Below are 57,671 nucleotides of genomic sequence, written 5' to 3'. Positions count from 1 at the left end.
ATAAAAAAGCATTGCGGAGAATGGTAGTTCTGGATCCTTTGAAAGTGATCATTACCAACTTCCCGGAAGGCGTTACCGAGATGTGCCACAGTGAAAACAATCCGGAGGACGTAGCTACAGGGAACCGCGAAGTTCCTTTTTCCAGGGAGATTTATATTGAAAAAGAGGACTTTATGGAAACGCCATCCAAGAAATATTTCCGTTTGGCGCCTGGAAAAATGGTCCGCTTGAAAAGTGCATACATCATTCAATGTGATGATTTTGTTAAAGACGAAAATGGCGAAATCACAGAGGTGCATTGCTCATATATCGAGAACAGCAAAAGCGGGCACGATACCACCGGTATCAATGTGAAAGGAACATTGCACTGGGTTTCCGTTCCGCACGCGCAGGGAGTTGAAGTTCGCCTTTACGACCGTCTTTTCTCCGTTGAAGATCCGTCTTCGGAAGAAGGTGATTTCAAAGACTATATCAATCCCAATTCACTGGAAATCATCACAGGCTATGCAGAACCGGCACTTAATGAAGCCAAAGAAGGCGAATCATTCCAATTCCTAAGAAAAGGCTACTTCGCCAAAGACCCCGACAGCACCGCCGAAAAACTCGTTTTCAACAGAACAGTAACATTAAGAGACAACTGGGCCAAGGCTGGGAATTAGCATTGCTGACATTAAAAGCAATCTGGTCACATGGAATGTCAATTCTTCTTCCATGTAATTAGATTGCTTACAAATAAACTTGCTTGACATTTAGTTTGCGGTTATATTTGTGCAACAATTTCCACGATTCAAATAGATTGCTGTCAGTGAATACCCCAAATGAATTGTTTAGTACTGCGAAAGGATCTAGCTTACAGTGCGATTTAACTTCTAAGATCATTCTTCATTTTGGTGAAATGCAGGCGTCGTTCAGGATTCAGGACTTTCTGAGTTTCCGCCGCTTCATTAACAATATCGACATTCACAGCAAGATTTTTGACCTGTCAGATGAGTCTGACTATGGGTTTGTTGAAGCGCCTCAGCTCAACATTTACCAGAAGCTTACCCTTTGCGAGCTGATCCAGTTAAGAGAACTGGTAAATGGCACCCACTTCGCAATCGAACTTAATTCCCTTTTGCATCAACTCTTATTCAGCGAGCCGGAATTAGTCTAAATAGCTCATTTCGATCATATTAGACCAATTCCAAATTTCGGGTTTCGTTTGCAATGCTGAACTTTCGCATGATATTTGTACTTGTTAATACAAATAAAAGAATGTAACCATGAGAGATTTATTAAGACAACGGACTTCCCTGAAAGAGGAAATAGAAATACTTTTGAACAATCAGGTGAAAATGGAAGCGGAAGCTTCTGCAAAATATCTGGCCATGGCTTCATGGTGCGACCGTAACGGATTCAAAAACAGTGCAAAATATTTCCTTAAGCAGTCGGACGAAGAGCGCGGACATATGCTTAAAATATTCAACTATATTATGACTGTGGGCGGAACGGCCGTTTCACCGGAAGTAGCAGCAGTAAAACAAGAGTTTGCAACATTCAGAAGCGTGTTCGAAGCAGCATTGCAAAGCGAGATTGCAGTAACGCAATCTATCAACCGCATTGTTACCCAGAGCCGCAGAGAAGAAGATTATGGCACGGAAAACTTCTTGCAATGGTTTGTAAATGAGCAAATTGAGGAAGAAGACAACGCACGTCGCGCCATTGAATTGTTTGACGTGATCGGCGAAGAAGGGACTGGTCAGTACTTCATTGACAAGGCAATCCTGAAAATCGGCTCTGAGAACTAAGTGAAGTTTGATATTAATATAAAGTAAAAAAGCTGCGCCGAAAGGAGCAGCTTTTTTTATGCCGTTTTGTTAAGCAGCGAGTAAATCTCAGTATCGAGAAATTTACCATTTTCATAAAAGCTTTCCTTAAAATAAGCCTCTTTTTCAAAGCCGTGTTTCAGCAAAATCTTTCTGGAAGCTTGATTTTCAGGGCTTATTTTAGCCTCAATGCTGTGAAACTGCATGTTTTTAAAACCGTAGTCAATAATCCGCCTGACAGCCTCGCTCATTAGTCCTTTTAACCAATGTTCCGGATGAATCATATAGCCAATTTCAGCGCGGTGATTATAAAGATCCATTTTGTGAAAGCCTATGGTGCCTATCAGGCCAGTGTTGTCTTGCAAGCCTTCCACACGCTTCATTGAAATGCCCCAGGTAATGCCAATCCTGTCCCGCAGATTTCTGGAATAAGCATCAATCAGATCCTTTGCGTCACTTTCCGATCGCATCAAGGGCTTTCCAATGTACTGCATGGCAAGCGGATTACTTCGCAATCTGAACATATCTGCCACATGCTTTTCTGACATTGCATGCAAAAGCAGACGGTCGGTTTGCAGTGTTGGAAAAGGATCAAAGTTTACAAACAGCATTGTTTTTGATTCAGTGAGGCCGTTCTAAAAAGCTACCTCGTTTTCGGTATTTATCAAAAATACAAAAACCGCTCTATTATCCGCTGCCGGCGTCCGAGTGTAAATATTCCGGCTTTTTGGAACGCGTTTTGTTGCTTGTGGATTATTAATAAGTAGTATTGCACAGCTACCGATTGCCTTTTTCATGAATTACCTCGACGAATTCAAAAAATTTATTTCAAGTCATTACCTTTCCACGGGCGTAAGATTAACCTTGGGTGCGGTTGTTCCAAGCCTTATTTTTCAACATTTCGGCATATTGGGCGAGATGATCGCATTTCCGCTGGGCACATTGCTGATTGGTTCAACGGATAATCCCGGTCCTCACAACAGAAGGCGCAACTCATTGCTCATTGCCATTGCAACGTGTTTTTTGGTTGCATGCATTACCGGCTTTCTCCGGCACATTCACTTTATAATATTTCTCGAAATCGTTGTTTTCGGGATGTTCTTTTCGCTGGTCGGTGTTTATGGAAACCGGGTGAATAGTATCGGCCTCATTGCCTTGCTTGTTTTTGTTTTCAACATTGACGACCATCTGAGCGGCGACATGGTGCTGCGCACCGCAGCCATATTCGCGGCTGGCGGGATCTGGTATTTTGTCCTGTTTATGATCTTGCAGAAATTGCTTCCTTATAAGCTGATCCAGCAGCTTTTGGGAGAGAATTTCGTTGAATTAGGCAAGCTGCTTGGGATCAAAGCAGGGTATTATTTTGCAAATCCGGACTATGACGACCTCTTTAACCGAATGATCCACCAGCAGGTTACGCTCCGTGAAAACCACGAAAACCTGCGCGAGATCCTCTTCAAAACACGGGAAATCGTTACAGAATCGACTAATAAAAGCCGGATCCTGATGCTGATGTTCCTGGATAGCATTGACTTATTCGAGAGAATCCTGAACTCGCAGCAAAATTACGCAAACCTCCACCGGGCATTTGATCACACCCAGGTTTTACGGCTTTTTGGCACATATATTACTTGGTTATCGGCTGAGATCCAACAAATTGGCCTGGCCATCCAGAGTGGATCACCCTCCCACCCCAAGCACGACCTGGACGAAGCATTCAACAAATGCCAGCGGGCGTTTGAAAATATGCGCGAGCATAAAATGACGCATGATAACATGGAGGATTTCATGATGTTGCGCCAGATTCTCAACAGCTTACAAGATGTTACAGAACGGGTGAAAAAGCTGCACAGGGCTACGACGTATGATGCTGAGGTGAGTAAGGGTTATAAATTAAATGTTGAAGCCGAGAATTTTATTCCAAAACAAGAATATCATCCCCGGATCCTGCTGGACAATCTTTCGTTGAAATCCAGCCATTTCAGACATGCATTAAGGATTACGCTAGGGCTTCTGATTGGCTATATCATCTCTCTTTTTCTGACGGTGGGTCACGGTTACTGGATTCTTTTGACGATTGTTGTGATCCTTAAACCGGCTTTCAGCATTACCAAACAGCGGAATGTACACCGGATCGGGGGAACGCTTGTGGGCGTTTTCACGGGTTTCATGTTGTTGTATCTGATCCAGGACGGGACTGCATTGTTCATCATTATGATGCTGGCAATGATCATGGCTTACAGCTTTTTGAAGATCAACTACTTCATTGCTTCCACAACCATTACGTTATATGTCATCCTTTCTTTCAATTTCCTGAACCCTCAGCAGATTACGGCGGTTTTACATGACAGGGTTATTGATACGATCATCGGATCCATTATCGCTTATCTGATTTCGTCTTACGTGCTGCCGGTTTGGGAGCATACGCAGATCAACCAGTATATCCGCGATGCACTGGATGCTAACCGCAAGTATTTTGACGTTGTAGCAGCGAAATTCACAGGAAAAGATCTGGATATCAACGAATTAAAAGTACTCCGGAAGGATGCGATCATTGCGATGGCGAATTTGTCGGATAACTTTCAAAAAATGCTGTCAGAGCCGAAACGCCAGCAGTTGAACATGGAAGAATATCACCAGTTCGTTGCCACAAGCCATATGTTGACGTCCTACATTGCATCGCTCTCGACCTATGCGCAAACGCTGGAATATTCGGAATTTTCGGTCGAATTTGAAGTCATGATCAGGCAAATTGACCGGCAGATTAAAGCTGCAACGGACATTATTGAAGGAAAGCTTGAAAACACTTTTGAAATAGCGCGCGAATCATTGCCCCAAAACCAAAAGCTCGTAGCGCTTCTGGCAAAAAGAAAGAAGGAAATCAAAGAAATGGGAATTGAAAAGGCAGACCAGTCGCCAGCACGAAAAATGTTGTCGGATCTGAAAACGATCAACGGACTGTTTGAGCTGATCAGTACAATTACCATTGATGAGATTAAAATCCTCCAAAAAATTAAAACATTAAAAACTTAACATTCAACGCATGTCATCCCTATTATTCACTCCGCTTACCATTAAAAGTGTCACATTAAAAAACCGTATCGTCGTTTCTCCCATGTGCCAATATTCGTCTGTGGACGGATTCGCCAATGACTGGCATCTGGTGCACCTGGGAAGCCGCGCCGTGGGCGGAGCATCCTTATTGATTGCCGAGGCCACATCCGTTTCTCCGGAAGGCAGGATTTCACCCGAAGATCTGGGTATCTGGAAAGATGAACACATTGAGAAGTTGAAACAGATCACCACTTTCATCGAAGGGCAGGGAGCGGTTCCGGGCGTGCAACTTGCCCATGCAGGCCGAAAAGCCAGCACCTATCCGGCCTGGAAAGGTCGTGGCCAGGTTCCTGAAAATGAAGGGGGCTGGCAACCGTTGAGCGCGTCGGACATTCCTTTTCATCATTCAGAAAAAGCGCCGCTTGCATTGGATGCGGATGGTATTCAGAAAGTGATTGCAGATTTTGGTAAAGCAGCCAAACGGGCTTTGGAAGCAGGTTTCAAGGTTATAGAACTTCACGCAGCACACGGTTATCTGATTCACCAATTTTTCTCACCGCTAAGCAATGTACGAACGGATGCATATGGAGGCAGTTTTGAGAACCGCGTACGCATTCTGATCGAGATCATTGACGAAGTTCAGAAAGTCTGGCCAGCAGAGTTGCCATTATTTGTGCGCATTTCGGCGACGGACTGGGCTGAGAACGGTTGGGACGAGAATCAATCGGTTCAATTGGTGAAAATATTGCAAACAAAAGGCGTTGATCTGATCGACGTGTCGAGCGGCGGACTGGCTTCTCACCAGAAAATCACAGTTGGACCATCTTATCAGGTGCCTTTCTCCGCAAAAATCAAGAAAGAGACCGGCGCGCTGACAGGTGCAGTCGGATTGATTACCGAGGCAAACCAGTCGGAAGAAATTTTACAAAATGGAGAAGCCGACCTGATCATTATGGCACGGGAGCTGCTGCGTGATCCTTATTTTCCATTGCACGCGGCACACGAACTTGGCGAAGACATTGCCTGGCCTATTCAATACGACCGCGCAAAGCCAACTCTTTGATCAGGAAGATTTCGACAATGTCCTTTAAGTGATGCGGGTGAGTTGAATGCTTATCTTTGCAAGAATTTATTTTATTAGTAATGAATCCCCGCGTCAGCCTTCTTATCGGACTTGTAAGCATTAGTATTTTCCCTGTTTTGGTCAAATGGGCACCGGTTTCAGGGATTACTTCTGCTTTTTACAGGATGTTGTTCGGGTTCTTGTTTTTGCTGCCCGGCATGCTGTATACGCAGAAATTCAATTGGCCCGCAAGGAATTTATGGTTTCCTATCGTGCTCTGCGGGATCATTTTTGCAACCGATATAGCCGTCTGGAACCTCTCTATTCGCTATTCCAATGCGACGCAGGCAACGCTACTGACGAATCTGGCTCCTGCCTGGGTGGGAGTGGGATCGTTCTTTTTCCTTAATAATAAGCCCAAAGCCAGTTTCTGGATCGGGACGCTTATTGCGGTTGCGGGAATGGTGGTGCTTATCGGTCCGGAGGCTTTTTTTGAAATGCGTCTGGACAAAGGTTTTGCGCTGGCCGTACTCTCCGGCATGCTGTACGCTTCTTACATGCTGATCAGCAAACCGATCCTTAACCGATTGAATATTGGGAGTTTCATGACCATTAGCATGGCGGTTTCTTCTGTCTTCCTGATGATTGTCTGCTTAATCTTTGGAGAGCCGCTTTGGAATTTCACGCCTGTCATTTGGACCGTTTTTGCTGTTCAGGGTCTGATTTGTCAGCTGATCGGCTGGCTGGCGATCAGTTATGCAGTTCAGAAAATGGACGCGCAGCGCGTTTCCCTGAGCCTCTTGAGCCAGGCGGTTGTTACCGGATTGCTTGCCTGGGTTTTTATTGATGAACAAATAACCTGGCAAATGGTCCTGGGAGGCGTTATCATTCTCACGGGCATTGCCATTACATTTCAGAAATCGCGCGACCGTGCTGACAGCGAATCAAGTTTTTAATCAGAGCGGCAGATAAATAATGAAAGTTGAGCCTAATCCTGGCTTACCGATGGCATCAATAAGGCCTTTATGATTTTCTACAATTTTTTTACAAATAGCCAATCCAATGCCCGTTCCTTCATAAGCGCTTCGGTTATGCAGCCGCTGAAAAACCTGGAATATGCGGTCCTTGAACTGGGGATCAAAGCCTATCCCATTGTCAGAAAATGACAGATATTGATAAGTCTGGTTCGCCTCAGCCCCTTTTACCGGGATAAGCTCGCCCGAAATGCGGCCCGACCGGATGACGATAACAGGACTCGTATCATTTTTGGCAAACTTAATGGCGTTGGCAATCAAATTGGTAAAGAGCTGCTCAAATTGATATTCAATAATGTTCCAAACCGGCAGTGCATCGCTGATGACTTCTGCATTTGCCTGATGGATCAGATCGCCGAGCTGTTCTTTTACACTCTGCAAAACCGAATTTAAATCGATTTCTTCATAATGCTTTTCAACCGCATTCGCACGCGAGAATGCCAGTAAATCTACAATCAGCTGCTGCATCCGGGTTGACGATGCCTGCATCCGCTGAAAATAATCCTTACCTCGCGCAGACAAATTTTCATTTTCGGTTTCCAGTATCCTTGTCGCAAATGTCTGGATTTTCCGCAATGGCTCCTGCAAATCGTGGCTGGCCACATAGGCAAATTGCGCAAGCTCCATATTCGTTTTCACCAATTCACTGTTGGCGATGGTAAGCTCCTTCGTACGCAGCTGAACCTGGGATTCCAGCTCATCAGCCAATGTTCTGTATTTATCTTCGCTTATTTTAAGTGCTAATTCGTCCTCTTTCCGGTCGGTAATGTCCATCATGGTGCCGAGCATCCGGTGCGGACGGTGATCCTCATCATACATGATTTTTCCTTGTGTCCGTATCCAATGGATCGATTGATCCGGATGGATAATACGGGCCTCGTAGTAATAGGTGCCGGTCTCCAAAGCAATCTGGAAAGCTTTTTCCACCACAGTTTTCCTGTCCTCCGGATGGATCAGCTCACGCATATCCTGATGCGTCAGAAGTTTGGTTTCTTCAAATCCAAAGATAGTTGCAAGCCGGCCGGAATAGATAATGTGCCTGGTTTTCAGATCCAGATCCCACGTGGCGAGCTGCGTTCCGTCTGTGGCCAGGGAAAGCCTTTCCGCAGCCTCCGTAATCTGTTTGCGAAATCTTACTTTGTCGGTAACATCATTCAGGGAGATCATTATGCCCGAAACTTCATCGTCCGCTTCCACCGTGGGCGCATATTGGAAATCCACATAATGTTCCTTCGGGCCATCCGGGCCGCTAATGATCATGGACGCCTCGCTATCCCGGTATAATTTGCCGGTCTGGTAAGCATTCCTGAGGGTTTTCCCCATATTCTGGTGTTCCAGCTCAGGAAAAACGTCGAATAACCTTTGCCCAACCACTTCGTGCATTTGCCGTCCCCAAAGGTTGGTAAGCATACTTTCGTTGGCAAGGCTGATCACAAACTCCGGACCCTTCACAATGGCCTTGGCAAATTGTGATTGTGTAACCAGCTTCCTGAACTGGGTTTCGCTGCGTTCAAGCCGGTGTTTGGCAAGCACTTGCTGGGTAACCTCGGTCGCAACCACAAATATGCCCGAAATCTCACCTGTTTCCTCGGTAATGGGCTGATATACAAAGTTGAAATAGCATTGCTCTGGCTTGCCGAAACGCCTCATTGTGACCTCAAACTCATTCCCGTTATAGGCAATGCCTGTTTTGATCACATTATTGAGGATCACTTCAATGGAAGCCCTCACCTCGGGAAGTGTAACAAACAGGGGTTTATTGACGAACTCTTCCTCACTTTTATCGATGATGCTGAGATACGTATCATTGGCCATCTCAACAAAAAAATCAGGCCCCCGCAGGATAACGATTCCTACGGGCGCCTGTCTCATTGTATTTCTAAACCTGCTTTCGCTATCGACTACGCTAGTTTGCACATTGTAAGATTCTGTTTTGTTGACACGATGATCTGAATCCGTGTGCTGCTGTAAGTTGTCCACTGCTTTCTATAAAAAGATCTTTTTACAAACTTGGGAGGTGAACAATTGAGGATTAGTATTGATAGTAAAAATTCTCTGCAACGGGCTTCCAGTTATGCTTAGCCCAGTCGATATCCAGGATCTGCTTAATGGCCTGTTTCAGTTTGGGGAAAGATCCTGGTTTTCTTATAAAGAAATTGGCCCCTTGTTCGTGTACTTTACGCACCATTTCCTCTTGTCCGGTTGTCGAAAATATGACAACGGGGATCGACTCCCAAGCTTTTGTACTCCTGATTTGTTCCAGGCACTCAAAACCGTTTTTTCTGGGCATATTCAGGTCCAAAAAAATCACGTCAGGCGGCGGCGGAACGTTATTTTCCATTAAATGGATCAATTCAACCCCGTCATTTGCCGTAGTAAGTTCCGTCGATGTGCTCACCTCTCTCAATGCATCTTCGAACAGCATGCAGTCATCTGCATCGTCGTCCGCAAGGAAAATAGTTTTATTTGGAATAGCGCTCATAATACGGTATTAAATTTCTCAGTTAACGTTTTCTACCGGCTTTCGACAGACATGGAGAATTCATTCAATGCATTTTTCAGCCAAATCATAATAAAGTTAAAAAAGTTTTACCGTTTAATAAAATTTCAGCGCTTAAAATTCGCCTTCAACACCTTCCTTCGGCTTCTTCTTCGCCTGGTGTAATCTGTAGTTCAAAGTCAGGTTGATCTGTCTTCTGCGGCCTTGCGAATTGTTCACCGTGTAGAAGTTCGCTCCTCCAATGACTGACCTGAATTTACGCGAGTTAAAAACATCTATCACGCTCAGCGTCAACGTCCCATTGTTCTTTAAGATATCCCTGCTTGCAGCCAGATCCAGCGTGGCCAATGCTTTGCGTTTGCCCTGCGGAGTCTGTTGCGGCGCTTCGTAATTACCTCTTAACTGGACGTCCGTATTCTTCCATAATGTGAAGCGCGACATCATCCGCACGAACCAGCTGTAAGTATCGCTCTGGAAGTCTTCGTCCAAGCCCGTCCCGTCCGTAATGGCGCGGAAAAAGTTGACGCTGCCATCGAGCTTCCACCATTGATAAGGCGTAAAAGAGCTCGTAAATTCTGCCCCATAGGCATCTTCGGTCCCGAGGTTTTCGGGACGTGTGTAAGAGCTTCCGTCTTCCTGCACGCTTCTGATACTCGTGATTTTGCCATTCGTATGGCGGTAATATAGTGAAGACGTCAGCGAACCTTTGCCCATATACTTAATGTGTCCGAACTCAAATGCATTGGTAAATTCCGGGTTAAGGTCCGGGTTGCCACTCCAATAATTACGATTGTCACTATAAGTCGCAAAAGGGGTCAGGTCATTATATTGCGGCCTGCGGACGCGACGGCTGAAACTCAGCTGAAATGCATTCTGCTTGGCGAAATCGTAAGTCACATGGACGCTTGGGAATAAATTCGCATAATTGCGTTCATTCACTTCCCGGGTTTGCTTTAATTCTGTTGTAACACCTGTCCATTCAGCCCGCAAGCCTGCCTGGTAAGAAAATTTGCCCGTTTTATTTCCAACAATTCCGTAGGCTGCATTGATATTTTCTTCATACAAGAAGTCATTAGTCAGATTAGGCAATGTAATCCAGCCTTCGCTGGTTTCCTGCGTGACCGCATAGTCGTTTGTCATATCGCGCGAACTGCTTCTTGCCCCGGCTTCCAATTTCCCGTCTTTTCCAAACGGATGCACATAATCCACCTGAAAAAGCAATTGTTTTTCTGTCTCATAGTTCACGGCACGTTGCAGCAACGGCGGAATATCCGATGGACTGCCGTCGGGCCGGTAAACATTCTCCCGGTAATATTGGTCCGAATCCTCCCAGTTATCGAGATACCGAACGTCAGCCGTAAGCTCCTGCCCTTTTTTGTTAAATGTTTTCCTGTAAGTCATCGAATATTCTGAGTTAGGCTCTGTTTCGGTCTCGTCCTGTGTCCGGTTGGTGAAGCTTGTCAGATTGTTGACGCTCCCCAGATAATCCCTGTATTTTAATGTTGAAAAGCGTTTTCCCTTGCTGGTGCGCCAGGTGTAGGAACCGGTCAGAATGTTTTTTGGATTAAAATAATAATCTATTCCGCCGCGTGCGCTGTTGTTCATTCCTTTCAGATTAGAAGTCATATCCCGCTCCATAATGAATGTCGAATCGTTGCGGTAAAGCTCCTGGTATAGATAATTTTTCCCGGGCGTATTCCGGTAAGACAATGTATAATTGATAAAAAAGTTCAGGTTTTTGCGACGGTAGTTAACATTCGCAGCCGCTCCATAATTGGTTGGATAACCTGTTATAATGTCGAACGAGCCATTAATCCCTTCCTTACGCTCTTTTTTTAACACAATATTGATCACGCCACCCATCCCCTCAGCCTCATATCGGGCCGAAGGATTGGTAATGATCTCGACGCGCTCGATCATGCTTCCCTGCAATTGCTGCAAGCCGCTTGCGCCCTTGATACTCACCAACCCGGAAGGTTTACCGTCAATTAATATACGCACATTGCCGCTGCCCCTGAGACTGACATTGCCTTCCACATCCACAGCAACGGATGGAATATTGGTCAGGATATCTACGCCTGTTCCGCCCGCATTAGCGAGATCCTTTCCGACATTGAAGATCTTTTTATCCAGCGATAATTCCATTGAGCTTTTCTCTGCCTGCACGGTGACTTCATCCAACGTCCTTGCCGATCCCGAAATTTTTATGGTGCCAATGTTCAGCGGTGAGTTGGCGCCGGTAAGCTTGATATCCTGGGTGATTTGTGGTTTATAACCAATGAATTCAGATAACGCATAATAGGAACCCGCAGCGATCTCGACAATGAACCCTCCTGTTTCATCCGTAATGGCACCGGCTGTAAAAGTGCTGTCCGCAGTCCGGAAAAGCCTGATGCTCGCATATCCCAGCGGGCTGTTGTTCTGACCGTCAACGATCTTCCCGGTAACGGACAATTTATTCGCAGTTTGCGCAAGCAATGGCTGACAGCCGCAAATAATCATTAATAACACTCCCAATCTGGCAAACGTATACGTTACCGTTGCCCTACCGAGCCCTCTCGCTGCAATGCTGCTTTTAATAGCCATTATAAAATTTTGTAAGCGTTCTATCGATATTCTCTTTTTTGTACAAATATAGAAACCTATTTTCTCATTGTTTTTACTCTACCAACTTACTGGACAGACGAATAATTCTGGTGTTTACCTGAACTGTTCACAGATATTTAATGAAGTTGACTTTGCATCGAATCAAAGTTTATCCGGATGGGTTATCTAACTTTGCATTCTTTTTTAGTATCTGTTAGCGTGCCATGAAAACCGAAGCATCACAAACATTAAAATTAGCTTTACCCATCATCATCGGAGAACTTGCCCAAATGGCCCTCCACCTTATTGACAGCGCAATGGTCGGCGCGATCAGCTACAAACAACTCGCCGCCGCCGCCTTGGTCATCAATGCCATGAACATTCCTTTTGTGATCGGTATAGGGATGACTATTTCGGTTTCCCAAATGGTTTCCCTGGCTAACGGACGCCGTGATTCCCAGCTGGTTTCACATTATTTGTTCAATGGTTTTTGCCTTTGCGCATTAACGGCCGTTGCCATCTCGCTTACACTGGTTTTTGGAAAAGGCTTGCTGCATAACCTGGGACAGGATCCCGAAGTGGTGGAGCTGGCGATCCCGTTTATGAGATTAATGGGACTGTCCATCATTCCTATGCTGCTCTTCATGACCCTGAAACAATTTGCGGACGGGCTGGAATATACCAGAACGGCTATGATACTGTCGCTGGCCGGGATGCCGCTGAACATTCTGCTAAACTGGCTGCTTATCTACGGCAACTGGGGATTTCCACGCCTTGAATTGGAAGGCGCAGGCTGGGCAACATTGATTACGCGGTCCTGCATGTTTCTGGCGCTGGCCGCTATTGTTTTAAAGCACAAAACATTCTCGCGATACATTGCTGTAAGCAGCAGTCAATGGAAATTTAAAGCACAAACCTGGCGGGAACTGCTGCATATAGGCGTTCCCAGCAGTTTGCAGATCGGCATGGAGGCCGGGGCATTTGCTGTTTCGGGTATCATTATAGGAACATTGGGCGCGGTGGCGCAAGCCGCGCATCAGATTGCATTAAGCAGCGCTTCCTTAACATTTATGGTCTCTATGGGCCTTGCGCAGGCGGGTTCCATCCGCGTAAGCAACGCGCTGGGCAGAAAAGATTGGCTCAAAATCTTTATTATCGGGAAAAGCACCATTCTCACCGCATTGATTTACGGAACGCTCTGTGCGGTCCTGTTCTTTGTTTTCAGATTCCAGATCCCTACCCTGTTCAATAAGAACACCGAAGTTCTGGCGCTTGCTGCACTCCTCTTATTGTTTGCTGCCGTATTCCAGATCTCCGACAGCACCCAGGCGATCGGCGCGGGGCTCTTGCGTGGGATTAAGGATGTAAAAACGCCAACCGTCCTGATTGGCGTGGCCTATTGGGTCATTGGGATTCCGGTTGGCTATCTGCTGGCATTTCACTTCGGGATGGGCGCTGTGGGCATGTGGCTGGGGCTGATCCTCGGACTGACGATGGCATCGATCTTTTTGATCACCCGGTTCTTCAAAATGACAAAACATAGTAATATTTGACAATTTTAAGTCATTTTAGGTCGAAATCAATCCATTAAAGAATTGTAAAGTCCGCTAAGTTTGTTTCCGTATTAGGGATAAAATGGCTAAACCTCGTCATCATCCCAGTGTGTTAAAATGTTACGGTTTCACAATAAATAATGACTCAATGGATTTCAATTCCACGTTAAAAAACATCTTTGTTGAAGAACAAGACATTCCCGCAGCATTTTTGCTGCCTTCATTGGTCCACCAGCGCGAGTATCTGAGCAATGGCGAAATGAAGACCTGGGATGGCCCTGTGCATGAGGTTTACTCGCCTGTTTGTATCAAAACAGAAAATGGCCTTGAACGCAAACTGATTGGCAGTTATCCGATATGCACAGCCGACGAAGCAGCGGCTTCGCTGGACGCTGCTGTTGCTGCTTATAACAATGGCCGGGGCGAATGGCCTACGATGAGTGTTGCCGAAAGAATACACTGCGTGGAGCAGTTTACTGGTAAAATGATCGAACAAAAGGACATTATCGTAAAGCTCATCATGTGGGAAATCGGCAAGTCGTTTGCCGATTCAACCAAAGAATTTGACCGGACCGTCGAATATATTTACGCAACCATTGATTCCCTCAAAAACCTAGATAGAGATTCTTCCGGTTTCGACATTGTGGACGGCATTGCCGCGCAGGTAAGGCGCTCACCATTAGGCGTTGTGCTTTGTATGGGACCATTTAATTACCCCTTAAACGAAACTTTCACAACCCTGATCCCCGCATTGATCATGGGTAACACAATACTTTTTAAACCTCCGAAATTCGGGACATTGCTGCATTATCCTTTGCAGGAAGCCTTCATGAACAGCTTTCCAAAAGGCGTTGTGAATGTGATTTACGGCCGTGGCAATGCGATTGTTCCGGGGCTTATGCAATCCGGAAAGATCAATGTGCTTACATTAATCGGTTCGAGTAAAGTGGCCAACGAACTGAAAAAGTCCCACCCGAAAGTAAACCGCTTACGTGCAGTACTGGGTCTGGATGCGAAAAATGCAGCGATTGTTACACCGCATGCAGATATCAACCTGGCTGTAAAAGAGATCATTACGGGCTCGCTTTCCTTCAATGGCCAGCGTTGCACGGCTTTGAAGATCGTCTGGGTGCACAGGAGCATTGCGGATCAATTCCTGAAAGAGCTGTGTGATGCGGTCGGTGAATTGAAATTCGGTATGCCGTGGGAAAAAGGCGTCGCCCTGACTCCTCTGCCGGAAACCAATAAAATCGAATATCTGAACGGCTGCATTTCAGATGCACTCGAAAATGGCGCGCAGATCATGAATGAAAATGGCGGAGCTTCGGAAGGCTCGTTCTTTTATCCGGCTGTGGTTTATCCCATCAATGATAAAATGAAGCTATATTACGAAGAGCAATTCGGCCCTATCGTGCCCGTTGTTCCGTTTGATGACCTGGAAGAAACGATTGAATATTTAATTGAATCTACACACGGACAGCAGGTTAGCATATTCAGTAGCAATGCCGATGAAGTTGCTTCGCTGATCGATCCGCTCGTAAATCAGGTGAGCCGTGTGAATGTGAACAGCCAGTGCCAGCGCGGTCCGGATGTGTTCCCTTTCACAGGACGCAAGGACAGCGCAGAAGGAACATTATCTGTTGCCGACGCGATCCGCTCGTTCTCCATCCGCTCATTGGTTGCATTTAAAATGAATGAAGCGAATAAGCAGCTGATTAACGAAATCGTTCACGAGGATACGTCCAACTTCCTGAGCACTAAATTTATTTTCTAGATAACACTCCATTTTTTTAGCTAAGTTTTATTCAAAAAACCGCAGCAGATGTCACAACGAGTGTTTGGACAGTTGTTGCGGTTTTTGATTTTTATACCGCACATTGCTAAAAAGTCGCAGGCTAAAGATCGCCCAACTAGTTTTACAAATTCACTTTACAAACAGTAACATTGCAATATAAATTATCTTTATTTAGAAAAATATTGGAACAGGTTAGCTAATGAGTTCAGCGTTTACAATCGAGTCTTTGGAAATGGTGATTTCCGGTATAAATGCCGGAATATGGGATTGGGATTTTGAAACAAATAAGCAGACTTGGTCAGATCGGCTTTTCGAACTTCTTGAATATCAGCCAAATGAAATTACGCCGGGTTACGAGAATTTCACAGAAATGCTCGTCCATCCCGACGATCGGGTAGTTGTGAGAACGGCAATCAATGCCCAGCTCGAACAAAATATCCCATACAATGTGCAGGTCAGGTTGCGCACAAAATTCAAAGGTTACCGCTATTTCGAATGTTGCGGAAATGCTAAGTTTATCGATGGAAAACCTGCGCGAATGGTGGGTTCCATCACGGATATTCACGAACGCTATTCGCTGCGGGAAAAGCTGAGCGTAGTTTTCGAACGTTCAACGGATGCACATTTACTGATTGACAGTCAGGGCGTCATAGACTGCAACAACGCAGCCGTAACGATGCTACGATGCAAGGACAAGAGCGAGCTGCTGTCAATCCATCCCGCGAAGTTTTCACCGGAATTCCAGCCGGACGGAAGGCGTTCTGACGAAAAATCATTGGAAATGGACCGCATTGCGCACGAAACGGGCTACAACCGGTTCGAATGGATCCATAAACGCCGGGATGGCGATGAATTTCCGGTAGAAGTGACGCTGAATCCGGTCCATGTCGATGATAAAATGGTGCTCCTGGTGGTTTGGCACGATATCAGCCATAGGAAAAATGCCGAAGAATTAATCAGGCGGAATGAAGCCATGCTCGCTGAATCCCAACAACTTACACACAGCGGAAGCTGGGAAGCGGACCTGGTTACCAACCAGAATTACTGGTCTGATGAAGCATTCCGCATCTTTGGCCTCGAACCTAATTCCACTGGCCCGAATACGGAGTTATTTTCTAGAATGATCCATCCGGACGATATGCATCTATACATTTCGCATATCAAGGATGCTGTAAATAACCTCAACCCGGCGAGCTTTGACCTGAGGATTGTGCTCCCGGATGGTAAGATCAAGTTTATCCATGCCATAGGAAAGCCGTTTGCCGACCATACCGGGCGTGTCGTGAAGCTTTACGGCGCCATTATGGACATTGATGCGCAAAAGAAAAATGAGCAGGAACTGATCAAAGCGAAGGAACAGGCAGAGATGGCGGCTGTGGCGAAATCCCAGTTTTTGTCTACAATGAGCCATGAGATACGGACACCTATGAACGCAGTGATCGGCTTTACGCATTTGCTGCTTCAACACGATCCGAAGCCGGAGCAGATGGAATATCTGAACATTCTGAAATTTTCGGCTGAAAACCTACTGGTACTTATTAATGATATCCTGGATTTCAGTAAGATAGAAGCCGGAAAGATTGAGTTTGAGGAGGTTGATTTTAACATTCTCGTATTACTCGAAAACATTCGTTCGGGCAGTATCCAAAGAGCCGATGAGAAAGGAATCTCACTTGCATTGAATGTGGATGAGGCACTTAACCTCAATGTAACAGGCGACCCTGTGCGCCTGGGCCAGATCCTTACCAATCTGGTAAGCAATGCCGTGAAGTTTACCGAATTTGGCAAAGTCACAATTTCTGCTTCCATAGCAAAGCGTGATCCGGATTCTGTAACCATTGACTTTGAGATACAAGATACCGGAATCGGAATCCCACCTGAAAAACTGGATAACATCTTTGACAGCTTCACGCAGGCAACTTCGGATACGACCAGAAAATACGGAGGCTCAGGCCTTGGACTTACGATAACAAAAAGACTGCTGGAATTGCAGCGAAGCACCATTAACCTGCGCAGCAAACCAGGCGAAGGTTCGGCCTTTTATTTCAGCCTTACATTTAAACTAAGTGAAAGACAGATTCCGGCCCAAACCAGCCAATCCGTTACGGATATCAAGAGTCTGAAAGGCATGAAAGTGCTGATCGTTGAAGACAATGCGGTCAACATTTTCCTGATGAAAAACTTCATGAAGCAATGGGAAATAGATTATGACGTAGCCGAAAACGGACTTATCGCTTGTGAAATCGTGCAGCAGAACGACTATGATCTTGTTTTGATGGATTTGCAAATGCCCGAAATGGACGGCTACGAAGCCACAGCCAAGATCCGGTATCTGCCCGACCCGAAATATGCACAGCTTCCTATCATTGCGCTTACAGCCTCGGCTATGCTGGACATTAAGGACATTGCCTTCAAAGTAGGCATGAACGACTACATTAGCAAGCCTTTCACGCCCAACGAATTATACGCAAAAATCGCTGCTTACAGAAAAAAATAAAGGCAACCGCCGATGACCGGAAGTTGCCTTGAAAGAACCGCAATAAATTGCGAATAGGTGTGTGATTGTTAATGTCTGTATAGGTGTCAGGCGGTTTGTAAAAAGATTACCCGTTTGTAATATTCCGGGTCGTATTTTACCAGCACCTGGCTGCCTTGTTTCATCGCATCGTATTTGGAGTAGGACAATGTTTCTGTTACTTCTGCTACGAAGTCCGTGCCTTTCGGATGCTGGATTTTTACTTTCATCTGGTATTCGGGTAAATTGTTCAAATACTCGCCGGTCGGTTTAATGTTCAGGACCGTTGCATTTGCTTCAATGCCTTCACGTAGAATTTTTTGCTTTTGTTTTGCTCTGTGATTTTTCCGGATAGTGGAAAAGATCCAGAAAAATATCATTCCAAATAATATGATCGTCGCGCCGATCTCTCTATTACTTTCCACGGTTTTGATAGTTTTGAGTGACGTTCAAAATAACCGAAATTGAGCCATACATCCGGTATTTGTGTTATCAAACGGTTTTACACTTATTAAATGGCAAGCCACCAGGTAATATTACGCGGTAACAAATGCGTTACTCATCGTGATCCAGCGTCGTTGGCTTTTGTTCAATCTTTGGTTGGCTGATCTGTGGAAGCTTGTTGTAATCCATCCAATAGTGACAGATCGTTTCCAACATGTAACGCAGTTCTTCGAATTCGAGTGGTTTCAAAAAAAACGAGTTAGCGCCTGCCATGTAACATTTATTGATAATGTCATTTGAATCGTCACTGCTGAGGATAACGATCGGCACGGTTTTCCATTTAGTTTTTGCGTTGTCCGGTGTCCGGCGGAGTAGTTTCAGCACTTCGAGCCCACTGATGGCTGGCATTTGCTGATCAAGTATGATTAGCGCGGGAAGTCTGCCAGCGTAGTCCGGGGAGGATTGCAGGATGAGAAATTGATATAATTCACTGCCGCCTTGGAAAAAACGCACATGATAATTGGGAAGAAATTTTTTAAAGATTGTCCGGACAAGATATCTATGATCCGCCGAATCGTCTACTAGGTAAATCTCTCTTTGATCCATTTTTATGATAGTACTTATTTACTTTCATTTTAATCCTTACGAATTAAGAAAATGGACGTAAAAAATCATACCTGCCAGCAATCCTGGCTGGCATGGAAGAGTTAACGGCATAACAATGGAATTAAGTATATAAAGTTGTTGACGGAGGGCACACATTTCCACACAACGTCAGGTCAGAAAATGTCGTTTCCATGCTGGCATAGCAAATTCGTTGCTGGCATAGCACATGACGATCGTCTCTGTACCTGACGTTATGAAATAAGTGTTAGGCGCTAAGCTATAGCTAAGCTATACTCTTTGCTTTGGTTTAATAGGTCTTTTGAACCTTATATTTTGAAAACAAAGCCCAGCCAAGCGCCGCCGCTGCGGCAACTGCCCCAACTGTAAACAGTACTTGATAAGGTTCAGCAGTTTCTTTCGGCACAGACACAATTCCTTCGCTATCCGTAATGGCAGGGCTCATTACATAACGGCCTGTGCTTGGCACCGCTTTCTCTTCGAAATAATAGGCAAGTTCCAGCAGCTGCTGTTGCATTTCCTTTCCGTACATTGGTTTGCCATGGCCCGTCGCAAGCACATTAGGCAGTAACGATGCAAGCTGGTCTACCGAATCTTCTGCTTTCAGCCAGTTGCAGGTGAAATATTTTGGAGGACCACTTAAGATTTTCTTTTGTAACAAAACCGCCGTTGCCGACTCCTGTTTGGTTGTTACCACAGCATCGCCCGCTATCAGCACTTTGTCTTTTTCGCGCCAGAAACTTACGTGTCCGGGTGCATGCCCGGGCGTATGAATGTATTTCCATTCGGGCATGAAGGGGATGTCCGCAGTTATGCCGGGGAACTCGCTTACCCGACCCTGCAAGTCAATCGGACTTGACGAATAAAGGTCAGCCATATAAGCCATAAGCCCGCCTCCTACGCTGGAATCCGGTGGTGGGTAGCTGGATTTTCCCCTGAGATAAGGCAATTCCAGATAATGTGCATAAACGGGCACGTCCCACTCTTCCGCCAGTTTTTTCAGAGACCCTACATGATCGAAATGACCGTGTGTAAGCACAATTGCCGCTGGCTTCGCTCCTTCTCCAAAAAGCTGAGTGACCATTTTCTTGATTTTCGGATAGGCAGATTTGAGCCCGGCATCTATCAGGACCCAGGACTGATCCTCCTTATTTTGGACAACATATACATTCACCATAATGTCCGTCAACCCCCAAACGCCCTCCGCAACTTTGAAGAAAGCGTCTTTTTCCTGTGTTGTTATTTGCTCCATTTGAATACTCGTTTTGGTTAACAGATTTTAAAAGATACCCCGGCGATCTAAAAACTGTGCCACAACATCCATTAATACATATCATTGTAGGAATGGTGCAACTTCACTTCTCGCGCTATCGCTCTTGCTATTCTTGTAGGCTCGATTTTTTACGTCCAAAGGCTTTTGAATGATCAAAACCCACAATTATGGAGCAAGGAATAACACAACCATCTGTAAAGTCACAGCATCTCTGGTGGCAAAATGGCGTTATCTACCAGATCTATCCAAGGTCTTTTCAGGATTCAAACGGTGATGGCGTTGGTGATCTGCAAGGCATTATCAGCAGGCTCGACTATTTACAATGGCTGGGTGTAGATTGCGTCTGGCTCTCGCCGATATTTTCTTCGCCAATGGCCGATTTCGGTTACGATATATCAGATTATCAAGGCATACACCCGCTTTTCGGGACAATGGAAGATTTTGATGAACTGCTCGGCGAAGTCCACAACCGGGGCATGAAGCTGCTTCTGGACCTGGTCCCAAACCACACATCGGACCAGCATCCCTGGTTCCTGGAAAGCAGATCTTCCAAGGACAATCCCAAACGCGACTGGTATATCTGGCACGACGGGAAAGCCGATGGCGGGCTACCTAACAACTGGCTGAGCGTTTTTGGCGGACATGCCTGGGAATGGGACGAAGTTACCCAGCAATATTATTACCACGCTTTTTTGAAAGAACAACCCGACCTAAACTGGCGCAACCCGCAAGTTCAGGAGGCCATGATGAATGTAATGCGTTTCTGGCTGGACAAAGGGATTGACGGTTTCCGGGTGGATGTCATGTGGCATATGATTAAGGATGAGCAACTGCGCGATAATCCGCCGTTCCCAGGTTTAACATTCGACCCGAACGATCTGATTTACGATCATTACACACCGGTTTATTCCACGGATCAGCCCGAGGTGCACGAAATTGTACGTATGATGCGCGCTGTTACTGATGAATACGACGAGCGCGTGCTGATCGGTGAAATTTATCTGCCAATTCACAAGCTGGTTACCTATTATGGTCAGGATAACAAGGGCGCTCACTTGCCATTCAATTTCCAGTTACTAACATTGCCCTGGGATGCGCCTGCGATTGCTATGGCGATTGATGAATATGAAGGCGCATTACCCGCCGAAGGGTGGCCGAACTGGGTGCTGGGAAATCATGATAAACCGCGAATATCAAGCCGCGTTGGCCGTGAGCAGGCAAAAGTCGCTGCGCTCTTGCTGCTGACATTGCGCGGGACGCCTACTATATATTATGGAGATGAAATCGGGATGCGCGATGTGGCGATTCCAATGAACGAAATCGTAGACCCGCAAGGCCTGAATATGCCCGATCTGAATATCAGCCGCGATCCCGCCCGTACGCCTATGCAATGGAGCGGCGAGATCAATGCAGGTTTTTCAACTTACAAGCCATGGTTGAGATTGCCATTCAACTCCGGACGGGTCAATGTTGAGAAGCAAAAAGAGGATGCGTATTCCAAACTGCATTTTTACCGTAAACTGATTAGCCTCCGCACAGAACACACAGCGCTGAATGTCGGATCTTACAGGCCTGTTTATGCGGACCAACAACTAATCTCTTACTTGCGCGAATCTGGCAATGAGAGATTTCTGATTGTTTTGAATCTGAGTCACAGACCTGCCTATTTCAAACCGAGACAGGAATCTTATTCAGGTACCATTATCCTGGGAACAGAAATTGAACGCATCGGTATGCAAGTGGAAGATATCATTACTTTGGGCGGGGACGAAGGGCTGCTGATCCGGCTTTCCTGATGGCCACCCATCATTATGTTAATCTAAATAAACGTTTTAACAGAAGACTAATGTCTTAACATAAGCTTATAACATCCAACTAAACAAAAAACCAAGTATGAAAGCGTTAAAATCAATCATTACAATGTCCGCCTTTGCCATCTGCATGTCACTTGCTTCTTGCGGAACAGTGAACGACTCCGAAAAAGGAAGCGAAGGCTCAGGAAGCAAGTCAGAAACAACGCCTAATGACAGCAGCGGAGCCGCAAGCCGCGCAGCGACAGGCGTGGGTGAAGACAACCAGAATGACAGCCTGGGTTACCCATCCAACCAATCCAACCTGAATGCTGATTCGACCAGTCGCAAGCACGATGATGAATCAGTGAAGAAACCACGGTAATCATATTGAGATTATGCATAAAAAAAGGGCCGATTTGCATCGGTCCTTTTTTAGTTCGTTGATGATGAATGGCTATTGCGATATTTTCGCTGAATCACGAAGACGTTTGATCGTATCATGTCCGTCTTTCAGTATTGCTTTTTGTCTTGTTATTAATGCTCTTAGATCCGGCGTCAATTCATCCGATGCCAGGGCCGTTTCATAAGCCTTTTGCGCAGCATCTTCGCCGAATTCCGAGTTTTCAAGTGATGTTTTTCTACCATCGCTGCTGAATGCTGATTTTACATCCATCCAGGTTCTGTATAATTTACCCGAAACCATTGTGCCTGTTGCAGGTTCACCGCCTAATGCTGTAACTTCCCTGGTCAATTCGGAAGCAATTTCACGGCTATGATCTGCCAGGTTGGAATATAAGGATCTCAGGTCTGTGTCCGAGCTGTCTGTCTCGTCGGTTGACTTTTTATATCCTTCAACGCGGTCGTTATTAATCAGGATTAAATCATTAAGTATGTCTACTACTGCTGAATTACTTGCCATGACTTGATTGTATTTGGTTATGTCAGGCATTCATCAACTATTGTTCCAATGCTGAAATGAGTGAAAAATCGTTCAAAAGCCTCCTTCGGATTTACCCTAGCCAGCAATTTGTGGAGCTTTTTGCGCCGTATACATATAAATCAAAAAGCAACTGTCAGCCAGCACTTATTTCTCGCTCAGCTTTTTACGCACTTTACTTAGAAATTCAGGGGAAAAACCCAGGTAGGAGGCGATGTAGTGCTGGGCAACACGTTGTGGAATGGCGGGGTAACGGTTAAGAAAGTCCAGGTATTTCTCAACTGCAGTGGTTGAAATGGTTCGGAAAAGTCGCTCCTGTAACTGAGCCAGGTTTCGCTGCACCATCAACCGGAACAGCCGTTCGAAGCCGGGCACTTTGGCCAGCAGCTTTTCTTTGGTTTCGGGCGTGAGTATAAGTAATTCGCAATCTTCGAGCGTTTCAATGTAAACCAGTCCGGGCGTCTGGTTCTGGAAGCTGGTAATGTCACTTACCCACCAATCTTCCACCGCAAACTGCAATGTTACTTCTGCTCCCGAATTGTCAATGTGATACGTGCGTATGCAGCCTTTCAGAATGTAGGCTTCGAATTGGCATATTTCCCCTTCCTGTAACAGGAAGCTCTTTTTGGGGTATTTTTTAAATTGAAGCAAAGAATCAAAATATTCGAGATCCTCAGGTGCGAACCTCATGCAGCGCAACGCATAATCATTTATTTTTTCAAACATGCTTCAATTTTTCTGTTTATCGCTGTGTCAGCGCGTGCCTGATTTCGGAGTAAAGCAAGCCGCTCCCGCCTCCATAATGCCGCATACATACCGTTTGCGGCGCAACCGACTCGCATAAGCGCAAAATCTGCGATTCTGCCTCCTCATCCACGCCGACGCCTAAAAGTACTAAATCAAATTTATTTATCTCAAAAGCCGTCCTGGCTTCATCCAAACTGCTCACGCCCGTTCCATTCCACTGATCGTTCTTGTTGATCAGACGGATCATGGTTTCCAGGATCTCCGCGTGATCCGCCAGAACGAGAATATTTATATCTGCCATTTTATTTTGGGGTTTAGCCCTGTTTGATTAGTATAATCAGGCAATTGGTATTAAATCAAGCTCCATTGCGCCAGACCGTCATTTTACCACTTTTCAGGAATTTCCATTAAAAGCACCTCTGCGTCGCTTGTTGCTGTAATGTCCACATCTGCTTCCGGCCATAAGCCATATCCGTCCCGCCGCTCCAACGCCTCGCCGTTAACATTTACATTGCCTTTGATCACAAATACATAGAGTCCGTTTCCAGCTTTTTTTAACGAATATTTGGTTCCAAAACCTTTGTCCAGTTCACCAATGTGGAACCACGACTGCTGCTGGATCCATACGCCTGCATCGTCCGGATCAGGTGAAAGGATCTGCAAAAACTTGTTGTGCTTGTCGCCTTTGCTATAATCCAACTGATCGTAACGCGGGGCAACATTCAATTGATCGGGGTAAAGCCAAATCTGCAAAAATGTTACGGGCTCGTCGGGATGCTTATTGAATTCGGTATGATAGATGCCCGTCCCGGCGCTCATAGCCTGAATCTCACCCGGATTGATCACAGCCGTGTTGCCCATGCTATCCTGATGCTCCAATGTGCCCTCCAGGGGAATCGAAATGATCTCCATATTATCATGCGGATGCCTGCCAAAACCTTTCCCACCGTTTACAATGTCATCATTAAGGACGCGCAAAGCCCCGAACTGGATGCGCTGCGGATCATAATGATCGTGAAAACTGAATGTCTGGGCACTTTTGAGCCAACCGTGATCCGCCAGAAAACGGGAATCGGCTTTATGCAAAATACTGTTTTTCATGACTTTCTTATTTAGCTTATGCTCAGATTGATGCATTCAAAACATGCTTATTAGCCAACTGAATTTCTGGTGAAGAAATCGTGTGCTGGCGCCCAGGATAAATCGCAAACGTCACAAATGCATTCATCCGCTCCAAAATCGCAATACTTTCTTTCACTCTCGAAACTGGCACGTGCGGATCCGGATCACCGGTCGCGATAAAAACGGGAGTCCCGGCAAAGTCACCACTATAATTTCCCTCATTGATTTTTTCACCGATCAAACCACCCGTAAAGGCAATAATGCCGCCGTAACGTTTTGCATTTCTGGTCGTATATTCCAAGGTTAGACATGCACCCTGCGAAAAGCCTGCAAAGTATATGTTCTCCGGTAAAATTCCTGCCGCTTCAACTTCCTTAACCACCTGTCCGACAACATCCAGCGCTGAGTCCAGTGCAGGCTGATTTTCCATCTCCCGCGCCATAAAACTATACGGATACCAACTGTTATTGGATGCCTTCGGCGCATAAATAGCCGTATCACCTATATTCAAAACGCGTTTCAGGGAAATGATATCCTCCGCAGATCCGCCCCTGCCGTGAAGCATGACAATTGCTTTTTTCGCTGCGTCAATGCTCACTCCGTCCTTTGTTATTTGCTTGCTATGCGTATACATACTGTTGTAATTAAATGAATGAAAAACAGCCGGACCAGATTGCGAAAGTTCAATGCGGTCCGGCTAATCAAAACGTGTTCCTTTAAACTAACTTTGGAAGCACACTTTCAATCTGAGCCCTGCGGGGTTCATACTGAGGAGGGAGTTGCAAACCCATTCCCAATTCCTCAACCGTTTCATCCGTTGCAAAACCAGGATTATCACTGGCGATTTCAAACAACACACCGCCTGGCTCGCGGAAATAAAGCGAATAGAAGTAATTCCGATCAATTTTGTCCGTGATCTGGTGTCCTGCTTCGACCACTTTTTTGCGGAATTCCATCAAAATATCGTCATTAGCAACTCGGAAGGCTACGTGGTGAACAGATCCACCAGCAACGTGACCAGCGCGTTCGCCAGGCACTTCAACCAGGTCAACGATCGCAGCATTTTCAACTGCATCCGTCACAAAACGATAACGGTTCACGTGTTGTTCCAGTAATTTATAACCAAAAATGTCCGTCAAGATTTTTGCGGTTTCTTCGATTTTGTTGCTGGTGATCGTGATGCTGTGGAATCCGCGTGTGGCGTTTTCGGCAGTCACTTCAGAGGTTTCGTAAGGCGTTCTGTTATCAGCCGTTTTGGACACAGTAAGCTCGAATTTCAAACCATCCGGATCCAGAAATGTAAGATATTGCTCTCCGAATTTTTCGGCCACTTTGTTGTAAGTAACGTGATTGGCATCCAGTCTTTTCAACCAGAAATCAAGGCTTCCTTCCGGCACAGAATAACCGATCTCAGTAACCTGCCGCGTTCCCCGGCGCCCCGCAGGAATCTGGCTGCCCCATGGGAAGAATGTCAGGATAGTACCCGGCGTTCCTTCTTTGTCGCCGTAATAGAAGTGATATGTATTAGGATCATCGAAGTTGACGGTTTTTTTCACCATCCTCAAACCTAAAACCCTGGTATAGAAGTCATAATTTTTTTTAGCATCACCAGCAATAGCCGTAATGTGGTGGATCCCGTTGATTGTATGTTCCATGTTTTCTAAAAAGTTTAGTTCTCTTTGTTTTTGCTGACACAAAGATACTACCCCCCGAAAGGGCAAAACATTGAACTAGGACAAGAAAAACGAGATGACGGGAAGTTTCAGGAAATCCGTTTCGCCACTTCCTCAAGCAAGGCTCCATCTTCCGTTACCCGCTTATTTTGCTTTGCAGCTTTCAGGTAGACGCTCATGGGAAATTTACCGTCGAAAGTGGGGTCTATTTCGACCATGGGGACTTTAAGCCTGGCGTGTTTGATGCTTTCCAGGTCGGTGATGGAGACGTAGCTCAATTCTGGTTTTCCCTGCCCCAGATCGCACAAACCGAATGCAATGTTGTTAGTCGCATCCAACTCGGACAATAGCCATATTGCCTTACCATATTTAGAATGAAGCTTAACGACAGGCTGGTGATCCTTGGCCAGGTCGCACTGAACCTCCTGCGCATTGTGGATCATTATTTCTCTTAAATTCTGTGGGATCATCTTTGTCATTCCACAAAAATAGTTGATTTCCGGCTTAAAACCGTGGGTAGAATTCGAGCTACGCGCCGTCTTTACGGTTAATAAATAATGCGGGGGGATTAGCAAAAACTACGAATCATCCTCTATTTTACACTTGGTAATTTTCTCATTTCTCCAAGGCAAAGCCCTGATAGACTGGCAAAACATCAACTCTGGCGAGTCAGGACACTTATGTCCGCTTGCCTGAAAAATCTTATAAATAAATTAAACAATAATCACAACCAACTTCTACTCTATGAAGAAAAATCTACTCACAATCTTCTCGTTACTTCTTCTACTCCTCAGCCAATCGGTCTTCGCACAGGTCACAGTAACTTTTCCTACGGAAAGGGCGGTATTTCAAAGAAACAATGCCAACGAAGCAAACGTATACATCGGAGGGTATATAACAGAACCTTTCGAGCACATCGAGGCGCGCTTCGTGCCCCGCGTTACCGGCGAAGGCGAAGCAGCTCCTGCCGGAGGTGGCTGGACCATTATCGACGCAAGTTTTTCCAGCGGGCATTTTTACGGGATGATGACCGTTAAGGGCGGCTGGTACAGGCTTGAAGTCCGGGCAATAAAGGCTGGCAGCGAGCCAAAACTTTCCAGTGTGGAGCGCGTGGGCGTCGGCGAAATTTTCGTTGTGGCAGGTCAGTCCAACGCAACAGGCGGAGATGCTAATCCTAACGGCCCCGGCGCATTCAATGACCAGGTAAACAGCGTGAACTTTCAGAATGTGAGCGACGGGGCTGTTACGGAATACAACAATGTTCAGCTCCCGTGCCCGGAATTTGTTCATTTGGATGCCGGCACAAAGACTTCACCATTTGGTAATTATGCCTGGTGTTGGGGATCATTTGGTGACAAAATTTACGAAAAATACCGCGTCCCGGTCATGATCTTCAATGCTGGCTGGTCGAGTACAGGGATTGAAGAATGGCGGCAGACGATTGATCCTAATGCCATTACCACAGGACCATTTGGCTACACTTTTCCAAGAGGCTTACCGTTTGGTCACCTCAGGTTAGCATTAAATAACTACGTTGCCCAGCTTGGCATCCGCGCCGTCCTGTGGCATCAGGGAGAAACCGATAACTTTATCGAAAGCTCAATTGTGGGCAGCCCGAAGGACCGTTACCGCGATAAACTTTGGGAGGTGATCAATGCGAGCCGCAATCTTTCCGGCAAAAATAACCTGGCATGGGTTGTAGCGAGGGCTTCGCGCTTCACTTTTGATGGTGCAACAAGGGTTTCTGAGAACGTGATCGCTGCTCAAAATGAGCTGATCGACAATGATGCCGCTTATGCGCATGTATACCAGGGCCCCGATACGGACCCATATTACAGCATTGAATACCGCAGCGACGAAGTGCATTTTCGGGGCGACGGTGTAACCCCGTCTCCCGATGGAAATGTATACTCCGGATTAATTTCCCTCGCCGGATTTTGGAACGATAGGATTACCACTGATTTTCTCAGCCAGTCCACCCCCTATCCTGCATTGCCCCCGGTGGAAGTCACAGCAACTCAGGCGGCGGGAACCACGGATCTCACATTCACAGGGCCAGGCATTCCAAGCGGCTCGGTATACAATTGGCAGAGCGCAGATAACTGCAACCAGATAGAAGCCACATCTCAGCAGTGGACGGCAGGAACAGGGTTTTACAAACTAAAAATTATCGACGCCAATAAAAACACCATCTTCTCCCCTCGCCTCTATGTTTCCGGCACTGCACTCCCTGTTACCTGGAAATATTTTAATGTCCGCAACACAGGAAACAGCCGACCTTTGATCCAGTGGGCTACTTCTGAGGAAACGAACGCATCCCATTTTGAGTTGGAGCGCAGTGAAAATGCAGTTGTTTTCACAAGCATTAACATGATTGCAGCAGCCGGAAATTCGAACGCAACGAACGCCTATGCATATCAGGAAGAATTCCTTCCCTCAGGCATTTATTACTATCGTATCAAACAAGTGGATCTGGATGGGAAGTTTAATTTCACCCGGGTTGTAAGCACCAAAATTGAGGAAAACAACACGATCAAAGCCTACCCTAATCCGGTAACCGATCTGCTGAACATTGAGTCAGAAAAAGTGCTGGGAATTGTGGAAGTGTTTAATGTAGCAGGAACAAAGCTTTATACATCCAAACAAAATTTATATACTATATCCCTGGATATGAGCAAATTCCCAGCCGGCTTATATACTGTTACCACGAATGGTAAGAGTTATAAAGTGATAAAAAAATAATGTCAGAACGCTCGAAGAAGCTATCAGCTTTCCTAAGCATTCTTTGTTTTTATGACGCCAGGCTTAGCACGGAAGCTTAGGCGTATTGCTAAATCAGGACATCAGCGGAAGAGAAGGCGTTTCGATCAGCTTGATCGACAACGCTTTCTCTAACTTGCAAATCGTTTCCAAAGTAAGATTCTCCGACCCTTTCACAATCTTGTTGACATATTGAGGAGAGCATTTCAAACTTTCCGCCAGATCTTTTTGCGTCGTTTTGCGCTCGCGCAGGGCGCTCAGCACGCTGACGCCAATCGCAAATGAAATCCGCAGCCACGCATGATTCTCCTGCCTGGCCCTCGCCTCGGGCAGCCAAGTAATGTCCTGCTTGGCATTTTTTAATTTCTCTCTGATCTTTTCCATTTTTTAATCCGGTTAATACATCTCAAAAATCTCCAACTCATTATTTTCAGCATCACCCAGGTAACCCCGCAAAAATTCCAGTTTTTCCAATTCTGTTACCAGATGACTTCGCTCATTCATAGTCCTTGTCAACTTAATTGCACCACCAGAAACCACAAATAAATTAACATCCACCCTGATTGCATAGATTCGCAACCAACTATGCCGCCGCGAACCTCTCACCTTGCTTTTCTCCAGTTCTTCCAGTTTTGTTGTTCGATTTCGCAATGGCCTGAACAAGCAGGAAAGCGTCTCATTCTCCTCTGTCAGCCCGGTTTGCGCTACTGCCACTAACTTTCGCTCCAACAAAATGGCTTCATTCATTGTCGCGATAACAGCTTCCTGAACAGTTACATGCTGCCAGAAGGCGTTCAAATCCTGCTTATGTTCCTCGAAAAATGCTTCAAGAAATTCGGCGTCGTTCCAGAGCTCAAACATTCGCGCGAACGCATTGCGGTCTTCTTTCTGGAATTTTGCCGCAAAGAGGCTGTCCCGAACAATCACAAAGATATTACTAATTTTCATAAATCAACCTATAAGTTTACATTTCTTTCATCTATTTCCCTTTTAGACGTTGATTGGTTATTTGGTCACATTTTTTACAAAAAAGAATTGCAATGTTATTTTCGTCAAGAAGACAGCGTACCGTGTTTACATCCATGCGCCGCCGCATCCAGCTTTATACTAACTTTTAACCTACCTCCTCCAAACTGGAACGCTTTTTTTCGGGATGGGGAATGAAAAAAGGTGTTAATGTTGTTGTAGAGACATTGCCGGAATTAAAGTCAATTTTTCGCTTGAAATCATGAATTGGATTACAATCAATAGTACGGAAGAGGTCGAGAGAATTTACAAGTCATCTGAGTATGCTATCATTTACAAACATAGCCCGCGATGCATGACGAGCCTGATGGCTTATCGCCAGTTGAAATCGGACGTAAATTCGGTTCCAGATGTAGATGTGCCTCTTTACATTGTGGATGTGGTCAATAACCGCACTGAATCCATGTCCATTGCGAACACATTCAAAATACAGCATGAATCTCCGCAACTCCTGGTTGTAAAAAATGGGGAATGTGTTTTTGACGCTTCGCACGAAGACATTTCACTGCACGATACGCTTGGCTATTTTCAGTAGGTGAATATTTAGTAAGCAAACATGTTAAGTAAAAACATGTTAAGTAAAAACATGTTGACGCAAACAAAGAGATCGTTCAAAGGATAAACCTTCTGAACGATCTCTTTGTTTTGGAATACTAATATAAAAATGCAGGCACATTATAAACGTAAACCAAGTGCTAGGTCGCCAGCGGCGGGCCCGATGGGATCATGATTTTCTCACGTTTCATTTTGAATTTCTGCTTTTTGGCCGTGAACTTCGCAGTCATGTATTCGCCCATGTAAATGGAGCCTGTCATTACATCGTCTTTTACAGTTCCTGAAAACATAAATGTGACGGCATCACCTGGCTGACGGTCTGTACTGCGCATTTTAAACTCATTTCCTTCCACTGTTCCCTGCATTTCGCGAACGCTGAATTCGCCCTTGTGAGAACCTTCAAGCCACTTGCCATCCTGCTCGATAATGAGCGTTTGCTTGCTTTTGGAAGAGAAAAACTCGACGTCCGCCTCCCAATGTCCCTTCAAAGAAACCGAAGGAGCAGTCATCTCCGTTTTTTGCGGCGTTCTTTTCTGAGATAAAACCTCAAACAGCCGATCTGAAACCACCTTATCGTCACCCGGCTGCATTTGCCCGGTCGTGATGGATACAAATGTAGCCCCATCGCGTGTTCCTCCACCTAATGCGATCCGTGGTTTTGTGCGTCCGAAAAGTTCTGCGATTTCCTCACCTGTAATATTCAGTTTCGCCGGGTCCCACGAAATTCTCAGTTGGGGCGTACGGTTCGAGAGCTGTTTCGGCTCAACAACCGTTGTCTTAACGGAATCAATGGTCGATACTTTTTTGGAAATGTTGTCCAGCCAGGAAAGCCATTTTTTCCATTCGCCTGCATGGTCTCTTTTAATCCATGCCTCCACAGCAGCAACCATTCCCATCGTCTCTTCCCTACCCACTTTATTATCGCGACCGGGACCGTGATGGGGAGCACTTGCCTGCCAGGCAGACATGAGCAAATCTTTCCTGCCCAACACCAAACCGGCACATTGCGGGCCGCATAAGGCCTTTCCACCACTATAAATCACCACATCCGCGCCCATTTTCAAATGCACGTTCGGAATAGTAAGGTCTTCTGCGGCTGCGTCTACCATGACAGGAATGTTTTTCGGCTTAGCCAATTTGGAGATCGCTTCCAGCGACATAGGCCCGCTCATGGACTCGTCGCCAGCCATCAGATATATCATTGCCGTACGCGAGCTGATTGCATTTGACAGCTCGTCGATGGAATCAACCGTGATCAGGGTTACGCCCACATTGCGCAGCGCATGATCGTAAACATTGCGGGAATATCTTGGGATAATCACTTCTGTTTTCTCAAAGCCAGCCAGGTTGGGGACACGGATGAGCTTTTCGGGATTCCCACCCGTTACACATGCAACCGTAACATGCTTCATCCCCGCGGCACAACCGGCCGAAACCAGGCCCCACTCCGCGCCCGTAAGCTCGGCAAGTCGCTTTCCGGCACCAAATGCCAGCTCGTCATACTGCACAAAAACCTGTGCTGCGGCATCCATTGCAGCCCTTACTTCCGGCCTTTCAATGGATCCGCCAATGATGGTGAATGTTCCGCGACAGTTGATAATAGGCTCCACACCAATAGCCTGGTAAATCTCCTTGCCCGCAGCTACATCCGCATTCCGGGAGACCGTTTCAGCTGATTTTTTCTGCGGAAGCATGATACTTCCTGCCAGCGGAAGCATGGATAAATCTTTAATGGCATCTCTACGTTTCATTACTTTTTCTAAAGAGGTTAAGGAATATTAAAAGTTTGGGGGATACACAAGCGACTTTAAGTATAAAATTTTGCATATTAGCATGAGTACCGACCATTATATGGCACAATGCTGAATATCTGGACGAGTTTAACACTAAAACAAAACTTAACCAAATTCGAAAAGTCATACTCCCGGGCAGCTGACCATTTTTTTGGAATTTGTAACTAACGGAAAATTAGCGTTCGGGATTTCGCCTAACACATTAATTTTCTTTGGCGGCTTACGCATACATCGCATTAATTCGTGATATTTACACTAATAATACCTTCCTATCATACCTAAATAAAGCTACTGTTTTGCGTTCCGAATCCAAGCTTTACAACTTTTGGATTAGACTGTCTGGGTCATCTGACGAATTCCCTCTTAATGCCCGGATTTTTCACTCCGTATGCCTGATTTCACTAGCTGCGCTGATTTACAATGTTCCCTTTAATTACTTCATCGGCTTGCCCAAAGTGGCACTCATCAGCTTTCTCGTCCTGGTTGCAGTTGTCGGTTTATATTATAATTCGCGTTTCCGTCATCGGTTTGGCATCTCTATCCTGATCGCCGACATTGTGGGGCTTTTACTGTTTGTGGTCAACTACTTTTTGAACTCCGGCCTCCGCGGGCCGACGGATCTTTATTTCCTGCTTCTTCTGTTGCTAAGCATTGGAATCAGCCCGGCGAAGCAGTACAAAATATGGATCCCGGTCAACATAGTGGTGGTGCTGGCGTTGAATGTTTTTGAATATTATTACCCGGGAACCGTGCCCTATACGTATGCAAACGGGTTCGCAATGTTTGTGGATCATATGTCTTCGTATGTGGTGGTGGCCATATTGGCTTATATCTGCACAGATTATATCCGCCGGAGTTATGAAAATGAAAGGCGGTCGGCGGTGGAGAAATCGCTGTTTATAGCAGAGAAAAACCAACAGATTCTCAAACAGAATGTAGAGCTCGAACGCATTAATGCTGAAAAGAACAAGCTGATGTCGATTGTTGCACACGACGTGCGGGGGCCATTGGCCAGCATTCAGAGTTTCCTGGAATTGCTTTCTGAGTATGATCTGGATGAAACGGAACGGCAAGGCATCAAGCGGGAACTACTGCATGCTACAAATGACACGATGGCTTTGCTGTCTAAGTTGTTGAATTGGTCAAAATCGCAATTAAATGGTGTTTCCGCTCAAAAAGAGGCGCTGAACCTAGATGAGCTGCTGAATTCAACATTATCCCTGGAAAAAAGCAGCGCCATCAGGAAGGATATAAAATTGAATTACCAAATCGATCCGTCGATCGAAATTTTCGCGGATCGTGATATGATGCAGGTTGTATTCAGGAACCTGATCGGCAATGCCATCAAATTTACACCGGAAGGCGGACAGGTAAGCATTGAATCAGAAGTATCCGGCAATGAATGTATTATAACTGTTCGCGATAATGGAATCGGGATTTCGCCGGATAAGCAAGCCGTGCTATTTTCCTTGAATGTTCAATCGACTTACGGCACAAAAAATGAAAAAGGTGTCGGCTTGGGTTTGCTGCTGACCCAGGAATTTTTGGCTGCGCAAAACGGGAAAATCTGGTTTGAATCGACCCCTTCGGAAGGCACAAGCTTCTTTGTATCTATCCCAAGATATGGCTATTCTTTGATTAAAATTGATTAGTTTTGATTAAAGTAAAATTTTGAGATGAATTTCCAGGAGCGTAAGAAAAAGATCGTGGCTGCGGTTGATGAATTTGGCAGCTTGTCTGTATTTGAATTGTCTGAAAAACTGGGCAGGTCGCCTGCAACAATCCGCCGCGATCTGCACGACATTGCGGAAGAAGGTTTGCTTATGCGTACGCATGGCGGCGCAATGAAAGTTGAGGGGCTAGTACTAACCAGTTTTGCCGCCAAAGCAGGTCATAACGAAGATAAAAAAGACAAGATTGCCCAGCTCGCCGCAGGGTATGTAGCAGATAACGACATTATATTTATGGATTGCGGCAGCACGGTTTTCAAAATGTGCCGCTATCTTAAAAAGAAAAAAGGAATTAAGGTCATCACCAATTCGCTGCCAATCATGGCCGAACTGATCGACACGCCTTCGATCAGCCTGAACCTGATCGGCGGCGAAATTGATAAATCACGCAAAGCGGTTCATGGCCACAAGGCAATAGCGCATATCGAAAGTTACCACGCGCACAAAGCTTTTATTGGAATCGATGGAATTTCGGCGCGAAATGGCCTTACCGCTCACAGCGAGCATGAATCGTCAATCACATCGGCATTCATTAAAAATGCTTCGCAAGTGTTTGTATTATGTGATTCTTCGAAAATCGGTAAGGACAGTCATATGAAAGTTGCCAGCTTATCCCAGGTTAACAGCCTCTTCACAGACCCGGATCTAGATGCTCCAAGAAAAAAAGAGTTAATGGAATCAGGGTTGGACGTAGTTGTTGCCAATTAAGTAAACTGGTGTTCTCTTAATGCGTATGACACCCACCGTTATGCTCATTATCAACTTAATACGTCTTGTTTTACGGTTTCAAAAACGCATCTGCGGAGGTAGCTGTCGGCTGACATAATACGAAGACTCTGGAATGATACTCCCAGTTCATGTGCACGTTTTAGAATAATTTCTACAAATGTTTGGCTATTGATAAGAAGTTGTATGTTAAATTCGCTATTTTTAAAGGAAGGCAAGCTCACATACTCACTTTGAAATACCTGACAGCAAGAATGAAACAAATATTACTTGTAGAAGACCACTCAGTTGTCAGACTGGCGACCCGCTTTTTAATCAACGACCTCATTAGCTCGGTCAATGTTCTTGAAGCATCCAATTTTGAAGAAGCACTCACACAAGTCGCCTCCACACACGTTGATCTCATCTTCCTGGACATTGACATTCCTGGTGGCGAAGGTTTCAACATGATCCCGAGAATCAGGAAATTACAGCCGAAAGTTTGCATCCTGGTGTTTTCAGGCATGGACGAAGCACTTTACGCCATGCATTACCTGAAAGCAGGGGCCAACGGGTTTCTTGCCAAAAACTCACCGCAGCAAACCATCAAAACGGCGATCTTATCCGTCCTGGAAAAAGGAAGATATGTAAGCGACGTGGTGCAGCAACAACTCATGCGGCACACTTTCGAAGCCAATACAAACAGTGAACATCCGCTGGAAAACCTGTCTCAAAGGGAGCTGGAAGTGATGGATCTGCTGCTTGACGGCAAGTGGACGAAGGAAATAGCAACACAGCTGAACATTACAGGAAGCTCCGTCAGCACGTATAAATCACGGATTTTTGAGAAACTTGAAGTTTCCACTATCATCGAAATGTTTGTAAAGGTAGAGCATTACAAAAACGGAAGCCCTGGTAAATAAGGGCTTACAAATTCTCTCTGTTTTTTAGCTTAATTAGCTGCGGAAGATTTACGCAATGTGATATTTCAAATTATATTTGTAAATCACAAGCTTCAAATGAAGGAACAAAAGAAGATTTATTTGGCCGATGACGATCAGGACGACCGTTTCTTCCTACGGCAAGCCATCCAGGCAGCCAACGCCTCCACCGAAATAATTGAGGTTGAAAACGGCCTGGAGCTGATCAAAGCAATGAAACAGCTTCCCGGGCAACAGGCATCACTTATTCTGATGGACATGAATATGCCCAAAATGAATGGCCTTGAAACCATTGCTGCAATCCGCGCAGATGCGGATCTGTCTGCTGTCCCGGTAGTGATGATTTCCACCTCTTCCAACACATTGTTAATTGAGAAAGCTTACCAGGCGGGCGCCGATAGCTTCATTACCAAGCCTAGCACATTTGAAGAATTCAACCAGCTTGGCATTCAATTGACCGAGCAGTTTCTCTCCTAGCATACGCACTTTGGGTGAAGACGAACCATTGTTACGAATGTTTTTTGTGCAACGACTCAAAAAAACAATTGGTACGGTATTTGTAAATGTGCTTCCAACACACATTTAACCGAAGTGAAATCAGAATAGCTTAATCAAATGAACTCCAACTCCTCTGACTCAATAATCGGTCTTCTAGCATTGCAGAAGGCACGAACAGGCATCAAAGGTCTCGATGAAATTACCCTCGGCGGGCTTCCTCAGGGTAGGCCCACATTGATTTGTGGCTCTGCCGGATGCGGCAAAACACTTTTTTCTATTGAATTTCTGGTCCATGGCGCACTTCAATTCGGAGAGCCTGGCGTGTTTGTTGCATTTGAGGAAAAAAGTGAAGAATTGACCATCAATGTTGCTTCCCTTGGTTTCGATCTGGACCGGATGCAAAAAGACAAGCTCATCAAGCTGGACCATGTTCACATCGAAAGAAGTGAGATTGAGGAGACAGGAGAGTATGACCTCGACGGGCTGTTCATCAGACTAGGTCACGCCATTGACAGCATTGGTGCAAAACGCGTTGTTTTAGACACCATTGAAAGTCTTTTTTCAGGATTGAACAATGAGGCAATTATACGCGCCGAGTTGCGGAGATTATTTGAATGGCTCAAAGAGAAAAACGTAACGACCATTATAACAGGCGAACGCGGTGAAGGCTCGCTGACACGCCAGGGATTGGAAGAATATGTGTCCGATTGCGTGATTTTGCTGGATCACCGTGTTGCCAATAAGATTTCAACACGGTTGCTGCGCATTGTCAAATACAGAGGCTCAGTACACGGCACCAACGAATATCCGTTCCTGATTGATGAAGATGGCATTTCAGTTTTGCCGGTTACTTCCCTGACTTTATCCCACAATGCATCCAGCAAACGCATTTCATCCGGCATTCCGGCATTGAATAAAATGCTGGGCGGAGAAGGTTTTTTTGAAGGAAGCAGCATTCTTGTATCTGGAACCGCCGGGACGGGGAAAACAAGCATTGCAGGCTCATTTGCTAACGAAACCTGCCTGAACGGCGATCGCTGTATTTATTTTGCTTTCGAAGAATCGCCCAAACAGATCGTGCGCAACATGCGCTCCATAGGCGTCGATTTGCAAAGTCATATCGACAATGGCCTGTTGAAATTCCATGCTTCCCGCCCCACATTGAACGGGCTGGAAATGCATTTGCTTTCGATAAATAAACTGATCACACAGTTCAAACCAAAAACGGTTATCGTGGATCCGATAACAAACCTGATTACGGTCGGGTCCGTAAGTGAAGTAAAAAGTGTGCTCATCAGGCTGATCGATTTTCTTCAGGCAGAGGAAACTACCGTCCTGTTTACGGCGCTCTCTTTAAACGATAGCATTTCTGAACAGACAGACGAAAGTATTTCTTCCCTGGTAGACGCCTGGCTGCTTATCCGCGACATTGAGATGAACGGCGAGCGCAACAGAGGTCTGTATGTAATGAAATCCCGTGGGATGAAACATTCCAATCAGGTGCGGGAGTTCGTGATCAGTGATAATGGATTGGATCTCGTGGATGTGTTCCTGGGACCAGAGGGTGTACTTACGGGATCAGCAAGAGAGGCACAACAACTGCTCGAACAAACGGGTGTTGTGTTGCGCGACCATGCAGTATCAAGAAAAGACAGAGAGATTGAGCGGAAAAAAATGGTGCTGGAAGCCAAAATTGAAAGCCTGAAAGAAGAATTCGCATCCTTGCAAGAGGAGCTGAATAAAACCTTTATTGAAGATGAGCTAAAAAAAGAAGTCTTCGAAAAGAACCGGCAGGAACTTTCCCAGATTCGGGATGGCAAAAAAAAGGAGTAAAAACCGCACCAATCAGATATAAATGGAAGACGCAGCAGAAATATGGGAGCTTAGATTGTATGTAGCCGGCAAAACCACCAAATCGGTCACCGCGCTCGCTAATCTTAAAAAATACTGTGAAGAATATTTAAAGGATAAATATGTCATTGAAGTAATTGATCTGCTGTTACAACCGCAATTGGCTGAGGGCGACCAGATACTTGCTATTCCTACGCTTGTGAAAAAAGTCCCTGAGCCAATCCGCAAGATTATCGGCGACCTTTCGAACGAGGAAAAAGTATTGGTTGGACTTAATATACGCCCTGCAAAGAGAACAGAATGAGCGATAACACAGACATTATGCCGTCAAACGGGGATGAAGATGATATTCACTATGAGCTAAGGCTGTTCATTACAGGCGCGTCCATCAATTCCAGAAGGGCAGTCGTTAATGTAAAGGAAATCTGTGAAACATACCTCAAAGACAGATACTCTCTGGAAATCATTGATGTTTACCAACAAAAAACCATAGCCGAAAAAGAACAGATCATTGCCTTACCTCTACTCATTAAAAGTGCGCCGCTACCGGCACGAAGACTGATCGGAGACATGTCCGATACAGAAAAAGTACTCAAAGGTCTGGGAATTTCAATTGGAACATGAACACGCATAAGACATATGAAGAGCTGTTAAGGGAGAACGAAGAGCTGCACGCGCAACTTGAAGAAGCTACGGAGACCATTCATGCGATCCGTTCCGGGCAAGTGGATGCATTGGTTGTTCAGAATCCCGACGGCGGGCATCAGCTTTTTACATTGAAAACCGCCGACCAAACTTATCGCGTTTTCATTGAGAAAATGAATGAAGGAGCTGTAACGCTCAATCATGAGGGCCTAATACTGTATTGCAACTCCATGTTCGCGTCTATGATCAACCTCCCGCTTTCCAAAGTGGTGGGGCTGCATTTCGCCGATTTCATTGCCGATGGATTTCTGGAAATATACCTGGATCTTTTCGATAACGGATGGAGCGAGGATAGCAAAACAGAGCTTTGCATTAGCAGAGGCGGCGCACAGGTTCCTTGCCAGCTGTCCGTAACCATGCTGCAATTGGACGAGGGCCCGGCGCTGAGCATTATATTGACAGACTTGTCTTTCCAGAAAGAAATTCAACAACTGCTGAAACAGAACAACTTGCGTCTCGCCGAGATTAACACCGAGCTGGAAACCAGCAACCATGACCTACAACAATTTGCATCCGTAGCCTCCCACGACTTGCAGGAACCGCTGCGCAAAATATTAATTTTCTCCACGATACTCAGGAACAAGCTGGTCGATGAGCTGACGGAAGAGAACATTACATATCTGGACAAAATCATCGCATCTTCTCAAAGAATGCGCAACATGATCACCGATATCCTCAGCTATTCAAGGCTTTCTACTAATCTTAACAACTATTCATTGACCAGCTTAAATGAGGTCGTTAGTGAGGTGCTGGAAGATTATGAGATCCTTATTTTAGAAAAGAATGCAGAAGTTATTGTTGATCAATTGCCTGATATCGAAGTCAACAGAGGACAAATTAAACAGGTTTTCCAAAACTTGATCAGCAACTCTATCAAGTTCTCCAAACCCGGGCTTGCGCCGGTGATACGCATTTCGGGAGGCGTTCATGAGGAAGCGGAAGGTGCATTGAAAGATGCTTCAACGGCACGGACCTGCTTCATTACGATTTCTGACAACGGCATTGGTTTTGACGAGCTGTATAACGAGAAGATTTTCTCTTTGTTTGAGCGGTTAAATACCAAAGACAAGTATGAAGGATCCGGCATTGGTCTCGCCATTACCAAAAAGATCATTGACAAGCATAATGGAAGCATTACTGTTTCCAGCAAAGAAGGCGAAGGCGCCGTTTTTGAACTGACATTACCTGTAAATCAGCGTGTTTTGACGCATGGGATTTAACTATTTTTAAGATTTCGCTTATCGGTTAATGTATAATTTTGAAGATCATCGAAATCTTCAAAATGCATCCCATCGATCTCCAAACGCTCCAAGAATTACAAATCCTTCCCAAAAGCTCCCAGGATTTAAGCGTTCTTCATTTTTTCGACCACACCGCGACCGAAGGCGGGCGGGATTCCCTGCGGGAAATGCTGTTAAATCCAAAGCGCTCCCTGGATGGAATAGATTCATTTCATGAACTGGTGAAAGCATTTATTCAGACGCCAGACGCATTCAAAGCAGACATTCCCAGGACCTACGTTTCCGCCGCAGAGGCTTACTATGCCTCCAATATTGCCTATTCGATGTCGCCGGATGTGTTCCAGCACTGGTTCGACACCTGGATTTTCTCATGGCGTAATCCTTCCGAATTTTACATTGTCCGAAGCGGTTTTACAGCAACATTCAGGCTTTTAAAAGCCATTGAAGAAATGATCACTGAACTTCCCGGAGCACTCCCCGAACTTCTGGCTGATGACATTCTTTTCCTGAAAGCTTTTCTCAATAAAAAAGGCATGAATAGTTTGCTGAAAATACAGGATAGCAAGCTGACCAGGCGGACTATTTTCTTCTGGGATTATTTTCTACGCATCTCAAATAAGAAAGACTTTCGGAAAATCCTGGACATTTTCTACAAGCTCGACGCCCTCCGGAGCATTGCCTTAACAGCCACTATTCACAACCTTCAATTTCCGATTTTTGTAACAAATCCCGAACAAGTCCATTTTAATGCCGAACAGATATGGCATCCTTTGATCGAAAAAGCGGTTCCTAACAGTCTTGCCCTGCAGAGCGAAACGCCCGTTTGCATGCTTACGGGAGCTAATACGAGTGGTAAAACTACTTTTCTAAAAACCTGCGGGATCGCCGTCTATCTTGCGCATGCCGGCTTTCCCGTTCCCGCAGCAACGCTCCAACTAACATTTGCAGACAGACTATTCACTTCCATTCACCTTTCCGACAACATTGCGTTAGGTTACAGCCACTTTTTCGGCGAGGTTATGCGTATCAAAGTCATTGCGGAAGCCCTCCATGCCCAAGAATCCTGCTTCGTTATCATTGACGAGTTGTTCAGGGGAACGAACCAGGAAGATTCTTTACATTGCTCAATGACGGTTATCGACGGTTTTATAAAAAAAAAGCAAAAATCCCTTTTCCTGGTTTCAACACATTTGGAACCGCTGCTGCAACATTATGAAAATGATTTGCAGATTTGCTTTCGATGCTTCAAAACACATATCAATGGCGACCATTTTGTTAACACATACCAAATTGAAAACGGCATTTCCCAGGAACGGCTCGGGCAGGTAATTCTGAGAAAAGCAGGCGTCGGACAGCTCTTGGATAACTGAAATACGCGTGGCAATCGCTATCTTGGACTGGCCAGAAGAAATAAGCAAAACATGAAGTTCCTGATAATCCCTGTCGTAATTTTTACAAGCTACCTGTGTTGCAACGCTCAGAATTGGGTCGATTGCAACTCTATCGCGGTTCAGGACAGTCTTTTTAATTTTTATTCTAAAAAGGCGCGGAGGAAATGGAGAAGCAGCTATAACTTACGCTCGATCCAAACACCTAGCAGGCAGACAATAAGCAGCGCGAACCACATCCAGTCCGAAAGTTTCTGCTTAACTTCATTTGGTGTTTGTTTGGAAATGCCTGATTCAGTTTCCAGTCTTGCTTGCAGTCTGTTATAGGATTTGATAAAATCCGTTAGCTTGGCTGTGTTATATATTTCTTCCATATTGGCCTGGTTTTCTACAAACAATTCAATGCCTAACGAATCGTTTGAGCCGATCCAGCCAGTTTCGGTGGGCTTAAAATCCGCGTTGGCTGATTGTGGATTGATAACAGAACGGTTCAGAAACAAGGAGTCAGACCCGATCTCGAAAGATTTTAATGCATTAGGAAATCCATTTGATGTAACACTGGCATTAATGCCTTCGAAAAGAGGCGCTTGAATGTCAATATTGCCTCCTGTTGCCGGTAAAACAGGCGCCAACACTGCATCCCAGATGCGTTGATATGCGGCACCATCCCCTGCAAGTTGAAGCGGGTAAGTTTCGTTCAACAAGCTCACGGCCACCCTACCCCGCATTTTTTCGACTGCTACGGGCAATGTTTTGGAAACAAAATAACGATTGCCAGGCACAAACCGGAAAGGCAGTGCTGTAAGACCTGAATGTACCGGAACTGTTTCCTCAGCCGATATCCGCTTAATATTCAGCCGGGTTCCCAGGGCAGCATTTACGGCTGTAATTTCTTCATCTGGCTTGGTAACATTGATAAACAAAACACTTTTACCAAGTGATAAAATCTTCTTTACCAACCCATTACCAGCATTCCCAGCGTCGGTAATAATAACATCCGGATCTTTCGCTTTATTAATCGTCTGCTGACTTTTGATGTTCTTGGACAATGTTGTTGCATAGATTACCGAATGTCCCGACTTGCCCAGCCAGTTTGCCAATGCACGGCTTTCAAAATCGGGGCTGTCCAGAATGAACTGAAATGCGAGTTTCTGCGATGGTCGCGCGTAAAAACGGATGGTGTCGCGAATCTTATCGTCCATAGCAAGCGCAACAAGCGTCCTCCCTTCGGAAAACACTGGAAATTGCAACCGAACCTGGTTAAAACCTGTATGCAATGCAATGCTATCGAGCGTTTGTTCTCCATATTCCAGTTTCAAAATCTGCGGCTGGGATGAGTACATATTGCCGCGCACAATTTGCATTTCGCCCTTCCGTAAAATTCCCTTCCAATTTAATCTCTGCCATTTATCTTCCGGAAAATAGGGAATCCATTGGATCATCTTGGGGGCTGCTTGCGCGCGGAGGATCATCTTAAACAGTTCGGGCTGAAAATCCTGCCCTGCCAGAATCAATGTATCGAAACTCGCATCTTCGAAATCACTGGTAATTGCTTGTTTCACATTGCCGATACTGTCTCTCAATGCATTGGCTTTATTTACAGGAACATCTTTGCCGACAAAATAACCAGTGACTGTTGTGGCTTCCCTCAGCAAATAAGGCTGGATAATAAAAGCTACGACTGTAAGCCATAATAGCACATTCAAACCTAGGCTGATCCAAAGCCGAGGGGTGAGATGACTGTCCTTATTGCTGCGCAAGATCAACCATAATTGCAAAGGCAGCAGCGCAAGGGCCAGTGTGAGAATGATGAGATTAGCGGGATCTGACCAGTTAAAATCGAATTGAATCATGCGTATCTATTGAGCGAAAAAGCCCTTTCCCTTATTGTTGCAGCTTCCGCCAAAACGCCTCTTCCAGCTTTTTTTCGCTGGAATAATTGCTTCGGCTTTGCTCAGAATGGTTGGTGTATTTGTACAAACTGGTTTTCAGGCGCTGTTTTTCATTTAACGACAACTTCGTCCCACTAACGAGTTTTTGAAGTGAACCGATCATCTCCCAGTTGCCTAATCCCCCATTGAACGGCCCGCTTTTCATCAACCGGTCCGATAAGGCAGTTCCAGACAGTCGCAACTTGGCCTGTTTCGCGCTACTAAGCTGCTCATCATCCAGGAAAGCTGAAACTTCTGAGGCCAGCTGTGCCGTGGTTTTATTTTTATAAAACTTTTCAGCGTTTAAATCGGTGCTGATCTGATTCAGTTCACCGCTCAAACGCTTCTCTTTTTCCTTGATCGGCGGCGGATCATAACCACTTTTTTTGACATACGTCCGGGCCTTTTGTTGAGCAGTTTTTAAGAATTCAAGGGCCTTATGCTCAAACGGAAGCGCTTTTTCCGGCTCATACAAGCGCAAATGAAGCTCCGATTGCCACATTTGCTCCAAAGCCATTTTCAGCAAACTCCGCGTCGATTGTTCATAAAACGTGTTCGTCTCCGCATCGTCATGCGCATGAACATATTGCTCCATTAATGCCGCCAGCGGATCCTTTTCTCCTCCATCCCCATGCGCTTTTTCATGCGTGTGCCCGTCATGGTCGTGCTGATGTTCCGGCTCCGCAGCGCGGCTGTCCGCAGCCCGGCTGTCCGCAGCCCGGCTGTCCGAAGCCCGGCTGTCCGAAGCTTCTCCCTCACCATCCGACTTGTGCGTAAAAGCATCCAGCATATTGCCTGCATCGGCTTCGGGCGGTGCACCGCCGCCGCCAATGCTGGTTTCAAATTCCTCTCCCAAATACTGCCCGTAACGCAGCCTCAGCACTTTTTGATCGAAACCAATCTCATTGGAAACAGAAGCAAATTCCTTCGAAGGGAGCTTTTTACGTTTGGCAATTAACTTTTCGGTGTCAATGATGATCTGTCGCTGGCTTCTGAAATATTCAGGCATAATGTTCACAGCCATTGTTGCCAGCTCTGCTTCCTCGACCTGGGAAGTGTCTTTGTAAACCAGGAAGTAAGTGTCTGATTTACTGAAATTTGCTTGGGGAGATTTGTTGTCAACCGCTGCCCAATAGTAGTAAAGTTCGTCCCCCGGAGTGAAGTTTAGCTCATTGAGGTCGATCACCTTCTGTAAATTAGCTTCTTTAAAATCTGTCGGAGCTAATGGGAATTTTACCTCCCTGAACTTCACATTCTCCCCGGAGCCGCGTGCGAGCGTGGCTACTATAAATGCCTGACTGACACGGAAATCATCCGAAATTTTTGCCGTAACCTTAATCGTTTTAGCGTCTTTCAGGAAATGATACTTATACAATTCTTTTGATGCAGGCTCTATTTTCGGCGCAAGATCGGGCAAAGCTTCGAGCCGGTAAAAATCAGATTGGTAGATGAGTGAATCTTTCCAATAACCCTTAATGGCATACAGACCGGATCCTGTAATCTTGTCTGAATGTGTAAAAAGGCTATTCTGCCTTTGAAAAGAAACCTCCTCACCCTGACTGTTAGCAAGACGAAGGACTAGGTTTTCTGAATGGGTGAATTTCACTTTCCATGTTAACGCCGAGCCGGTTACAGCACTCACATTCAAATTACTGGATTGCTGCTTAGGCAACTTTGTATAGACGGGTGGCGCAATGTTGATGGTGGCAGATTCGTATCTGGGTGCAAGAGTAACATTCGCTTTTTGCGGCTCCTGTTGCGTTATGTGCTCTTGACCTGTTTTATTTTCATTAAATGAAATGGATGGATAAATGAAATAAAACGCCAGTGCAGACAGGAATAGGGCGAAATACGCGGTCAGGCCGTCATAGAGTTTGGCGATAGGAAAATCAAAATTGCGGTTCGCGATGCGCTCTAATTGCAATTGCTCTGCAACATTCAATTCGGTTTTTTCCAGGAGGTGCAGGCTGTATTCCGTTTCACCGACATGGTTGTGGATCAGTGAGATAGCCCTTTCTCTGTTGTTTTTATAAATCCCTGTGAAAACAATCCCGGCTCCCAAAGCCGCAAATGCAGCAAATATGCTGAGCATATGCAACGGACCTGCAAAAACGGAAACAAAAAGGTAGGCGGAACCGGCCAGCAGCAAGCAACGCAAAATCGCGCTCGCATACAGCTGGCTCGTCACCAAACCGATCAGTTTCCTTAACTCATGCATTGCGTGCCGTTTTGTGATTGAGTGAAATCCAACGTTCCAGCATGACTACCAGCACAAAAAATAACAATAACCATTGATACAAACCATCCGAATGCTGCCCTTTCAGCGGTTCCACGCTGCCAAATGCTGATTCCAACTGCTTTTGGCTTAAAGGCCTAAGATTTTTATCTAACTGATAATGAGTTATCAACATTTCACCTAGCCACTCGGGCAACTGTCCGTTCTGCACCATTGCAGATGTCGCCAACCGCAGCGAATCACTTACTGCAATGACATTATCAAACACCTGATTATCGATGCTTTTTTGTGGAACAACATACAAGGTTTGCTCATTTCGTAGGGTAATCGGCTTATCCGTAAATATCCAGTCGTATTTGTTTTTTAGCGTGGTTGCCATATCAATGCTGAAAGGAATTTCAAAAACGTCAGTCAATGCTTCCAAACCAGCCTGAACCGTCTCCGCTTCGTCCCGATTTTCATATTCGATCAAAACATTAATGTTATTGTGACCCGCATTCCGGGCGAACCCGATCAAAGGGTTCTCCGATTGCTGTGCTGAATCCTTAACTGCATATAACTTGTAAGATCCCGGAATCAAAATTTTTGGTAACCGGCTTATATTTTGATTATTAAGCAGATATAAGTTCAAATGCGTGTTATCCCCGGCAACGCTATTAATGTTCTGCTGCAAGAATAATAAGCTGCCCTTTGTCTCAGGAATGTTCGTTAGGTCTGCCAGAGGCTTCAAATCAGCGCCAATGAGGACGACCTTTTCTTTCCGTTGCAATGCATTTTCAAGCTCGAAACGGAAGTTATTGGTCACCTTCGGGTCAGCCTGGACCAGATGCACTTGCTCTCTTTGCCGATCCTTGCGTAACCGGTTTAAGATAGGCCCACTCAGCAGCATTGAAAGTAAAATCACTAGTAAACAGCGAATCAACAGCAGGGGAATTTCGTCTATTCTGATGCCTCGGTGCTTTAACGAAGTCTTATCGACAAGCCATTGTGAAGCCGCCCACGCAATCTGTTTGCCTTTTTTTTGATACCAAAAATGGATAATTACCGGTAAAGCAACCGCCAGCATTCCCCAAAGCATATATGGATTCAGAAATCCCATTTATCCTTTCCGTTTGGTTAAATAAGCCTTCAAAACCATTCCTATGGGGTCGCTCATGCGCACGCGCACCAGGGTCACATGCGGGATCTGCAAGGCTTCCTTCAATTGATGCAAATACCGATCAGCCGATTCACGGAATTTTTCCCGAACAGATCCAGCGTCGAGCTCAATCTCCTTACCCGTTTCCAAATCCTTAAAACGATAGAAACCTTCGAGGTTAAAATCCATTTCCTGATCACCAAGGATTTGAAATACAACGATTTCACGATAAGGGCCAGCAAGTGAACGGATCATATCCAGCCACTCATCCTGTGTTTGTAAAAAATCACTTACAAAAATCAGCAGCTCCTTTTTCTTCGATTGAAACTCAGGAAACCTGATTTTCTGACTCGTTTTAGATTCCCTATCCCACATTCCGCCCGCAACAGTTTTCTCTAAACCAACCAAAATTTTCTGGAAAGCCTGCTTACCGGAAGACGATGCGCCAGTCGCGGAAATGGTGTGGATCGAGCTGTCTTTCAATGTGTAAAGCGACATTTGATCATTCTGAATGTAGCAGAGATATGCCAGCGAGGCCAATAAAATCTGCCCATACTGCAACCGGCTCACACCATTTTCAACATAATTCATGGAACCCGAAAGATCCAGCACAAACCGCACCTGCTTATCGCTCTCCGTCGAGGATTCGCGGATCAAATGCTTATCCGTGCGCGCAAACAGCTTCCAATCAATCCGTTTGGGATCATCCCCGGGCTCGTAATGTCGATATTGCTCAAACTCCACCCCGATCCCGGACCGCTTGCTGGCATGGATCCCAAGCATCAGCTCCTCGCTCACCAGCTTGCCGGTCAGTTGGAGATTTTTCAGCTTGATGAGCTGCGAAGCAAGCAGGCCGGTGGTCGCTGCCATATGAATAATGTTATATGTCTCTGGAATTAGAAAAAATGAAACCGGATACGTCAACTGACCAATATCAGCTCTTTACAGCAAGCAGCAATTGATCGATCACCTGATCAGTGGTTATGCCTTCTGCCTCCGCACGAAAATTCATGGCGATCCTGTGCCTTAATACAGGGTAAGCCAATGTCTGAATATCTTCCGGAATCACAGCGAAGCGTTCGTTCAGGACCGAGCGGGCTTTTGCGCAGAGAACGAGCGCCTGCCCGGCCCTGGGCCCCGCTCCCCAATCGCACCATTCCCTTACAAAATCCGATGGGCTTCCCTCGGGCCTTGTTGCCCTAACCAGCTTATTGATCCGCGTAATCAGGTCGTCGCTAATGTGAACTTGCCGGGTCAGCTGTTGTAACGCAACGATTTCAGTGTCGGCCAGGACACGGTTAATGTTAGGCCTCAGCGATCCGGTTGTGCCTTTCAGCACGTCGAGCTCTTCCTGCTCACTAGGATAATTTAATTTGATATACAACAAAAACCGATCAAGCTGCGCCTCAGGTAATGGATAAGTACCTGCTTGCTCGATCGGGTTTTGCGTTGCAATGATCAGGAATGGGTTCGGAAGCTCATAGTTTGTTCCACCGTATGTCACCGATTTTTCCTGCATGGCTTCGAGCAATGCGGCCTGTGTTTTAGGCGGCGTCCGGTTAATTTCATCGGCCAGAACTACATTCGCAAACACAGGGCCGCGGTTGAATTTGAAGAATTTCTTGCCGGTTTCGTGATCTTCTTCCAAAATTTCGGTCCCTACAATGTCTCCGGGCATCAGATCGGGCGTAAATTGGATCCTTTTGAAGCTCATATGCAGCGCTTCGGACATGGTTTTTACCATTAATGTCTTTGCCAAACCGGGAACGCCTTCCAAGAGGCAATGCCCTCCGGCAAGCAGGGAAATCAATATTTCATCAATCGCTTCCTGCTGACCAACAATCACTTTGGCAATTTCCTTTTTCAGAAGCGGCAGCCTGGCAACCAGCTCTTTGTAATGGCTCAACTCCAATTTTTCCAAACCTCAGAATGCAGTTTTATTTGTTAAAAAGTTAAAAGTCGACAAGTGTAATGATCGTGTTAATCATGCTAAACTGGCTATGCATTTAGTGCATATACCACAATATTCACACCAAAACGTGTATTGTCAATTGCCAGAAAACGCTTGTTACGAAAATCATAATCCCATTCGCAGCCGTAATCTTTATTGCTATATAACACACCAATCCGTCCATTGATCGTAATCGCTTTGAGATAATCATGCACAAGATCATCTCCCCAGCCATTCAACTCGAATGAAGTCGTCGGCGGCCCTTCCTCAAATTTGAAAAAACTGGAATAGATGGGATGGTTATTGGAGATCTTTTGCAAGGCTTTCGGACCAAACGTCCGTTCCATTTCCTGCTCAAACGATTTGGCGAAAAGTCCATCAATATCATGATTGCAATCGTCCACAAAAACGAAGCCGCCATTTTGCACATATCGACGGAAATGATCCCTTTCCTGCGTGGAAAACTCAACCAGCTTGTGCCCGCTCAGGTAGCAAAAAGGGCTTTTGAAAATTTCATTGCTATTCAATTGCACCACTTTTTCCTTCTCATCAATCGGAATTGTGGTGTATTCAACCAGCGAATGCAGCAGATTAGACGGCATTCGCTGGTCGGTGTCCCAGTTTCCGGACGTATATTGAATTCGTGTAAAGAAAAAAGGCTTCAAACCGCGTCGGAAAGTGAAGAAAAAGTAAACTCCCTGATTTTCATTGGCGGAACCATATAATTCCTATCCGACTCCGTGCTCACGACCCTTTCTGATCTACCCAATGTTTCGAGGTTGTTCAGCATAATGACCGGACTTTCGTTAAAACGGAAATTTTTGACCGGATGCTTAATGACGCCATTTTCAATGTAAAATGTGCCGTCCCGCGTAAGGCCGGTCAGTAACAATGTTTGCGGGTCCACTTCACGGATATACCAGAGTTTTGTAACCAGAATCCCCTGTTTCGTTGACTTGATCAACTCTTCCATAGTAGCGGTTCCTCCGTCCATAATCACATTACTGGGAGAAGGAACGGCCTTCACATTGTTTTTTTGTGCCCAATAACGCGAGTAGACCATGTTTTTGACAACCCCTTTTTCTATCCAGGCCATTTTGTTCAAAGGCTGCCCATCTCCTGCCCACGGCGATGCGGGCAGATCCGGATGCGTGGGATCGGAGTAAATGTTCACGCGCTCGTCGACTATTTTCTCCCCCAACTTGGTCTTACCGCCTGGCTTGCTCAAAAAAGAGCGGCCTTCGTCAGCGCTTCTTGCATCAAAATTGAAATATATATTCTCCAATAAAACCGCCGCCGCCGTTGGTTCCAGAATGACGGTGTATTTTCCCGGCTCCAATGCTTTCGCATTCATGGAACCCATCGCTTTCTGGATCGCTATGGTCGTTGCAGCAGCCGTATCGAGCTTGTTCACATCACTATAACCTCGCGCAATGTAGCCAGAACCCGTGCCATCCGGCGTGCGAACCGTGAGGGAAAAGTTGACGCTTGTGCTTGGGTAATAAGCAAATAATCCTTTGGAATTCATCATGGCAGAATAGCCTTTCTGGTTGTCCAGGAAGCCCGCTGCTGTCAGGTTTTTCCCTCTTGATAATTCCAGGCTTTTTGCAACCGCATCAGCGCGCTTATCAGCATTGATGCCAGCCGTTGATTCGAAAAAGCCGGATGATTTGAGATAAGTCTGCGGACCTAGAATACTCACATATTCAGGATTTTCGGGCGCCAGCTGAGCGAGCTCCTCAGACCTCCTTACCACTTTTTCCAGCGACTCATCGCTGAATTCATCAATGGTGGCGACACCCACTTTTTTGCCAAAAGCCGATTGTACGGATAAATTCTGGTTGACCAGCGATCCGCTTGTGGACACTTCGTTCCTTGCGTAACGCAGGTTGCCCCGCTCCTCTCCCAGCAGGTTAATTTCGCATTCATCCGCTTTAGAGTAAGCCAGCACTTTCTGCATTAATGCCTTTGCTTCTGATTCAGATAGTATGATAGACATGGCTGGTTATATTTTTCTGGCTGTATTGATCACATTAACACCGTTAAAACGCGTTGTCGAACTTCCGTGCGATACAGCGCTGGATTGCGAAGGCTGGCCTTTGCCGTCGAAGAATGAGCCGCCGAGACGATAGTCCTTTTCATCACAAACCTGCACGCAAGAATTCCAGAACTCCTGTGTATTGGATTGATAAGCCACATCTTTCAGCATCCCGACAATCTTACCATCCTTGATTTCATAAAACAACTGCCCGCCAAACTGGAAATTATAGCGCTGCTGATCGATCGAGAACGAGCCGTCACCAATAATGTAAATGCCTTTTTTAACATCCTTAATCATCTCCTCCACGGATAACGGCGTTTTTCCAGCAACCAGCGAAACATTCGGCATTCTCTGGAATTGTACGGAAGACCAGCTGTCGGCATAGCAGCAGCCATGCGACTCTTTCTCACCGATAATGTGCGCCTGGTCGCGGATTGCCTGATAATTGACTAACACACCATCCTTCACCAGGTCCCATTTCTTTGTATTAACACCTTCATCATCCCAGCCAACAGCTCCCAGTGATCCTTCCTGTAATTTGTCGGCGATCAGGTTCACTTGTTTGCTGCCGTACTGGAAGTTTTTGGATTTCCATTTATCCAATGTTGCAAAAGAAGTCCCTGCAAAATTGGCCTCATAACCGAGCACACGGTCCAGTTCGAGCGGGTGGCCGACGGATTCGTGAATGGTCAGCCAGAGGTGCGACGGATCCAGAATGAGGTCATATTTGCCGGCTTCCACCGATTTTGCTGTCAACTTTTCTTTGGCCTGTTTGGCTGCCGCAGTAGCATCTTCCAGCATGTCGTAACCTTTGTTGTAGCGCGTGGTCACGCCGGTAATTTTGTCGGATGGGTTGGCTTGCAGATAATCGTAACCCATGCCCATTGGTGCACTTAATGCGTTCCTGGTTTCAAATTTTCCACTTTTCGGATCAATGGCCGTAACATTGAAGATCGGCCAGATCCGGTGCACGTCCTGGTCAATGTAGGATCCGTCGGTGGAAGCAAAATATTTTTGTTCATTGACTAAAAAAAGCACTGAATTCACATAATTAGCACCATTCTTCATCGCTGCATCATTTACAGAAAGCAGCAGGTCAACCTTCTCTTTAATAGGCACTTCGAAAGCATTTTTCTTGATCGGCGCTTTCCAGCTCACTTCACCAAAGCCTTTTTGCGGGGCCAGTTGCACGGGCTCTTTCATCAGCTTAGCATTCGCTTTCGCAATTGCCACGGCATCTTCGGCGGCTTTTGCCATTTGAGCCTCATTATTTACATCGACAACAGCGGCAAACCCCCAGCATCCGTTCGCAATCACGCGAACGCCCACGCCGTAGGATTCTGTGTTTACAATGTTCTGCACTTTATCTTCACGGGTTACCACAAACTGATTGAGATATCGTCCGATTCTGACGTCGGCATAGGAAGCGCCTTTGGATTTTGCAGCATTCAGCGCGGCATCAGCCAGTCGTTTTTTGACGGCTACATCTACGCTTTTTTCAAGAAATGCTTCGGGGGAGACATTTCTGCCCATTGCAAAAGCAGGCATCATGAACGCTCCCGTTCCGAGTCCAGCCAATTGTATAAAGTCTCTGCGTTTCAAAATATATGGTTGCTAATAGTGACGAATTGGGTCATTGGGATAAAAGGCGTAATGCATAAGCTAGCGAAAAGCTGCAACAGATTCAATGCACTTTTTATGTAAGGAATTTAAAAATACATGAGTGGTCATGTGCGCTAAACTGCATCCGAGAGACTCGTAAATGTGAAATCGCGGATTTTTAGCGGCGGTACCAGGTTGCCGCCCGCGCGGACGGGCTTGCCAATCGCCTCTATATTATTGAGCATGATAACCGGACTTTCATTAAACCGGAAATTCTTAACCGGGTATTTGATCTGCCCGTTTTCAATGTAGAATGTGCCATCCCGCGTCAGGCCAGTGTAAAGCAATGTTTGTGGGTCCACCGCGCGGATGTACCAAAGCCGAGTTACCAGAATGCCCTTTTCAGTTCCTTTGATAAGATCAGCCAACGATTCATTTCCCCCCTGAAAAATAAATCCGGATGGAGGAGCAATGGCCTTAACACCCTGTTTTTGAGCCCAAAAGCGCGAGTACGACATATTTTTAACCACACCATTCTCTATCCATATCACTTTCTCCTGTGGCCTGCCATCGCCACTGAATGGCGATCCGGGGATTTCCTGATTTTGAGGATCTGAGTAAATATTCACGCGCTCATCGAAAAGCTTTTCACCGAGCCGCGTTCCACCACCTTTTTTACCCAAAAAACTCCTGCCTTCATCCGCATTACGCGCATCCATGCTGCGCATCATGTTATCCAAAAGATCAACGCCGGCTGTCGGTTCCAGGATTACGGTGTACTTGCCGGGTTCCAATGCTTTTGCCGTTGCAGAAGCCATCGCCTTTTGCATCGCAACTTCTGTTGCCGAAGCAGTGCTCAGCTTGGAAGCATCATTGTAATCCCGCGCCGCATAGCCGGAGCCTTTGCCATCGGCCGTTCTAACAGTGATAGAAAAGTCAATGGAGGTAGATCTGTTATAACCAAAAAGCCCCTTATTATTGCCCATTGCATTAAATCCGGCCGCATCTTCCAGATAACCAGCCGCAGTCAGATTCTTCTTAATGCATGGATCAATGCTATCGAAAGCGGCTTTTGCGCGATAATCCGGATTGATTGCTGCCGTGCTTTCTGCAAAAGAATTGGTTTCCAGATATTGCTGGGGCCCAAGCATAGGGACATATTCCGGGTTGTCGGGTGCGAGTTTGGCTATTTCTTCTGCCCGTCTTACCGTCTTTTCCAAAGATGCATCATCAAACTCATTAATGGTTGACGTGCCTGATTTCTTGCCAAAAACAGACGTTACGGACAAGGAAAGGTCAGTCGTTTCTCCGCTTGTGGATACGGAATTGCGTGCGTAGCGAATGTTGCCTGTCCGGTTGCCAAAAAGGCCCACGCTTATTTCATCGGCTTTTGAAAATGCCAATACTTTATCAATTACTTTCTTCGCTTCGTCTCTGGATAAAATAGCCATATTGCTGCTGGTTTAATTTTGAATGGGTGAATCATTCAATCATTATATCTTCCGTCCCGTATTAATCACATTCACCCCGTCAAAACGGGACGTTGAACTTCCGTGTGACACTGCGCTCACTTGTGCAGGTTGCCCTTTTCCATCGAAAAACGACCCGAACGTGCGGTAATCGTCCTTGTCGCAAAGCTGCGTACAGGAATTCCAGAACTCTTGTGTATTAGACTGGTAAGCAACGTCGTCCAGCATGCCTGTGATTGCCCCGTTCTTGATTTCGTAAAACACCTGACCGCCAAACTGGAAGTTATAACGCTGCTGATCAATGGAATATGAACCCCGGCCAATAATATAAATGCCTTTTTCCACGCCTTTGATCATGTCCATTACGCTCCGTTTCTCAGTGCCTGGCTTCAACGAAATGTTCGGCATCCGCTGAAATTGAACAGAATTCCAGTTATCGGCATAGCAGCAGCCGTGCGATTCTTTTTCACCAATGATCTTCACCTGATCGCGAATAGCCTGGTAATTTACCAAAACGCCATCTTTGATAATGTCCCACTCCTTGCACGGCACGCCCTCATCGTCATAACCGACAGCCCCCAGCGTATTCGGCTGCGTTTTGTCCGCCACAATGTTTACGAGCTTGCTGCCATAGGCGAAGTTTTTAGACTCCCATTTATCCAATGTTGCAAAACTTGTCCCTGCATAATTGGCCTCATAACCCAGCACGCGATCCAGCTCGGTGGGGTGCCCAACGGATTCGTGAATCGTCAGTCCAAGATGGTTAGGATCCAGGACCAGATCATACTTGCCGGGAAGCACCGATTTTGCAGTCATTTTTTCCTTCGCCTGCCTGGCCGCATTGATCGCATCTTCCACCATATCATAAGAGTTCCGATAACCGACCAGACCATTCGGGCCGGCGATTTTTTCCGAAGCTAAGCCATCCAGATATTCATAGCCCATGCCCATGGGCGAGCTGATGGCATCGCGGGTTTTGAATTTACCGGCAGCTTTATCGGTGACTGTTACCGTAAATGTAGGCCATATGCGGTGCACGTCCTGATCGATAAATGAGCCGTCGGACGAAGCAAAATATTTTTGTTCATTCACAAAAAACATATTGGAGGTGACGAAGCCCGCGCCGTTTTTCATCGCCTCACCATTCACATTCATGAGCAGATCGATTTTCTCCTGAATGGGTATTTCAAATGCATTTTTCTTAATCGGCGTCTTCCAGGTTTTGTCGCCAACTCCTTTCTGCTCAGCCAATACGACCGGTTCTTTCTGAAATTTGGAATTCGCTTTGGCAATCTCCACAGCCGTTGCAGCGCATTTGGCAATGCCCTCGGCCGTCACGTCGCTGGTCGCCGAAAAACCCCAGGTTCCGTTCGCTATTACCCGGATCCCAACGCCGTAGGATTCCGTATTCACGATATTCTGAACCTGTTTTTCACGTGTAAATAAATATTGCTGTAAGTAGCGCCCGATCCGGACGTCGGTATAGGTTGCGCCGTTGCTTTTGGCCGCATTAAGGGCGATTTCTGCAAATTTTTTCTTGGCAGCGACATCAATCCATGGTTCGAGCAGATGCGCGGCGCTCACAGGATTTCCCACGACAGGCACGGACGAAAGCATTAAAGCTCCTGCGCCCATTCCTGTCATTTGCATAAAATCTCGTCTTTTCATCGAATATTTCAGGAAATAAAAATGGAAGATTACCGGGTTATGAAATGACCGAATACAGTCTAATTGGACTGAATCAGCGATTTCATGAGGAATGTTGATATTGAAAACACAATGTAAAAAATATTTCCAACAAATATTGCTGTGGCAATTTTTTTAGCGTTTCAATAACCGGCACCCCGTTAAATAAAATGAGCGTGCCCCTTGTCGGAACACGCTCATTCATTGCATTTTTAAGAAGTTTTACATCATATCAGTAATGAACAGGCGTCTTAAATCCTGTTCGTCCCACGGTTTCGTAACAAAATTGTGGAGATAACCTTTCACTTTCGCGTGCTTGAATTCAGCATTGTAAGCCTGCCCTGTGAGCAAGACGCGGACACTTTCAGGATATTGTTTTGACGCCATTTTCAAAAACTCCAGACCTGTCATATCAGGCATCTGGTGATCGACGAAAATGACATCGATTTGTTCTTCTTCTAAGACTTTGAGGCCCATATCCAGGGTTTCGGCGAGGTAAATTGTCGCGTCTCTCCGGAAGGAAGCTTTAAACGAGTTGAGATTATTGATCTCATGATCAATGTAAAGTATGCTCATAATATTCTGATAGTGGGTTACGGTTGTCGCTAAAATACAACTTTTTACTTTTCTCGAATAGTTTTAAAAACAATACTTTACACTCCTGCTATTTACCTCCACAAAAGTCCCCAAAAAATACTACCAGCCACTCACTGCAAGGTTATTGTCTGACTCATAGTACTCCTGCCAAACATCTACCAAGTTCGGATCGCCCTGCCATGCCGAGCCGTCAAAATTAGTGATCAGATTATTATCTAAATCCTGTTTGAAGATGACGTGATGAATGTTCCCATCCTTCGTACGCATGAATGCCTTCACAGCATACTTCCTGACATAGGTTGTCTGCCATTTACGCGGGTTAGGGATCGGATCCGCCACGTCGCCGGCTCCGTAAAAACGCCTGTAAAAATCGGCTATCGCCGCCTCCTGGTTATATTCAAACGATTGATCAGCCTGGAAAAAATTAGACTTAAAAAAGTCTCTTAACTGCTCTGGGGTTGGTTTCATTGCTAAGTCTCATAAAGCATGCGCTGGACATTCGGCTGTCCATCTTGTAAGATACGATTAATATCTGCCAAAAGCTAAAAAACAGGGGAAACAGGACAATTGATTTGAGATTGTCGCCAACCGCATGATAACAGGCAGTTGCCGCCTGATAAATGGCCCCGGCTGTTCGTCCTCGTTGGTAATAACCTAACAACTGTTTTCACCTTATTGCAACATCTATTTACAGAAAAAGTAAAGCTATTATGACAAAACAACTATTCCCTTGCAGCCTCTCGGCGAGACTGATCCTGCTCCTATCCATCGCTATTTTCTCTTGTGAAAAAAGTGAGAAAATGCCCGATCCTACCATGACTAAAAACGTAAAAACGGATGCGAATGCATTCGTTGTGGGGCAGCTTCTTTTACAAACCACAATGCCTGGCTATGACATAACGGACATTCAGTACAACGCGAATAATTCACTCAAAAGTTACCGGACCGAAGGCGGAGCGTATGTCACAACTTTGACCTATGCCCCTGACAAAGTGATCTACACAACCATTTACGGCGGCAAAAAGAGCTCCGACATTGTGTATGATCTTGTAAATCAATACGCAACCAGGAAAGTCGAAACATTTTACACTAGCGGCGGCAACATTACGGATGTGATACAGACCGATTACATTTATCAGGCCGGAAAGGTGGTTAAGGAATATTATCGTGAAAATAATCTACCTGATGGCCACCTGGTGTATTACTATGACGATCAAAATGTTTCTTTCCAGGAGCGCTATGATGCGGATGGCGGGATTGTGAATAAAGTGAGCTACGAATACTATTTGAAACATGCAGATAAGTCTGC

At 45.7% G+C, this 57,671-nt stretch carries 52 protein-coding genes (2 of these 52 only partly in view); 23 read left to right on the top strand and 29 right to left on the bottom strand.

Going from position 1 to position 57,671, the window contains the following annotated elements; translation table 11 throughout:
- The 3 genes from G395_RS0110040 to G395_RS0110030 form a co-directional block, all read left to right on the top strand.
- Positions 1-659: the final stretch of a glutamine--tRNA ligase/YqeY domain fusion protein gene (locus G395_RS0110040; protein ID WP_026629921.1), read on the top strand. 1,012 nt of this gene lie to the left of the window's left edge; only the last 659 of its 1,671 coding nucleotides appear in the window; its start codon lies beyond the left edge, outside the window; its stop codon occupies positions 657-659.
- 146 nt (positions 660-805) lie between these two features.
- Positions 806-1,153, top strand: a complete 348-nt coding sequence (locus tag G395_RS0110035; protein ID WP_229204122.1) for a hypothetical protein — start codon at positions 806-808, stop codon at positions 1,151-1,153.
- Positions 1,154-1,262: 109 nt separating this feature from the next.
- On the top strand, positions 1,263-1,787 hold the full coding sequence (locus G395_RS0110030; RefSeq protein ID WP_026629919.1) for a ferritin: 525 nt from the start codon (positions 1,263-1,265) through the stop codon (positions 1,785-1,787).
- A gap of 56 nt (positions 1,788-1,843) precedes the next feature.
- Here G395_RS0110030 and G395_RS0110025 read toward each other — a convergent pair whose 3' ends face one another.
- Complete coding sequence (locus G395_RS0110025; RefSeq protein ID WP_026629918.1) at positions 1,844-2,416, bottom strand: GNAT family N-acetyltransferase; 573 nt, start codon at positions 2,414-2,416, stop codon at positions 1,844-1,846.
- A 184-nt stretch (positions 2,417-2,600) separates the two neighbouring features.
- On the opposite strand from G395_RS0110025, the gene G395_RS0110015 reads away from it, so the two are divergent.
- The 3 genes from G395_RS0110015 (at position 2,601) to G395_RS0110005 (ending at position 6,878) form a co-directional block, all read left to right on the top strand.
- The gene (locus G395_RS0110015) at positions 2,601-4,838 is read left to right on the top strand and encodes an FUSC family protein (protein WP_026629917.1); all 2,238 of its coding nucleotides are present in this window, start codon (positions 2,601-2,603) and stop codon (positions 4,836-4,838) included.
- A gap of 10 nt (positions 4,839-4,848) precedes the next feature.
- Positions 4,849-5,922 (top strand): NADH:flavin oxidoreductase/NADH oxidase, encoded by a 1,074-nt coding sequence (locus G395_RS0110010; protein WP_026629916.1) that lies wholly within the window; start codon positions 4,849-4,851, stop codon positions 5,920-5,922.
- A gap of 80 nt (positions 5,923-6,002) precedes the next feature.
- Positions 6,003-6,878 carry a DMT family transporter gene (locus tag G395_RS0110005; RefSeq protein WP_035360879.1) on the top strand — a complete coding sequence of 292 codons (876 nt, stop codon included), beginning with the start codon at positions 6,003-6,005 and terminating at the stop codon, positions 6,876-6,878.
- Here G395_RS0110005 and G395_RS29125 read toward each other — a convergent pair whose 3' ends face one another.
- From G395_RS29125 to G395_RS0109990, 3 genes are all read right to left on the bottom strand, one after another.
- Positions 6,879-8,828 (bottom strand): PAS domain-containing sensor histidine kinase, encoded by a 1,950-nt coding sequence (locus G395_RS29125; protein ID WP_084439553.1) that lies wholly within the window; start codon positions 8,826-8,828, stop codon positions 6,879-6,881.
- A 160-nt stretch (positions 8,829-8,988) separates the two neighbouring features.
- A complete protein-coding gene (locus G395_RS0109995; protein ID WP_026629914.1) occupies positions 8,989-9,438 on the bottom strand; it encodes a response regulator in 450 nt (149 codons plus the stop codon).
- A 132-nt stretch (positions 9,439-9,570) separates the two neighbouring features.
- Positions 9,571-11,958, bottom strand: coding sequence for a TonB-dependent receptor (locus tag G395_RS0109990; RefSeq protein WP_157486670.1), 2,388 nt, complete (start codon positions 11,956-11,958; stop codon positions 9,571-9,573).
- 308 nt (positions 11,959-12,266) lie between these two features.
- Between G395_RS0109990 and G395_RS0109985 the strand changes: the two genes are divergently transcribed.
- The 3 genes from G395_RS0109985 (at position 12,267) to G395_RS0109975 (ending at position 17,887) form a co-directional block, all read left to right on the top strand.
- On the top strand, positions 12,267-13,595 hold the full coding sequence (locus G395_RS0109985; protein WP_026629912.1) for an MATE family efflux transporter: 1,329 nt from the start codon (positions 12,267-12,269) through the stop codon (positions 13,593-13,595).
- A 148-nt stretch (positions 13,596-13,743) separates the two neighbouring features.
- Complete coding sequence (locus tag G395_RS0109980) at positions 13,744-15,369, top strand: NADP-dependent glyceraldehyde-3-phosphate dehydrogenase (RefSeq protein ID WP_026629911.1); 1,626 nt, start codon at positions 13,744-13,746, stop codon at positions 15,367-15,369.
- A 220-nt stretch (positions 15,370-15,589) separates the two neighbouring features.
- Positions 15,590-17,887, top strand: coding sequence for a PAS domain-containing hybrid sensor histidine kinase/response regulator family protein (locus G395_RS0109975; RefSeq protein ID WP_026629910.1), 2,298 nt, complete (start codon positions 15,590-15,592; stop codon positions 17,885-17,887).
- Between the two features lie 86 nt (positions 17,888-17,973).
- Here the strand turns inward: G395_RS0109975 and G395_RS0109970 are convergent, their stop codons facing one another.
- From G395_RS0109970 to G395_RS29115, 3 genes are all read right to left on the bottom strand, one after another.
- Positions 17,974-18,330, bottom strand: coding sequence for a hypothetical protein (locus tag G395_RS0109970; protein ID WP_026629909.1), 357 nt, complete (start codon positions 18,328-18,330; stop codon positions 17,974-17,976).
- A gap of 130 nt (positions 18,331-18,460) precedes the next feature.
- Positions 18,461-18,955 carry a response regulator gene (locus G395_RS31085; protein ID WP_051350099.1) on the bottom strand — a complete coding sequence of 165 codons (495 nt, stop codon included), beginning with the start codon at positions 18,953-18,955 and terminating at the stop codon, positions 18,461-18,463.
- Between the two features lie 307 nt (positions 18,956-19,262).
- Positions 19,263-20,225, bottom strand: a complete 963-nt coding sequence (locus G395_RS29115) for an MBL fold metallo-hydrolase (RefSeq protein WP_035360876.1) — start codon at positions 20,223-20,225, stop codon at positions 19,263-19,265.
- Positions 20,226-20,413: 188 nt separating this feature from the next.
- Here G395_RS29115 and G395_RS0109955 point away from each other — a divergent pair, with 188 nt between their 5' ends.
- Positions 20,414-22,042, top strand: a complete 1,629-nt coding sequence (locus G395_RS0109955; protein ID WP_051350098.1) for an alpha-amylase family glycosyl hydrolase — start codon at positions 20,414-20,416, stop codon at positions 22,040-22,042.
- A 97-nt stretch (positions 22,043-22,139) separates the two neighbouring features.
- Positions 22,140-22,421: a hypothetical protein gene (locus tag G395_RS0109945; RefSeq protein ID WP_157486639.1), complete on the top strand. Its 282-nt coding sequence runs from the start codon at positions 22,140-22,142 to the stop codon at positions 22,419-22,421.
- A gap of 72 nt (positions 22,422-22,493) precedes the next feature.
- Here G395_RS0109945 and G395_RS0109940 read toward each other — a convergent pair whose 3' ends face one another.
- The 7 genes from G395_RS0109940 to G395_RS0109910 form a co-directional block, all read right to left on the bottom strand.
- Positions 22,494-22,958: a PA2169 family four-helix-bundle protein gene (locus G395_RS0109940; protein WP_026629906.1), complete on the bottom strand. Its 465-nt coding sequence runs from the start codon at positions 22,956-22,958 to the stop codon at positions 22,494-22,496.
- A gap of 165 nt (positions 22,959-23,123) precedes the next feature.
- Complete coding sequence (locus G395_RS0109935; RefSeq protein ID WP_026629905.1) at positions 23,124-23,702, bottom strand: Crp/Fnr family transcriptional regulator; 579 nt, start codon at positions 23,700-23,702, stop codon at positions 23,124-23,126.
- A gap of 16 nt (positions 23,703-23,718) precedes the next feature.
- Complete coding sequence (locus G395_RS0109930) at positions 23,719-24,024, bottom strand: response regulator (RefSeq protein ID WP_026629904.1); 306 nt, start codon at positions 24,022-24,024, stop codon at positions 23,719-23,721.
- A gap of 83 nt (positions 24,025-24,107) precedes the next feature.
- Positions 24,108-24,824, bottom strand: coding sequence for a pirin family protein (locus tag G395_RS0109925; protein WP_026629903.1), 717 nt, complete (start codon positions 24,822-24,824; stop codon positions 24,108-24,110).
- 22 nt (positions 24,825-24,846) lie between these two features.
- Positions 24,847-25,479, bottom strand: coding sequence for an alpha/beta hydrolase (locus tag G395_RS0109920; protein WP_026629902.1), 633 nt, complete (start codon positions 25,477-25,479; stop codon positions 24,847-24,849).
- An 82-nt stretch (positions 25,480-25,561) separates the two neighbouring features.
- The gene (locus tag G395_RS0109915) at positions 25,562-26,500 is read right to left on the bottom strand and encodes a ring-cleaving dioxygenase (protein ID WP_026629901.1); all 939 of its coding nucleotides are present in this window, start codon (positions 26,498-26,500) and stop codon (positions 25,562-25,564) included.
- 107 nt (positions 26,501-26,607) lie between these two features.
- Entirely contained in the window at positions 26,608-26,997 is a 390-nt protein-coding gene (locus tag G395_RS0109910) for a DUF2958 domain-containing protein (protein WP_026629900.1), read from the bottom strand.
- Between the two features lie 265 nt (positions 26,998-27,262).
- Here G395_RS0109910 and G395_RS0109905 point away from each other — a divergent pair, with 265 nt between their 5' ends.
- The gene (locus tag G395_RS0109905; RefSeq protein WP_026629899.1) at positions 27,263-29,260 is read left to right on the top strand and encodes a T9SS type A sorting domain-containing protein; all 1,998 of its coding nucleotides are present in this window, start codon (positions 27,263-27,265) and stop codon (positions 29,258-29,260) included.
- A gap of 93 nt (positions 29,261-29,353) precedes the next feature.
- Here the strand turns inward: G395_RS0109905 and G395_RS0109900 are convergent, their stop codons facing one another.
- Both G395_RS0109900 and G395_RS0109895 read right to left on the bottom strand, forming a co-directional pair.
- Entirely contained in the window at positions 29,354-29,662 is a 309-nt protein-coding gene (locus G395_RS0109900; protein ID WP_026629898.1) for a helix-turn-helix transcriptional regulator, read from the bottom strand.
- Positions 29,663-29,674: 12 nt separating this feature from the next.
- Positions 29,675-30,226: a hypothetical protein gene (locus G395_RS0109895; RefSeq protein ID WP_026629897.1), complete on the bottom strand. Its 552-nt coding sequence runs from the start codon at positions 30,224-30,226 to the stop codon at positions 29,675-29,677.
- A 280-nt stretch (positions 30,227-30,506) separates the two neighbouring features.
- Here G395_RS0109895 and ytxJ point away from each other — a divergent pair, with 280 nt between their 5' ends.
- Positions 30,507-30,839, top strand: a complete 333-nt coding sequence (ytxJ, locus tag G395_RS0109890; RefSeq protein ID WP_026629896.1) for a bacillithiol system redox-active protein YtxJ — start codon at positions 30,507-30,509, stop codon at positions 30,837-30,839.
- 160 nt (positions 30,840-30,999) lie between these two features.
- On the opposite strand, the gene G395_RS0109885 is transcribed toward ytxJ, so the two are convergent.
- The gene (locus tag G395_RS0109885; RefSeq protein WP_026629895.1) at positions 31,000-32,610 is read right to left on the bottom strand and encodes an aminotransferase class V-fold PLP-dependent enzyme; all 1,611 of its coding nucleotides are present in this window, start codon (positions 32,608-32,610) and stop codon (positions 31,000-31,002) included.
- A gap of 338 nt (positions 32,611-32,948) precedes the next feature.
- Between G395_RS0109885 and G395_RS0109880 the strand changes: the two genes are divergently transcribed.
- From G395_RS0109880 to G395_RS0109840, 9 genes are all read left to right on the top strand, one after another.
- Positions 32,949-34,304, top strand: coding sequence for a sensor histidine kinase (locus G395_RS0109880; protein WP_026629894.1), 1,356 nt, complete (start codon positions 32,949-32,951; stop codon positions 34,302-34,304).
- Positions 34,305-34,328: 24 nt separating this feature from the next.
- Positions 34,329-35,090 carry a DeoR/GlpR family DNA-binding transcription regulator gene (locus G395_RS0109875; protein WP_026629893.1) on the top strand — a complete coding sequence of 254 codons (762 nt, stop codon included), beginning with the start codon at positions 34,329-34,331 and terminating at the stop codon, positions 35,088-35,090.
- A gap of 272 nt (positions 35,091-35,362) precedes the next feature.
- Positions 35,363-36,010, top strand: coding sequence for a response regulator (locus G395_RS0109870; RefSeq protein WP_026629892.1), 648 nt, complete (start codon positions 35,363-35,365; stop codon positions 36,008-36,010).
- 96 nt (positions 36,011-36,106) lie between these two features.
- A complete protein-coding gene (locus tag G395_RS29110) occupies positions 36,107-36,505 on the top strand; it encodes a response regulator (protein WP_051350097.1) in 399 nt (132 codons plus the stop codon).
- Between the two features lie 138 nt (positions 36,506-36,643).
- Entirely contained in the window at positions 36,644-38,359 is a 1,716-nt protein-coding gene (kaiC, locus tag G395_RS0109860) for a circadian clock protein KaiC (protein WP_035360872.1), read from the top strand.
- 22 nt (positions 38,360-38,381) lie between these two features.
- The gene (locus G395_RS0109855; RefSeq protein WP_026629890.1) at positions 38,382-38,681 is read left to right on the top strand and encodes a circadian clock KaiB family protein; all 300 of its coding nucleotides are present in this window, start codon (positions 38,382-38,384) and stop codon (positions 38,679-38,681) included.
- Entirely contained in the window at positions 38,678-39,001 is a 324-nt protein-coding gene (locus G395_RS0109850) for a circadian clock KaiB family protein (protein ID WP_026629889.1), read from the top strand. The genes G395_RS0109855 and G395_RS0109850 overlap by 4 nt, the downstream gene beginning before the upstream one ends.
- A complete protein-coding gene (locus tag G395_RS0109845; protein WP_026629888.1) occupies positions 38,998-40,302 on the top strand; it encodes a sensor histidine kinase in 1,305 nt (434 codons plus the stop codon). Before G395_RS0109850 ends, G395_RS0109845 begins: the two co-directional genes overlap by 4 nt.
- A gap of 38 nt (positions 40,303-40,340) precedes the next feature.
- On the top strand, positions 40,341-41,693 hold the full coding sequence (locus G395_RS0109840; RefSeq protein ID WP_229204121.1) for a MutS-related protein: 1,353 nt from the start codon (positions 40,341-40,343) through the stop codon (positions 41,691-41,693).
- A gap of 197 nt (positions 41,694-41,890) precedes the next feature.
- On the opposite strand, the gene G395_RS0109835 is transcribed toward G395_RS0109840, so the two are convergent.
- From G395_RS0109835 to G395_RS0109780, 12 genes are all read right to left on the bottom strand, one after another.
- On the bottom strand, positions 41,891-43,564 hold the full coding sequence (locus tag G395_RS0109835) for a hypothetical protein (protein ID WP_026629886.1): 1,674 nt from the start codon (positions 43,562-43,564) through the stop codon (positions 41,891-41,893).
- Between the two features lie 31 nt (positions 43,565-43,595).
- The gene (locus G395_RS0109830; RefSeq protein ID WP_026629885.1) at positions 43,596-45,860 is read right to left on the bottom strand and encodes a hypothetical protein; all 2,265 of its coding nucleotides are present in this window, start codon (positions 45,858-45,860) and stop codon (positions 43,596-43,598) included.
- Positions 45,853-46,977, bottom strand: a complete 1,125-nt coding sequence (locus G395_RS0109825) for a BatA domain-containing protein (protein ID WP_026629884.1) — start codon at positions 46,975-46,977, stop codon at positions 45,853-45,855. The genes G395_RS0109830 and G395_RS0109825 overlap by 8 nt, the downstream gene beginning before the upstream one ends.
- Positions 46,978-47,886: a DUF58 domain-containing protein gene (locus G395_RS0109820; RefSeq protein WP_026629883.1), complete on the bottom strand. Its 909-nt coding sequence runs from the start codon at positions 47,884-47,886 to the stop codon at positions 46,978-46,980.
- A gap of 64 nt (positions 47,887-47,950) precedes the next feature.
- Positions 47,951-48,937 carry an AAA family ATPase gene (locus G395_RS0109815; RefSeq protein WP_026629882.1) on the bottom strand — a complete coding sequence of 329 codons (987 nt, stop codon included), beginning with the start codon at positions 48,935-48,937 and terminating at the stop codon, positions 47,951-47,953.
- Between the two features lie 77 nt (positions 48,938-49,014).
- The gene (locus tag G395_RS0109810; protein ID WP_026629881.1) at positions 49,015-49,632 is read right to left on the bottom strand and encodes a DUF4159 domain-containing protein; all 618 of its coding nucleotides are present in this window, start codon (positions 49,630-49,632) and stop codon (positions 49,015-49,017) included.
- Entirely contained in the window at positions 49,629-50,966 is a 1,338-nt protein-coding gene (locus tag G395_RS0109805) for a TldD/PmbA family protein (RefSeq protein WP_026629880.1), read from the bottom strand. The genes G395_RS0109810 and G395_RS0109805 overlap by 4 nt, the downstream gene beginning before the upstream one ends.
- Positions 50,967-50,972: 6 nt before the next feature.
- Positions 50,973-52,610 carry a TldD/PmbA family protein gene (locus G395_RS0109800; RefSeq protein ID WP_026629879.1) on the bottom strand — a complete coding sequence of 546 codons (1,638 nt, stop codon included), beginning with the start codon at positions 52,608-52,610 and terminating at the stop codon, positions 50,973-50,975.
- Positions 52,611-52,744: 134 nt separating this feature from the next.
- On the bottom strand, positions 52,745-54,061 hold the full coding sequence (locus G395_RS0109795; protein WP_026629878.1) for a TldD/PmbA family protein: 1,317 nt from the start codon (positions 54,059-54,061) through the stop codon (positions 52,745-52,747).
- A 42-nt stretch (positions 54,062-54,103) separates the two neighbouring features.
- Positions 54,104-55,747: a TldD/PmbA family protein gene (locus tag G395_RS0109790; protein WP_026629877.1), complete on the bottom strand. Its 1,644-nt coding sequence runs from the start codon at positions 55,745-55,747 to the stop codon at positions 54,104-54,106.
- A 240-nt stretch (positions 55,748-55,987) separates the two neighbouring features.
- A complete protein-coding gene (locus G395_RS0109785) occupies positions 55,988-56,341 on the bottom strand; it encodes a response regulator (protein WP_026629876.1) in 354 nt (117 codons plus the stop codon).
- 120 nt (positions 56,342-56,461) lie between these two features.
- A complete protein-coding gene (locus G395_RS0109780) occupies positions 56,462-56,830 on the bottom strand; it encodes a hypothetical protein (RefSeq protein ID WP_026629875.1) in 369 nt (122 codons plus the stop codon).
- Positions 56,831-57,072: 242 nt separating this feature from the next.
- Between G395_RS0109780 and G395_RS0109775 the strand changes: the two genes are divergently transcribed.
- A protein-coding gene (locus G395_RS0109775) for a hypothetical protein (protein WP_157486637.1) crosses the window boundary here: on the top strand, positions 57,073-57,671 show its 5' portion. Its footprint extends 205 nt past the window's final position; only the first 599 of its 804 coding nucleotides appear in the window; the start codon lies at positions 57,073-57,075; its stop codon lies off the right edge, out of view.

The organism is Dyadobacter alkalitolerans DSM 23607, from assembly GCF_000428845.1.
GTDB lineage: Bacteria > Bacteroidota > Bacteroidia > Cytophagales > Spirosomataceae > Dyadobacter > Dyadobacter alkalitolerans.
This window is presented reverse-complemented; position numbering and strand designations above follow the sequence as displayed.

Bases quoted from the DNA above. Each gene is read 5' to 3' on its own strand.
- G395_RS0110030 (WP_026629919.1), top strand. From the start codon at position 1,263: ATGAGAGATTTATTAAGACAACGGACTTCCCTGAAAGAGGAAATAGAA.
- G395_RS0110025 (WP_026629918.1), bottom strand. From the start codon at position 2,416: ATGCTGTTTGTAAACTTTGATCCTTTTCCAACACTGCAAACCGACCGT.
- G395_RS0110015 (WP_026629917.1), top strand. From the start codon at position 2,601: ATGAATTACCTCGACGAATTCAAAAAATTTATTTCAAGTCATTACCTT.
- G395_RS0110010 (WP_026629916.1), top strand. From the start codon at position 4,849: ATGTCATCCCTATTATTCACTCCGCTTACCATTAAAAGTGTCACATTA.
- G395_RS0110005 (WP_035360879.1), top strand. From the start codon at position 6,003: ATGAATCCCCGCGTCAGCCTTCTTATCGGACTTGTAAGCATTAGTATT.
- G395_RS29125 (WP_084439553.1), bottom strand. From the start codon at position 8,828: ATGAGACAGGCGCCCGTAGGAATCGTTATCCTGCGGGGGCCTGATTTT.
- G395_RS0109995 (WP_026629914.1), bottom strand. From the start codon at position 9,438: ATGAGCGCTATTCCAAATAAAACTATTTTCCTTGCGGACGACGATGCA.
- G395_RS0109990 (WP_157486670.1), bottom strand. From the start codon at position 11,958: ATGATTATTTGCGGCTGTCAGCCATTGCTTGCGCAAACTGCGAATAAA.
- G395_RS0109985 (WP_026629912.1), top strand. From the start codon at position 12,267: ATGAAAACCGAAGCATCACAAACATTAAAATTAGCTTTACCCATCATC.
- G395_RS0109980 (WP_026629911.1), top strand. From the start codon at position 13,744: ATGGATTTCAATTCCACGTTAAAAAACATCTTTGTTGAAGAACAAGAC.
- G395_RS0109975 (WP_026629910.1), top strand. From the start codon at position 15,590: ATGAGTTCAGCGTTTACAATCGAGTCTTTGGAAATGGTGATTTCCGGT.
- G395_RS31085 (WP_051350099.1), bottom strand. From the start codon at position 18,955: ATGGATCAAAGAGAGATTTACCTAGTAGACGATTCGGCGGATCATAGA.
- G395_RS29115 (WP_035360876.1), bottom strand. From the start codon at position 20,225: ATGGAGCAAATAACAACACAGGAAAAAGACGCTTTCTTCAAAGTTGCG.
- G395_RS0109955 (WP_051350098.1), top strand. From the start codon at position 20,414: ATGGAGCAAGGAATAACACAACCATCTGTAAAGTCACAGCATCTCTGG.
- G395_RS0109945 (WP_157486639.1), top strand. From the start codon at position 22,140: ATGAAAGCGTTAAAATCAATCATTACAATGTCCGCCTTTGCCATCTGC.
- G395_RS0109940 (WP_026629906.1), bottom strand. From the start codon at position 22,958: ATGGCAAGTAATTCAGCAGTAGTAGACATACTTAATGATTTAATCCTG.
- G395_RS0109935 (WP_026629905.1), bottom strand. From the start codon at position 23,702: ATGTTTGAAAAAATAAATGATTATGCGTTGCGCTGCATGAGGTTCGCA.
- G395_RS0109930 (WP_026629904.1), bottom strand. From the start codon at position 24,024: ATGGCAGATATAAATATTCTCGTTCTGGCGGATCACGCGGAGATCCTG.
- G395_RS0109925 (WP_026629903.1), bottom strand. From the start codon at position 24,824: ATGAAAAACAGTATTTTGCATAAAGCCGATTCCCGTTTTCTGGCGGAT.
- G395_RS0109920 (WP_026629902.1), bottom strand. From the start codon at position 25,479: ATGTATACGCATAGCAAGCAAATAACAAAGGACGGAGTGAGCATTGAC.
- G395_RS0109915 (WP_026629901.1), bottom strand. From the start codon at position 26,500: ATGGAACATACAATCAACGGGATCCACCACATTACGGCTATTGCTGGT.
- G395_RS0109910 (WP_026629900.1), bottom strand. From the start codon at position 26,997: ATGACAAAGATGATCCCACAGAATTTAAGAGAAATAATGATCCACAAT.
- G395_RS0109905 (WP_026629899.1), top strand. From the start codon at position 27,263: ATGAAGAAAAATCTACTCACAATCTTCTCGTTACTTCTTCTACTCCTC.
- G395_RS0109900 (WP_026629898.1), bottom strand. From the start codon at position 29,662: ATGGAAAAGATCAGAGAGAAATTAAAAAATGCCAAGCAGGACATTACT.
- G395_RS0109895 (WP_026629897.1), bottom strand. From the start codon at position 30,226: ATGAAAATTAGTAATATCTTTGTGATTGTTCGGGACAGCCTCTTTGCG.
- ytxJ (WP_026629896.1), top strand. From the start codon at position 30,507: ATGAATTGGATTACAATCAATAGTACGGAAGAGGTCGAGAGAATTTAC.
- G395_RS0109885 (WP_026629895.1), bottom strand. From the start codon at position 32,610: ATGAAACGTAGAGATGCCATTAAAGATTTATCCATGCTTCCGCTGGCA.
- G395_RS0109875 (WP_026629893.1), top strand. From the start codon at position 34,329: ATGAATTTCCAGGAGCGTAAGAAAAAGATCGTGGCTGCGGTTGATGAA.
- G395_RS0109870 (WP_026629892.1), top strand. From the start codon at position 35,363: ATGAAACAAATATTACTTGTAGAAGACCACTCAGTTGTCAGACTGGCG.
- G395_RS29110 (WP_051350097.1), top strand. From the start codon at position 36,107: ATGAAGGAACAAAAGAAGATTTATTTGGCCGATGACGATCAGGACGAC.
- kaiC (WP_035360872.1), top strand. From the start codon at position 36,644: ATGAACTCCAACTCCTCTGACTCAATAATCGGTCTTCTAGCATTGCAG.
- G395_RS0109855 (WP_026629890.1), top strand. From the start codon at position 38,382: ATGGAAGACGCAGCAGAAATATGGGAGCTTAGATTGTATGTAGCCGGC.
- G395_RS0109850 (WP_026629889.1), top strand. From the start codon at position 38,678: ATGAGCGATAACACAGACATTATGCCGTCAAACGGGGATGAAGATGAT.
- G395_RS0109845 (WP_026629888.1), top strand. From the start codon at position 38,998: ATGAACACGCATAAGACATATGAAGAGCTGTTAAGGGAGAACGAAGAG.
- G395_RS0109835 (WP_026629886.1), bottom strand. From the start codon at position 43,564: ATGATTCAATTCGATTTTAACTGGTCAGATCCCGCTAATCTCATCATT.
- G395_RS0109830 (WP_026629885.1), bottom strand. From the start codon at position 45,860: ATGCATGAGTTAAGGAAACTGATCGGTTTGGTGACGAGCCAGCTGTAT.
- G395_RS0109825 (WP_026629884.1), bottom strand. From the start codon at position 46,977: ATGGGATTTCTGAATCCATATATGCTTTGGGGAATGCTGGCGGTTGCT.
- G395_RS0109820 (WP_026629883.1), bottom strand. From the start codon at position 47,886: ATGGCAGCGACCACCGGCCTGCTTGCTTCGCAGCTCATCAAGCTGAAA.
- G395_RS0109805 (WP_026629880.1), bottom strand. From the start codon at position 50,966: ATGTCTATCATACTATCTGAATCAGAAGCAAAGGCATTAATGCAGAAA.
- G395_RS0109795 (WP_026629878.1), bottom strand. From the start codon at position 54,061: ATGGCTATTTTATCCAGAGACGAAGCGAAGAAAGTAATTGATAAAGTA.
- G395_RS0109790 (WP_026629877.1), bottom strand. From the start codon at position 55,747: ATGAAAAGACGAGATTTTATGCAAATGACAGGAATGGGCGCAGGAGCT.
- G395_RS0109785 (WP_026629876.1), bottom strand. From the start codon at position 56,341: ATGAGCATACTTTACATTGATCATGAGATCAATAATCTCAACTCGTTT.
- G395_RS0109780 (WP_026629875.1), bottom strand. From the start codon at position 56,830: ATGAAACCAACCCCAGAGCAGTTAAGAGACTTTTTTAAGTCTAATTTT.